Annotated in this window: 41 protein-coding genes and 8 pseudogenes; 25 read left to right on the top strand and 24 right to left on the bottom strand. The window is 68.0% G+C overall.

The window, feature by feature from the left end; translation table 11 throughout:
* Nucleotides 1-228 precede the first annotated feature (228 nt).
* The 4 genes from ACFW48_RS36340 to ACFW48_RS36325 all read right to left on the bottom strand — a co-directional run bounded on the left by ACFW48_RS36340 (nucleotide 229) and on the right by ACFW48_RS36325 (nucleotide 4,862).
* Nucleotides 229-1,656, bottom strand: a complete 1,428-nt coding sequence (locus ACFW48_RS36340) for an FAD-binding oxidoreductase (protein ID WP_386322573.1) — start codon at nucleotides 1,654-1,656, stop codon at nucleotides 229-231.
* The gene (locus ACFW48_RS36335) at nucleotides 1,653-2,627 is read right to left on the bottom strand and encodes an alpha/beta fold hydrolase (protein ID WP_386322571.1); all 975 of its coding nucleotides are present in this window, start codon (nucleotides 2,625-2,627) and stop codon (nucleotides 1,653-1,655) included. The genes ACFW48_RS36340 and ACFW48_RS36335 overlap by 4 nt, the downstream gene beginning before the upstream one ends.
* A 211-nt stretch (nucleotides 2,628-2,838) precedes the next feature.
* Nucleotides 2,839-4,485 (bottom strand): LuxR C-terminal-related transcriptional regulator, encoded by a 1,647-nt coding sequence (locus ACFW48_RS36330; RefSeq protein WP_386322569.1) that lies wholly within the window; start codon nucleotides 4,483-4,485, stop codon nucleotides 2,839-2,841.
* Nucleotides 4,486-4,676: 191 nt separating this feature from the next.
* The gene (locus ACFW48_RS36325; RefSeq protein WP_386322567.1) at nucleotides 4,677-4,862 is read right to left on the bottom strand and encodes a hypothetical protein; all 186 of its coding nucleotides are present in this window, start codon (nucleotides 4,860-4,862) and stop codon (nucleotides 4,677-4,679) included.
* An 829-nt stretch (nucleotides 4,863-5,691) separates the two neighbouring features.
* Between ACFW48_RS36325 and ACFW48_RS36320 the strand changes: the two genes are divergently transcribed.
* Complete coding sequence (locus tag ACFW48_RS36320; protein ID WP_386322565.1) at nucleotides 5,692-5,988, top strand: hypothetical protein; 297 nt, start codon at nucleotides 5,692-5,694, stop codon at nucleotides 5,986-5,988.
* Nucleotides 5,989-6,390: 402 nt separating this feature from the next.
* Here ACFW48_RS36320 and ACFW48_RS36315 read toward each other — a convergent pair whose 3' ends face one another.
* Nucleotides 6,391-6,813, bottom strand: coding sequence for a hypothetical protein (locus ACFW48_RS36315; RefSeq protein WP_386322563.1), 423 nt, complete (start codon nucleotides 6,811-6,813; stop codon nucleotides 6,391-6,393).
* 528 nt (nucleotides 6,814-7,341) lie between these two features.
* Nucleotides 7,342-7,980, bottom strand: coding sequence for a hypothetical protein (locus ACFW48_RS36310; protein ID WP_386322561.1), 639 nt, complete (start codon nucleotides 7,978-7,980; stop codon nucleotides 7,342-7,344).
* 348 nt (nucleotides 7,981-8,328) lie between these two features.
* Here ACFW48_RS36310 and ACFW48_RS36305 point away from each other — a divergent pair, with 348 nt between their 5' ends.
* From ACFW48_RS36305 to ACFW48_RS36285, 5 genes are all read left to right on the top strand, one after another.
* Complete coding sequence (locus ACFW48_RS36305) at nucleotides 8,329-8,934, top strand: hypothetical protein (RefSeq protein WP_386322559.1); 606 nt, start codon at nucleotides 8,329-8,331, stop codon at nucleotides 8,932-8,934.
* A gap of 403 nt (nucleotides 8,935-9,337) precedes the next feature.
* Nucleotides 9,338-10,177, top strand: a complete 840-nt coding sequence (locus ACFW48_RS36300; RefSeq protein ID WP_386322557.1) for an IS5 family transposase — start codon at nucleotides 9,338-9,340, stop codon at nucleotides 10,175-10,177.
* A 145-nt stretch (nucleotides 10,178-10,322) separates the two neighbouring features.
* Nucleotides 10,323-11,147 (top strand): DUF1963 domain-containing protein, encoded by an 825-nt coding sequence (locus ACFW48_RS36295; protein WP_386322555.1) that lies wholly within the window; start codon nucleotides 10,323-10,325, stop codon nucleotides 11,145-11,147.
* Between the two features lie 361 nt (nucleotides 11,148-11,508).
* Nucleotides 11,509-11,892 (top strand): nucleotide disphospho-sugar-binding domain-containing protein, encoded by a 384-nt coding sequence (locus ACFW48_RS36290; RefSeq protein ID WP_386322553.1) that lies wholly within the window; start codon nucleotides 11,509-11,511, stop codon nucleotides 11,890-11,892.
* Nucleotides 11,893-11,971: 79 nt separating this feature from the next.
* Nucleotides 11,972-12,841 (top strand): NAD(P)-dependent oxidoreductase, encoded by an 870-nt coding sequence (locus tag ACFW48_RS36285; protein WP_386322551.1) that lies wholly within the window; start codon nucleotides 11,972-11,974, stop codon nucleotides 12,839-12,841.
* A gap of 150 nt (nucleotides 12,842-12,991) precedes the next feature.
* On the opposite strand, the gene ACFW48_RS36280 is transcribed toward ACFW48_RS36285, so the two are convergent.
* Nucleotides 12,992-13,648: a TetR/AcrR family transcriptional regulator gene (locus ACFW48_RS36280; protein WP_386322549.1), complete on the bottom strand. Its 657-nt coding sequence runs from the start codon at nucleotides 13,646-13,648 to the stop codon at nucleotides 12,992-12,994.
* A gap of 418 nt (nucleotides 13,649-14,066) precedes the next feature.
* Here ACFW48_RS36280 and ACFW48_RS36275 point away from each other — a divergent pair, with 418 nt between their 5' ends.
* Nucleotides 14,067-15,272 (top strand): IS110 family transposase, encoded by a 1,206-nt coding sequence (locus tag ACFW48_RS36275; protein WP_386322547.1) that lies wholly within the window; start codon nucleotides 14,067-14,069, stop codon nucleotides 15,270-15,272.
* Nucleotides 15,273-15,305: 33 nt separating this feature from the next.
* Here ACFW48_RS36275 and ACFW48_RS36270 read toward each other — a convergent pair.
* Together ACFW48_RS36270 and ACFW48_RS36265 are read right to left on the bottom strand one after the other, a co-directional pair.
* Nucleotides 15,306-16,181, bottom strand: a pseudogene (locus ACFW48_RS36270) (IS256 family transposase); the annotation flags it as partial.
* Nucleotides 16,182-16,284: 103 nt separating this feature from the next.
* Nucleotides 16,285-16,946, bottom strand: a pseudogene (locus ACFW48_RS36265) (HNH endonuclease family protein).
* A 369-nt stretch (nucleotides 16,947-17,315) separates the two neighbouring features.
* Here ACFW48_RS36265 and ACFW48_RS36260 point away from each other — a divergent pair.
* The 7 genes and pseudogenes from ACFW48_RS36260 (at nucleotide 17,316) to ACFW48_RS36230 (ending at nucleotide 21,813) form a co-directional block, all read left to right on the top strand.
* Nucleotides 17,316-18,035 (top strand): hypothetical protein, encoded by a 720-nt coding sequence (locus ACFW48_RS36260; RefSeq protein WP_386322545.1) that lies wholly within the window; start codon nucleotides 17,316-17,318, stop codon nucleotides 18,033-18,035.
* A complete protein-coding gene (locus tag ACFW48_RS36255; RefSeq protein ID WP_386322543.1) occupies nucleotides 18,032-18,532 on the top strand; it encodes a hypothetical protein in 501 nt (166 codons plus the stop codon). The genes ACFW48_RS36260 and ACFW48_RS36255 overlap by 4 nt, the downstream gene beginning before the upstream one ends.
* Nucleotides 18,533-18,649: 117 nt before the next feature.
* Nucleotides 18,650-19,245: pseudogene (locus ACFW48_RS36250) on the top strand (DUF1524 domain-containing protein).
* 631 nt (nucleotides 19,246-19,876) lie between these two features.
* Entirely contained in the window at nucleotides 19,877-20,095 is a 219-nt protein-coding gene (locus ACFW48_RS36245) for a hypothetical protein (RefSeq protein WP_386322542.1), read from the top strand.
* A complete protein-coding gene (locus ACFW48_RS36240; RefSeq protein WP_386322540.1) occupies nucleotides 20,092-20,703 on the top strand; it encodes a helix-turn-helix domain-containing protein in 612 nt (203 codons plus the stop codon). Before ACFW48_RS36245 ends, ACFW48_RS36240 begins: the two co-directional genes overlap by 4 nt.
* Nucleotides 20,704-20,739: 36 nt before the next feature.
* Entirely contained in the window at nucleotides 20,740-20,994 is a 255-nt protein-coding gene (locus ACFW48_RS36235; protein ID WP_386322627.1) for an RNA polymerase sigma factor, read from the top strand.
* Nucleotides 20,995-21,468: 474 nt separating this feature from the next.
* A complete protein-coding gene (locus tag ACFW48_RS36230) occupies nucleotides 21,469-21,813 on the top strand; it encodes a hypothetical protein (RefSeq protein WP_386322538.1) in 345 nt (114 codons plus the stop codon).
* Nucleotides 21,814-21,919: 106 nt separating this feature from the next.
* Here the strand turns inward: ACFW48_RS36230 and ACFW48_RS36225 are convergent, their stop codons facing one another.
* From ACFW48_RS36225 to ACFW48_RS36200, 6 genes and pseudogenes are all read right to left on the bottom strand, one after another.
* Nucleotides 21,920-22,324, bottom strand: a complete 405-nt coding sequence (locus ACFW48_RS36225) for a DUF4265 domain-containing protein (RefSeq protein WP_386322536.1) — start codon at nucleotides 22,322-22,324, stop codon at nucleotides 21,920-21,922.
* Nucleotides 22,325-22,431: 107 nt separating this feature from the next.
* Nucleotides 22,432-23,192 (bottom strand): annotated as a pseudogene (locus ACFW48_RS36220) (IS5 family transposase).
* Nucleotides 23,090-24,088: pseudogene (locus ACFW48_RS36215) on the bottom strand (IS481 family transposase); the annotation flags it as partial. The pseudogenes ACFW48_RS36215 and ACFW48_RS36220, both read right to left, overlap by 103 nt.
* Nucleotides 24,085-24,423 (bottom strand): MarR family winged helix-turn-helix transcriptional regulator, encoded by a 339-nt coding sequence (locus tag ACFW48_RS36210; protein ID WP_386322534.1) that lies wholly within the window; start codon nucleotides 24,421-24,423, stop codon nucleotides 24,085-24,087. The pseudogene ACFW48_RS36215 and the gene ACFW48_RS36210, both read right to left, overlap by 4 nt.
* Before the next feature lie 95 nt (nucleotides 24,424-24,518).
* Complete coding sequence (locus ACFW48_RS36205; RefSeq protein WP_386322533.1) at nucleotides 24,519-24,899, bottom strand: hypothetical protein; 381 nt, start codon at nucleotides 24,897-24,899, stop codon at nucleotides 24,519-24,521.
* Between the two features lie 259 nt (nucleotides 24,900-25,158).
* Nucleotides 25,159-26,256 carry an IS701 family transposase gene (locus ACFW48_RS36200; protein WP_386322625.1) on the bottom strand — a complete coding sequence of 366 codons (1,098 nt, stop codon included), beginning with the start codon at nucleotides 26,254-26,256 and terminating at the stop codon, nucleotides 25,159-25,161.
* A 199-nt stretch (nucleotides 26,257-26,455) separates the two neighbouring features.
* Here ACFW48_RS36200 and ACFW48_RS36195 point away from each other — a divergent pair, with 199 nt between their 5' ends.
* Entirely contained in the window at nucleotides 26,456-27,034 is a 579-nt protein-coding gene (locus ACFW48_RS36195) for a chloramphenicol phosphotransferase CPT family protein (protein ID WP_386322531.1), read from the top strand.
* Between the two features lie 361 nt (nucleotides 27,035-27,395).
* Nucleotides 27,396-27,902: a carboxymuconolactone decarboxylase family protein gene (locus ACFW48_RS36190; RefSeq protein ID WP_386322530.1), complete on the top strand. Its 507-nt coding sequence runs from the start codon at nucleotides 27,396-27,398 to the stop codon at nucleotides 27,900-27,902.
* Nucleotides 27,903-27,994: 92 nt separating this feature from the next.
* On the opposite strand, the pseudogene ACFW48_RS36185 reads toward ACFW48_RS36190, so the two are convergent.
* A pseudogene (locus tag ACFW48_RS36185) lies at nucleotides 27,995-28,988 on the bottom strand (IS5 family transposase).
* Between the two features lie 245 nt (nucleotides 28,989-29,233).
* Between ACFW48_RS36185 and ACFW48_RS36180 the strand changes: the two are divergent.
* Both ACFW48_RS36180 and istB read left to right on the top strand, forming a co-directional pair.
* A complete protein-coding gene (locus tag ACFW48_RS36180) occupies nucleotides 29,234-29,554 on the top strand; it encodes a hypothetical protein (protein ID WP_386322529.1) in 321 nt (106 codons plus the stop codon).
* Nucleotides 29,527-30,321 carry an IS21-like element helper ATPase IstB gene (gene istB, locus ACFW48_RS36175; RefSeq protein ID WP_386322528.1) on the top strand — a complete coding sequence of 265 codons (795 nt, stop codon included), beginning with the start codon at nucleotides 29,527-29,529 and terminating at the stop codon, nucleotides 30,319-30,321. The genes ACFW48_RS36180 and istB overlap by 28 nt, the downstream gene beginning before the upstream one ends.
* A 49-nt stretch (nucleotides 30,322-30,370) precedes the next feature.
* Here istB and ACFW48_RS36170 read toward each other — a convergent pair whose 3' ends face one another.
* Nucleotides 30,371-30,799, bottom strand: a complete 429-nt coding sequence (locus ACFW48_RS36170) for a YceI family protein (protein ID WP_386322623.1) — start codon at nucleotides 30,797-30,799, stop codon at nucleotides 30,371-30,373.
* A gap of 591 nt (nucleotides 30,800-31,390) precedes the next feature.
* Between ACFW48_RS36170 and ACFW48_RS36165 the strand changes: the two genes are divergently transcribed.
* Nucleotides 31,391-32,185 (top strand): nuclease-related domain-containing protein, encoded by a 795-nt coding sequence (locus ACFW48_RS36165; RefSeq protein ID WP_386322526.1) that lies wholly within the window; start codon nucleotides 31,391-31,393, stop codon nucleotides 32,183-32,185.
* Between the two features lie 281 nt (nucleotides 32,186-32,466).
* On the opposite strand, the pseudogene ACFW48_RS36160 reads toward ACFW48_RS36165, so the two are convergent.
* A pseudogene (locus tag ACFW48_RS36160) lies at nucleotides 32,467-33,563 on the bottom strand (IS256 family transposase).
* Between the two features lie 317 nt (nucleotides 33,564-33,880).
* Here ACFW48_RS36160 and ACFW48_RS36155 point away from each other — a divergent pair.
* Complete coding sequence (locus ACFW48_RS36155) at nucleotides 33,881-34,066, top strand: hypothetical protein (RefSeq protein ID WP_386322635.1); 186 nt, start codon at nucleotides 33,881-33,883, stop codon at nucleotides 34,064-34,066.
* A 72-nt stretch (nucleotides 34,067-34,138) separates the two neighbouring features.
* Here ACFW48_RS36155 and ACFW48_RS36150 read toward each other — a convergent pair.
* Both ACFW48_RS36150 and ACFW48_RS36145 read right to left on the bottom strand, forming a co-directional pair.
* Nucleotides 34,139-34,222, bottom strand: a pseudogene (locus tag ACFW48_RS36150) (DUF6233 domain-containing protein); the annotation flags it as partial.
* On the bottom strand, nucleotides 34,219-34,347 hold the full coding sequence (locus tag ACFW48_RS36145; protein WP_386322633.1) for a hypothetical protein: 129 nt from the start codon (nucleotides 34,345-34,347) through the stop codon (nucleotides 34,219-34,221). The gene ACFW48_RS36145 and the pseudogene ACFW48_RS36150, both read right to left, overlap by 4 nt.
* A 619-nt stretch (nucleotides 34,348-34,966) precedes the next feature.
* Here ACFW48_RS36145 and ACFW48_RS36140 point away from each other — a divergent pair.
* The 3 genes from ACFW48_RS36140 (at nucleotide 34,967) to ACFW48_RS36130 (ending at nucleotide 36,442) form a co-directional block, all read left to right on the top strand.
* Nucleotides 34,967-35,176, top strand: coding sequence for a hypothetical protein (locus ACFW48_RS36140; protein ID WP_386322524.1), 210 nt, complete (start codon nucleotides 34,967-34,969; stop codon nucleotides 35,174-35,176).
* Nucleotides 35,177-35,712: 536 nt separating this feature from the next.
* Nucleotides 35,713-36,048, top strand: coding sequence for a hypothetical protein (locus tag ACFW48_RS36135; RefSeq protein WP_386322522.1), 336 nt, complete (start codon nucleotides 35,713-35,715; stop codon nucleotides 36,046-36,048).
* A gap of 76 nt (nucleotides 36,049-36,124) precedes the next feature.
* Nucleotides 36,125-36,442 (top strand): hypothetical protein, encoded by a 318-nt coding sequence (locus ACFW48_RS36130; protein ID WP_386322520.1) that lies wholly within the window; start codon nucleotides 36,125-36,127, stop codon nucleotides 36,440-36,442.
* A gap of 111 nt (nucleotides 36,443-36,553) precedes the next feature.
* Here the strand turns inward: ACFW48_RS36130 and ACFW48_RS36125 are convergent, their stop codons facing one another.
* Both ACFW48_RS36125 and ACFW48_RS36120 read right to left on the bottom strand, forming a co-directional pair.
* Complete coding sequence (locus ACFW48_RS36125) at nucleotides 36,554-37,324, bottom strand: hypothetical protein (RefSeq protein WP_386322519.1); 771 nt, start codon at nucleotides 37,322-37,324, stop codon at nucleotides 36,554-36,556.
* Nucleotides 37,321-38,073, bottom strand: a complete 753-nt coding sequence (locus ACFW48_RS36120; protein WP_386322517.1) for a TnsA-like heteromeric transposase endonuclease subunit — start codon at nucleotides 38,071-38,073, stop codon at nucleotides 37,321-37,323. Before ACFW48_RS36120 ends, ACFW48_RS36125 begins: the two co-directional genes overlap by 4 nt.
* A 137-nt stretch (nucleotides 38,074-38,210) precedes the next feature.
* On the opposite strand from ACFW48_RS36120, the gene ACFW48_RS36115 reads away from it, so the two are divergent.
* On the top strand, nucleotides 38,211-39,098 hold the full coding sequence (locus tag ACFW48_RS36115; RefSeq protein ID WP_386322515.1) for a GNAT family N-acetyltransferase: 888 nt from the start codon (nucleotides 38,211-38,213) through the stop codon (nucleotides 39,096-39,098).
* A gap of 245 nt (nucleotides 39,099-39,343) precedes the next feature.
* Entirely contained in the window at nucleotides 39,344-40,144 is an 801-nt protein-coding gene (locus ACFW48_RS36110) for an aminoglycoside phosphotransferase family protein (RefSeq protein WP_386322621.1), read from the top strand.
* A 781-nt stretch (nucleotides 40,145-40,925) separates the two neighbouring features.
* Here ACFW48_RS36110 and ACFW48_RS36105 read toward each other — a convergent pair.
* Both ACFW48_RS36105 and ACFW48_RS36100 read right to left on the bottom strand, forming a co-directional pair.
* Nucleotides 40,926-41,534, bottom strand: a complete 609-nt coding sequence (locus tag ACFW48_RS36105; RefSeq protein WP_386322513.1) for a transposase — start codon at nucleotides 41,532-41,534, stop codon at nucleotides 40,926-40,928.
* A gap of 71 nt (nucleotides 41,535-41,605) precedes the next feature.
* Nucleotides 41,606-41,932 (bottom strand): helix-turn-helix domain-containing protein, encoded by a 327-nt coding sequence (locus ACFW48_RS36100; protein ID WP_386322511.1) that lies wholly within the window; start codon nucleotides 41,930-41,932, stop codon nucleotides 41,606-41,608.
* Nucleotides 41,933-41,999: the final 67 nt, after the last annotated feature.

The raw sequence follows: 41,999 nt of genomic DNA, 5'->3' as shown, positions 1-41,999 counted from the left end.
CGGCCTCCCCGCGCGGCCGCGGGCGCCCCCCGCCGACCGCCTTTTCCCCCCCCCCCCGCCCCCCGGACCCCGTTCCGTGGGCCCCGAACGTCCGCTCGGGCCCCACGGACAGCTTCCCGGCGGGTGGCGCTTCCCTGCCGCCACATCTTGTGGACACCGAAGACGGTGGTCGCCGTCGGGGCGATGCACTCCGGCGGCGTGTTGGAGCCGCAGATCAGGACGACACCCTCATCTGCCTGGCCGGATGTTGCGGTTGACGCGGAAGGCGTTGTCTGGGTCGTACTCCGCCTTGATCTGACGGAGGCGCTCGTAGTTGCCCCGGTACGCATCGGCGGTTCTGGTGGCGTCGTCCTCGGCCAGCTGGAAGTTGACGTAGTTCCCGCCGGTCGAGAACGGACGGATCCTCTCCCATCCCTTGCGGACGGCGGCCACGATCCGGTCGCCATCGGCCTGCGGAGGCCACACTCCGGAGAAGCCGCTGATGAACCGGGCTTCCCGGTTGCCGACCGCTCCACCGTCGCCGGCGGACTCGTTCAGCGCACCCGCGAGGTGGAAGATGACAGAGAAGGACAGGGGGGACGCGACCTCCAGCGCGGCGTCCCGGAAGGTGGGGAGGTACGCGCCCGGCAGGCCGGGGAGGAACTCGGCCTTCCAGTACTGGTTCAGCCCCTTGGGCTCCATCGCGTCGACCATCGACTGCTGAGCCACGTACGGCTTCGCACCGATCAGGTTGAAGATCGGCCCTCCAAGGGCACGCAGCGGGGCGAGGTCGGCCTCGGCGTTCGCGCCGCTGTGGCACACGAGTAGCGCGGCGACGGGCTTGAGGTGCCACTCGTCCGGGACGAACGGCGCGGGCGGCGCGAGCCGGATGACCGCCACCACCGTCAGCTCGCGGGGAGCGGCCGCGGTAAGTTCCCGGTACGTCGCGAGCACCTCGTCCGCCCGGTCGGCACTCCAGGCGGCCAGGCCGCCGGTGATGACGGGGCCGACCTCGTGCAGCCGGAAGGTGAAGCGGGTGACGACGCCGAAGTTACCGCCACCGCCCCGGATCGCCCAGAACAGATCCGGGTTCTCCGCCCGGTCGGCGGTCCGTATCCTTCCGTCCGCCGTGACGATCTCGACCTCCTCCAGGTTGTCGGCCGCCCAGCCGAACCGGCGCGTCAGGTAGCCGAATCCGCCGCCGAGGGTCAGACCGGCGACTCCCGTCTCGGACACGAACCCGAGCACCGCAGCGAGGCCGTACTGCTGGGTCGCCCGGTCGATGTCCTGCAGCAGGCATCCCGGACCGGCGTGCGCGAGGCGGGCGGCCGGGTCCACGGTCACCTCGCGCATGCGGGACATGTCGAGGGTCAGCCCGCCGTCGGCGAGTGCCGTTCCGGCGATGTTGTGGCCGCCGCCCTTGATGCTCAACAGCAGGCCGTGGTTCGTGGCGAACCGGACGGCGGTGGCCACGTCCTGGGCCGAGGCCGCCTGGACGACCAGCGAAGGCTTCGCCGTGACCATGGCGTTCCAGACCAGGACGGCCTCGTCCCAGCCCTCGTCCCCGGCCGTGAGCAACGGCCCTTCGAGCCGGGTGCCGAATTGCTCGACCTGCGCGGAGGTCAGGCCGACGTGGCCGCCGCCCAACCCGGCGACTTCGAACCCTCGTGTGTTCATGCCGACCCCTTCGCTCCCGAATCCCTTCCCGGTGCCGCTTTCGGTGCCGCTCCCGGTGCCTCTCTCCGTGTCTCTCCCGATGCCCCCATCGCAGTGCGCAGCGCGTCGATGAAGGCCTCCGGCTGCTCCATGGCGGGATCGTCCCGGCAGTCCTCGATCACGTACAGCGGCCAGCCGTGCCGGGCGCTCGCCGACTCGGCCGTCCGCAGTCGTACCTGGAGGCCATGCCGGCCGTGGATCAAGACGGTGGGGACGTCGATGCGGTCGAGGTCGCCGGACGGGAGCGACGGCATGGCGACCCGCGGCATGAGCTGGCGGAGCGCCGTCTGCACACTCGGTGTGCGGGCCCGGTCCAGGGCGTAGTCGAGCAGCGGCTCCCACTGCTCTCCCGTCTGCTCGCCCACCCGGTCCCAGTCGTAGAAGCACCGGTTGAACAGGCGGTCCCGGCTCTTCGCTGTCGGATGGGCGACGAAGCCCATCATGGGCACCGCGAAGCTCGGCGCCGGCCGGAACAAGCTCAGACCCAGCGTGTCGACGAGGATCAGCTGGGCGAGGCGGCCGCTGTGGTGCGCGGCGTACCGGGCGGCGATGGCTCCGCCGAGGAGGTGGCCGACCAGTACGGGCGGCCTCCCCCGACAGGTCTGCTCGATCAGCTCGTCGAGCCAGGTCACGACCGTGTCGGCGTCGAGTCGGCCCTCCGTGACGGCGGAGGCGCCGTGCCCCGGCAGGTCGGGAACGATCACCCTGTGGGTCCTGACCAGGTCGGGGACCACCTTGATCCAGATGGCGGCGAACTCCCCCTGCCCGTGCAGCAGCACGATCGGCGGGCCGTCACCGCCTTCCAGGACGGCGGTGGACACCGTCGCCAGCTGCACCTGCCGCTCGGTCAGCGGCATCGCGGAGAGGAGCTGGTCGCGGGTCTGCTGACCGGCGGACGGCTCCGGGCTCGTGGCCCTTTCCTCAGTCCTCATCACGGCCTCCCTTCATCAGGGCCCAGCAGGCCTTCGAGACTGTCGGGCCTATGAGGAAAGAGTCCGCGTCGGACGGCGCTGCCCGCATCGGTCGCAGCAACCAACTCGACCGTCGCACGCCGTGTGGGTATTTCTGTGCAGGCGGCCGGGACCTGTACGGCCTATACGGGACCTGTACGCCCGTACGGGACCCATGTGAGACCTATACGCCCTATACGAGATCGTGCTCGTAGGCGTAGGCGGTGGCGGCGGCCCGTGAGGAGATGCCCAGCTTGGTGAACATGTTGCTCACGTGCCGGGCCACCGTCCTGTCGCTGATGACAAGCCGGTCCGCGATCTCCCGGTTCGAAGCACCGGTCGTGACCAGGCGGAGCACCTCGACCTCGCGCGGGGTCAGACCACCGGGACCCGGGTGCGCGGCCCTGCCCGCCGGGCGCATGAGCTGCCGCACCTGCTCCAGCGCCGGTACCGCGCCCAGCTGCTCGAGCACCCGGCGGGAGGCTTCCAGCTCCATCTCGGCCGTGTCGTGATCGCCGATCCGGCGGCACGCCCGCGCCATCTGCAGCCGCACCTGTGCCGTTTCGTAGGGAGCGTCGATTTCGTGCCAGGCAATCCACGCACGGCGCAGCGCGACGCACGCGGACTCCGGTTCACCGGCGGCAAGGAGCACGGAACCGTGCGCGTACGCGGCCAGCGCCCGCAGGTACGGCGAATCGAAACCGGCGGCGATCTTGTCGAGTTCGTCCACCGCGGCCTGAGCGTTCTCGACGGCTCCGGCGGCGAGCTCGATCTCCACACAGCCGGCCAGCACCCTGGGCCGCTCCTCCGCCCCCTCGGTCTCCCCGACCGTCCGGCGGATCGCGGCGGCAGCGTCATCCAGGCGGCCTTGCGCCAGCCGGAGCAGCGCCAGGCCCGGCTGCGCCGAGTGCCCCAAGGCGTTGGCCTCGCGATAGCAGCTCTCGGCCCGGGAGAACTCGCCGCGCAGCCGGAACAGCTCGGCACGCTGGTACAGCGCCATGCCCAGCACCGGGTCACCGGGCGGTTCGGACAGGTGCTCGCACGCCTGCCGCGCCTCGTCCATGGCATCGGCCCACTCGCCGCGCAGCTGCATGATCTCCGAACGGTGCACCAGGCACTGGCCCCGGTACGGCTTGAGGCCCTGCTGCGTGGCGCACCAACGGCTCAGCGCCGCCGTCCACTCCTGTACGCGACGGAGGTCGAAGATCCCTCGGCAGGCGAGGATCACGGCGCAGTAGACGATTCCGGCGGTGACCGGCGACACCTCTCCCGTGGTCACCGCCACCATCGCCTCATCCAGCATCACCACGCCCTGCGCCGCCCGGCCCTGCGCGACCAGGGCCTGGCCCTGCCCCAGCCTTCCGAACGCCCGCAGATCGGCATCGTCGAATCGGTCGGCGATCTCGGTGATCTCCACGCACGAGTGGCGCGCTGCCTCGGGATCGCCACGGTTCAGGGCCTGCAGCGCCATGGGGATGCGCAGGTAGCCCTGCTCCGCGCAGTCCGGCGCCGCGTCCTCGAGGATGTGCTGCGCCCGTGCCAGCCATCCGCCGCCGCGGGCGTGCTCGCCGTGGAGGACGAGCGTGAGCCCGATCCAGAACGCGCACCGTACGGCCGGCGCCGCGTCCCCTCGTTCCAGGAACGCGTGATGGGCCCGCTCCCAGGTCTCGGTCGCCGCGTCGATGGCTCCGATCAGGTACGCCGCCCGCGCCATCCGGTCAAGATCATCGGCCTCAAGCGGGCCCTGCTGGTCGGCGGCCGACAACTGCTCATACGCGTCCCGCCACGCCAGCCGCTCGTACGCCTCGCGCCCCTGCATACCTGGATCAACGGTCGCCATGAGTGCTCCCGCGAGCGACGACTCCCTGTGGGCAGCCTACGTGGTGACTGCGGATTGCGCCTGGTGACCGCGCTTGCGCCCGAGCCCTCCAGTGAGCCGCCTGAACCCGTACTTGGGGATACAGGGGTGTGGCCGAGGTTGGCGCGGGCGGGAGAGTCCAGGGCGATGTTCTCGACGTTGCCCTCGTACTGTCAGCGGGCATGGCGGGGCTCCGTCACGGGCTGGTCGTCGGCGGTCGCCGGCGTACGTGGGCGGGGTACGGCGACCGGCAGGCCGAGGTCGAGACGCCTGTCCTCGTCCGAGAGCTCCTTCGCCCAGGCCGGTTCGGCGAGGACCTGCTGAAGCAGCAGAGTATGGCCGCCGCCGTCCGCGACCACTGGTGCGCGCGGCCCGGACGCGCGCCAAGATCATGGAAGGCCTCGCCCTCGCGGAGCGGGTCCTGTTCACCCGGCCCGCGCCGAAATCCGCGCGAGCCCAGATGAAATTCCTCCGCAAGCGGGAGAGGGCTCCACCAAGAGCTTGGCGGAGCGCCTCGGCGTCTCCCACAGGACGGCGCAGCGCTAGCTCTCGGGTGCCTCCACCAAGCCGCACCAGCGCCTCCAGGAGGCGCTGGTGCGGGAGACCGAGTCGGAATGGCAACCGCAGGTCAGGGCACAGGCAAAGCAGCGCGCGGCGTCCTCGGGCGGGCTGGTCATCTCCTGCCGTGCGTACTTCGGCCTCGGTCCGGAGGGCACCTCGGACGCGGGCCGGGTACGGGACATCACCGTCGCCGTCACCCCCCCCACGCGGCCGCCATCCTCGCCGCGCAGGAGGGGGGTGCGACGGAGAGCGATCTGCATGTCGCGCTCGCGGAGGCCATCGCGGACGCCTATTTCCGTCAAGGCGGTGGCGGCCGGGCGGACTTGGAGGTGAAATTCGCAGACGTGGAGTGGCTCAACATAGCGTTTTAGCAGCACGGATTACACGACTGCGATACACCTGTTGAGCACGATAGTTGTCACGAAGGCAGCTTGTTGTCACCAGGACGGCCGGACAAAGCGGCTTTGGTCGGTCACCGGCGCCCTTCCGCACTGAGGCCGTCGGGCTTTCGTTGCGTTGCCTGCTGGGCGAGGCTGTAGGGCGGCGGTGCACGCTGCTCGGCCTCAGCCCGCCCGTCCAGAGCTGGCACTGGATACAGTCCTCCGAGGTACCTCGGAGGGAGTCTCAGTGCGTCGCCTGGCCGCCGTCCTGTTAGTTCTTTGCTCAGCCCTTGTCTCCTGTTCCTCGAAGGAGGGCGCGTCCCCCTCCACCTCTACACCGTCAGTCGGCAAGGCTGATCTCAACGCCGTGGAGCACCGGTGGGCGGGCCTCACAGAGCAAGAGCAGCAGCGCGTCTGTGCATACGCGGGTAACGATGACGGCAACGCCGACATGGCTGGCGCGCTGGAGCAACTCCGAGAGCACGACTACAGCGAGGCTGAAGCCGCAGAGATGCTGCCGTACGTAATGAACGAATGCACCTGACGCGACCGGGACAGTTGGGGCAGCACAGGTGGCTAGAGGCGGTGACATCAACTCTGCTCCGCCCGCTATTGGTGACAGGTAGCATGCTGTATCGGTGGCAACTACGGTGCTTCATCCGACGGAAGCCGCAGCTCAGCGGATCGCGATGGTGACACCTATCGTGCTTTGGCTCACCTGTCTGTTGAGCCGAAGCACGGTGGTTGTCACATAGGCAGGCTGGTTGTCACCGACGGTGTTGTGGGCGGTTGAGCCTGAGCGCGACAGGTCGACAACTGGTTCACTGTGTCCGGCCTCCGGCGACCGCTGATCGTTTCCTCAGAGGGCACGGGCAGGGTTTCGTCGGGTGAGGCTGGTTGGCACGGTCGTCCGGCCGGCCCCGGGTGAACGCGACGGACGTGTGGGTCAGGGGCAGAAGGTCTCACCGTTGGAGTACCTCCGGCCGTCGTGTTCCACCCACCCGGAGATGTAGGCGCAGCGTCCCTCCATGCCGCCGACGTAGATCGCGCCGGCGTACTTGTCGTAGAACCCGTTGTCATACCAGGAGGTCTGCCAGTCTGTGCGGCGGATGCGGACCTCCATGTTGTGCCGTCCCACTGCCACGTCGTAGGTCATCGCGCACAGTTGGCCGCTGCCTGCGGAGGTCCAGTAGACGTCGATGTAGGCATGACCGTCTCCCAGGTGGACGGCGTCGTATCGGCTGCCCTGGCAGTAGGAGAACGGACCCGCGTAACCGGGGGGCGCATCGGCGGGGTCGGTCGCCGACGCCACACCCGCACCGCCCGTGCTGATGCCCGCCGTCGCCACGACAACCGTTACTGCGGACATGATCCGTTTCGCCCCGGTGCCGAATCTGCTCATTGTTCCCCCTTGGATGGACCAGATTCTTGGGCGGGTCAGGATAGCGTCGGCCGCATCCCCGCGAGATGCCTTCTCCGCAAGTGCTGAGATGACGACCCTTATTTGGCCATCGCCCCGTTTCAACTGCCCAAGACAGGCCCGGGCGCCTGTCGGAGGCTCAGCCGCTCGTTTTAGTCATGAAGCGCGGTTCGCGTGGTGGACGCCCCGTCAGTCATGATGCGGCCCTGTACAAGGAGCGCAACACGGCCGAACGCTGCATCAACGAGATCATCGAAGCTCTGCGGAGAACCTCAGGCTCCCGATCTTCGTTTCTGGTGACAGAAGGTCTGCTGAATGAGGGTCTGTGACAAGTGGGATGCCTTGTGTGTGACAAGCAGGCTGCTTCGACTGTCCCCATTCGCCGGCTCAACCGGTCCCGTTGGTGACAGCTCCTGAGCTTCGGTTCAATCCGGCGGGTCGTCGTACGGCGCTCTGGTGGCGGCCCGCTCTGATTCCTCACCACGAATGCGAGGCCGGAGATGACCAGGATGTGGCTGCCCGGCGGCGGTACCCGTCGACCACTCGCCCCACCGTGCCCCGGGAGCCGGTCGACCCGGCCCGCATCGGCCGCCGGGTCGACCGGCGCCGGGCGAAGGGGATGGACGCCGGCGCCGTCGCGGCGGCCCTCGAGGACGCGCGGTTCGACTCCCGGCAGGCGTTCCGGCACGAGGGCCTGGCCGACGACGTCCGCGGCCCGGCGGAGCCCCTGAGTGGGAGCGCATCGACCAGCTGCTCGCCGGCGCCGTCCCGGGCACCGTCTACGACCCGGACGCCGACGTCGTCGTCCAGGCCGGACTCGCCGCCGCCGACGCCGCGGCCGCCGCCCGGGAAGCCGAACTGCGCGAAGCCGCCCGGATCGCGGCCCGCGCCGACAAGCTCCAGGCGCTGCGCGGGCTGGAGACGCTGGAGCAGACCGGGCCCCGTACCGGAGACGAAGCCGTCCGGGACGAACTCACCCGGCGAGCCGGCGGGTATATCCAGGCCGACGTCGACGCCTGGCTGGCGCACGCCCTGGCCGCGCACCTCGGGCACTACCGCGAACCGGCCGCCCGCGAGGGAGCCGCCGGCCTTCTCACGCCGCCGGTCCTCGCGCACGCCGCGCTGCTCGCCGAACTCGCGCGCCTGGTCCCCGACGCCGATGTCGACCAGCTAGCGTTCGCGGCCCGGCTCGCCGTCACCGAGCCCGAAGCCGTCGGCGCGCTCGCCGCGTTCCTCGCCCGGGCCTGGATGTCCCGTCTCTGACGATCTGGTCCGTGGTAACAGCTGTGGCCGGGCGACGACCAGTTCAGTTGAGTCGTAGGGACACCGGGAGGCTCAGGTGAGGTGGTTCTGGGCGGGTGGGTGCCGGATGCTGTCTCAGTTGATTTGGTCTGGCAGTTCTGCTGTAGGAATTCCGTCGATTGCTGAGCGCGTCGAGTTCACCGTTGGTCATCATGGTGTGTCATGGACCCTACCGATGTCATTGCGGCCGTCGCTCTCACCAGCATTCCCGTGGGCGTGCTGATGGCCCGCTGGCAGATGCGCACCGCCTTGGCGCAATCCGAGGCGAGCCACCGGGCCGCGCTGGCGGTCGCGCAGGCGAACCACCAGACTGCTCTGGCGGCTGCCGAGGCGAATCACCGGACTGCTTTAGAGGCTGCCGAGGCGAATCACCGGAGCGCCCTGGAGACGGCGCGCAACCAGGTGATAGCAGAGCGCGCGAGATGGATAGCGGAGGCGCGGCGCGCCGAGTACAAACTCTTCCAGAGCTCGTTGGCGCAGTTCCGGCGCGCGCTCATAGCTGACGAGCTTGAGTTCAAGGACCTGAAGGAGGCCTTGAACGAGCTCCATGAAGCTCATCATGCGTTGCGCATGGTAGGGCCCGCTGCGGTGAGCGGGGTCGCACAGACAATCTTGTACGGCCACTGCCTGCACATCACCAACCACGTCGACAGGTCACCTGGGCTCGCCCAGCAAGAACGCGCCGAGATGTGGCGCACCCGGCTCTCCCCGCTACGCACCGAGTTGGACGAAGCAATCAGCCTGGTGAACGCCGTCCGTTGGGAATAGGCGACACGGGTCCAGGCCACAAAGCCCCATGGCCTGCACGCAGATCGCGTCACTCCATCGAGCGGTAGTCCGCTTCAAGTACATGGGTGAACCAGGTCACTTGAGACGCGGACCAGATCAATGGAGACGGGACACCGGACGTAGCACCGCATCCGTGATCACCGAGGGGTGACTGTCACGCTGTCACGCCGACCGGTGTCACGCACCCCGGTCCGGCGGTCACGTCGGGGTGGCGCGCTGACGATCCGGCCCGGAATCACGGGCCCGGACCCGGATCTGAGCCACCTCGCCAACCAGCGTGACACTCCTCCTGGAGCGACTACGGTCCGCATCCGGCTGCGGTCCCTCGCCCGCCTGAACTGCGGAACCGTGCCCTCCGCCTCACTCGTGATCACGCTACGTCGTGACCGAGTGCAGGCCGTTCCCCAGCGACCTGTCCGACGCCCGATGGGCCCTGGTCGAGCCGACGCTGGCGGTCTGGAGAAAGGCTCGACTCGACCGCAGACCCACCGGGCAGCCGGCCAAAGTCGATTTGCGGGACGTCTTCAACGTGATCCTCTACGTGAACCGCACGGGAATCTGCTGGAAGTGCCTCCCGCATGACTTCCCGAACCACGCCACCGGCTACGCCTGCTACGCGTCCTGGCGCGACGAAGGAATCTTCGCCCAGCTCAATTACGACCTGACCGGACTGGCCCGCGTGAAGGAAGGGCGCAAGCCCGGGCCGACCGCCTCCGTGATCGACGCCCAGAGCGTGAAGACTTCCACCAGCGTGTCTCTGACCAGCCAGGGAACGGCCGCCGCGAAGAAAATCGTCGGCCGGAAGCGCGGCATCCTCACCGACACGATCGGCCTCATCCTCGCCGTGACCGTCACCGTCGCGGGCCTGTCGGAGAACGCCCTGGGAATCCGACTCCTCGACCAGGCGAAGGAGACGTACCCCACCGTCTCCAAGAGCTGGGTCGACACCGGCTTCAAGGACGCCGTCGTCGAGCACGGCGCCCGCCTCGGAATCGACGTCGAAGTCGTCAACAGGAACCCGGAGACCCGCGGCTTTCAGGTCGTGAAAAGACGCTGGGTGGTCGAGCGGAGTATCGGTTGGATCATGCACCGCCGCCGCCTCGCCCGCGACTGCGAGACCCTCACCGCCAGCTCCGAGGCCATGATCCACATCGCCTCGATCCACAATTTCACCAGACGCATAACGGACGGGACGACACCCACCTGGCGAGGAACGCACTAGGGCGTAAAGGGCAATCTGCCCACTTCAATCGCCCTCTGAGGGGTGGCCGGGGGCTGTGTCGGCGGCCGCTCCGCGGGAACCGGCAGTTGCCCGGTGTACGTCATGGTCCGGCCCATGAGTCAGTACCCGCCACTATGTTCACCGTATGAAACCCGAGATGCTCGACAAGATGAACCGGTTTCGTGAGAAGGCGCTCGCGGGCGGCGTCCCGTCCGCCGAGGTGGAGAGGTGGCTCGAGGCCGCCCGCCCCTGCGCCACCCTGGCGTCCACCGTGGACGGGCCGGTCGTGGGCCACTTCGGCGGGCCCAACCTGCTCCCCGCCGACGCTCCTCAACTCCCGGCAGGGCTGCACCTGATCGCGGTGCTGGACCTCGCCGCGCTGCCCGGCGACGCAACGTCTCTGGCACTGCCTCCCGACGGCCGGCTCCTCTTCTTCGCCCGACTCCATCCCGACGACCTTGACGCTTCCGGCCGAGTGATGTACGTCCCCGCTGGCACGCCCCTCGATGAACGCCCTGGGGACGGCGGCTATGACCGCGCAGAGCTACGGCTGAAGTACGACCTCTCCCTGCCAGACAACGAGGTGCTTGTCGACCCCGTCGAGCACCCGCACGCCAGGGAACTGCGCCAGGCCTGGTCAGACGTGCTGTACGAGGACAGGTACCGTCGCGACGAGACTCACCTGCAGCTCGACGGATACTCCAGGGACTCCTACGGCGAGGACGACCCCATCACCGCGTCCGCCGCCATGGCGGCACGGAGGGCAGGGAAGCCGGAGGGCAGGCGGGCCAGCCCATGGGCACGGCCTCGTCCCGACGACTGGGCGCTTCTCGCTCAATGGTATGGCGGCGTCTTGGACTTCGGTAACTTGCACCTCGGCGGTGACGTCTTCTGGACGATCGCGAGGGAGGACGTGAAGGCGCGGTGCTTCGACCGGGTGACCGTTCTGGGGTGCTTCGGAGGCCCGTGAGCTGATGTCCGATTCTGGCTGATGCCTGTGGCAGGGATGCAGGTCGCGGCTTCGGCTGCTGTTTTCTGACGATGTTGCCGGTGCCGGCTTCGGTGAGGGTGCCGGGTTCGACGAGGCGTTTGAGTTTGGCCTGGTTGCCCTTGGCGTTCTTATCCGGGCTGCGGAGCGCAGCAGATGCCAGGCTGTGAGCTCTTGTGTCATCAGGGCGAGGGCGTGGCCCGCGTCGAGGTCGTCCGGGATCTGGACGAGTGCGGAGTCCTTGGCAACGGCCTGTTGCGCGTACCCGCCGGACACCCGGGCAAGGACACGCCGGCCGTCCGGCGTTCGGTCGACGACCTCGCTTCCGGGTGCGTACGGCAGCATGCCGGCGTCGAGATACGAGCCGTCGGTCTGGTGGGTGTCCGCGAAGTTCACGCCGGCGGCCTCGACGGTGATCAGTGTCTGTGCCGGTCCCGCGGCCGCCGAGGTGCCTCAGATCGTCGCCATCGACGGCGAAGAGATCATGGAGGGGCCGATCAGCGCCCGGTTCCTGACGGACATCGGCGCAGGGCAGCTGCTGCGCCACGAGGAGTGCTCCGTCGACGACATCCGAAAGATGGTCACCAGCCTCGTCGAGGAACCGTCTTTCCGTCGCGGCGCACAGTCCCTGCGGCGCGAGATACACGCCGTGCCGAGCCCGCATGACGTCGTGCCCGTCCTGGAGCGCATGACGACGCATCACCGACGTCCCGACACAACTGAGTAGAGCGTTCCTTCTAGTCCTGTGCTAGCGTGCGGCTCGTTAGAACGATCCATCTAGAAAATGCGAAGGCAAGGGGTACTTCATGTCGAAGCAGTCGGTCACCGTCATCGGGCTCGGTCCGATGGGCCAGGCGATGGTCAGCGCCCTTTTGGAGAACGGTCACGAGGTGACCGTGTGGAACCGCACCGCGAGCAAGGCCGGCGAGGTGGTGTCCAAGGGCGCCAAGCTCGCCCCCACCGTGGCTGAGGCCCTGAAGGCCAACGACCTGGTGATCCTGAGCCTGACGGACTATGCCGCGATGTACGCCATCCTGGGCGAGGCCACCGACGCCCTGGCGGGCAAGACCGTGGTCAACCTCAGCTCGGACACCCCGGAAAAGACCCGCGCCGGCGCCAAGTGGATCGAGAGCCACGGCGGTCGCCACGTCACTGGCGGTGTGAACTCCTCGCCCACCGGCATCGGCGCCCCTGAGTCCTTCACGTTCTACAGCGGCCCCAAGGACGCCTTCGAGGCGAGCCAGGAGACCCTGCAGGTCCTCACCAAGACCGACTACAAGGGCGAGGACCCGGGCCTGGCCGCCCTGTACTACCAGCTCCAGCTGAACGTGTTCTGGACCACCGTGACCTCCTGGCTGCACACCCTGGCGGTGGCCGACGCCAACGGCATCAAGGCCCAGGACTTCCTGCCCTACATCTCGCCCCAGCTCGCCCAGATGCCGGCCTTCCTCGGCTACTACTCGCCGCGCATCGACGAGGGCAACTACGCCGGCGACATCGAGCGGCTGTCCATGGCGGTGGCCAGCATCGACCACGTGGTGGAGACCGCGCGGGACTCCGGGGTCGACACGTCTCTGCCCGCCAAGGTCCAGGAGATCTTCCGCCGCGGCATCGAGGCCGGTCGCTCCGAGGACAGCGCCACCAGCCTGGTGGAGATCTTCAAGAAGCCCGCGTAGGGAAGACTCACCGGCGTAGCGCCCACCGGCGCACGGCCGTCCGCGGCACGGGATCCGTTCCCGCCGCGACGGACGTGCGCCGGTGGCATGCCTGCGGTGCCGATCGAACCGCCGTGGGCGGCCCGCCCCCGGGCGGGCCGTCCGAGCCGGTCAGACCCGGTCCGATCGGGTCCGCTTTTGGCTCGTGGCCGGCACGAAGCCCTCGATCAGTCGGGCCAGATGCCTGCCCGCGACCTTCAACGGCTCGCCGTCCTGCTGCATCTGGGCCACCAACTCGGCGCCCTCCAGCGTGTTGATGACCGTGTAGGCCAGATCGCGGGCGTCCGTCTCCTCGATGCCCGCGGCGCACAGTCGTTCGAACAGCAGCGCGTGCCAGTGGGCGAAGGCCTCGGCCGCGGCGGCCTGAATGTCGGGGAAGCGGCCTGCCGTGCCCAGTGCCGTGGTGGTGATCGGGCAGCCGTCGAGCCAGTCGGAGGCGCGCAACCCGTCGGCGATTCGCACCGCGCAGGCGCGCACGGCCTGTGCCGGTTCGGGGTGGGCGTCGAGAGCGGCCCGCAGCTCGTCCAGGAATTCCTGGTCGCCGCGGCGGACGGCGGCGACGGCCAACTCCTGCTTGCCGCCGGGGAAGAAGTGATACACCGAGCCCAGCGTGGCCGAGGCCTCCAGGGAGATCTGCTTGATTCCCGTGCCGTCATAGCCTTGGCGCTGCATCAGCCGAGAGGCCGCCCGCACGATGCGCTCACGCGTGGCGGGCAACGACTCCGACACGGATGCCGGACGATCGGCGCTCGAGGATACTTTCTTCACGCCACGAGGCTACCAGCTAGAGCGTTCTGTCCAGAATGCTCCAGGGTCCGTCTTCAAAGATCGTTCGGGTGGTAGATCATGGTGTCGTGGTACGTCGTCTTGAACTCACTGAGCGTTTTCAGAGTGGCCACCGGTCGGGTGACGGGGTGGCCTCCCGCAACGCACGAGGCTCCCGTGCCGTTGAGAGAGGTGCCTTCTTGGCGGGTCCGTTCCGATCATTCGTACGATCGGGAGGCCCAGGGGTGCCGGGTGTGGCTCAAAAAGCTCGTGCCGAGGGTGTGGCTTTCAGTGATTGGCCGCCCGGTGCCCCGCGACGACACGGCCACTCATTGGGATGCGCGAACTTCATCGCTTCGTAAGGACACGTCGGCGTGGTCGTCTGCCGGGACCAGGAACACGGATCCTCAAGGAGGCACAAGTGCCGCAACTGTGGGCGGGAACGGACGCGGGCAAGAGCGAGCATCACTGCACGGTGATCGATGCCGAGGGCGAGCGAAGGCTGTCGCGGCGGGTGGTCAACGACGAGACGACCCTGCTCGAGCTGCTCGGCGAGGTCCTCGACCTCAGCGAGGGCGAGCCGGTGACCTGGGCCATCGACCTGAACGCGGGCGGTGCCGCACTGCTGATCGCCCTGCTGGCCGCCCACGGACAGAAAGTCCTCTACATCCCGGGCCGGACCGTCCACCACGCCTCCGGCTCCTACCGGGGCGACGGCAAGACGGACGCCAAGGACGCCTACGTCATTGCCGACCAGGCCCGCATGCGCCGCGACCTGCACCCCTTGCAGGAACAGGACGAGATCGCCGTCGACCTTCGCATCCTCACCGCCCGCCGCTACGACCTCACCGCCGACCGCACCCGCGCGATCAACCGGCTGCGCGCCCAGATCCTGGAGTACTTCCCCGCCCTGGAACGCGCCTTCAACTACAGCACCTCCAAGGCCGCGCTCGTCCTGCTGACCGGCTACCAGACGCCAGCCGCCCTGCGCCGGATCGGCCAGAGCCGGCTGGCCGGCTGGCTGTCGAACCGCAAGGTGCGAAACGGCCAGGCGGTGGCGGCCACCGCGCTCGAGGCGGCCCGGGCCCAGCGCACGGTGATTCCCGGCGAGAGGACCGCGGCAGCCATGGTCCGCACCCTGACCGCTGCGGTGACGGCCCTGGACGAGGAGATCGCCCGCACCGACGCCCTGATCGAGGCGCGGTTCCGCGAGCACGAGCATGCTGTCGCGATTACCAGCATGCCGGGCATGGGCAGCCTGCTCGGTGCTGAGTTCATTGCTTGCACCGGCGGCGACCTGGACGTCATCGGCAGCTCCCGTCGCCTGGCCGGCATCGCCGGCCTCGCCCCTGTCCCCAGGGATTCCGGGCGCATCAGCGGCAACATGCGCCGACCGCACCGCTACCACCGCCGGCTCCTGCGCGTCTTCTACCTGTCCGCCCAGGTCGCCGCCAGGTGCTGTCCGACGTCCAGGGCCTTCTACGAGCGCAAGAGGAGCGAGGGCAAGTCGCACAAGCAGGCCGTCCTCGCCCTCGCCCGGCGACGCCTCGACGTCTTGTGGGCCCTCATACGCGACCAGCGGACCTTCACCGCCGCGCCACCTCAACGCGGCCTTGCAGCGGCATAGCGTGGTCACCGTCCGCTACCGACGCCCTTGACAAACCTGATTGGGAATCACTGACCACGTGTTGCGACGATCGCTGGAATCCGCCCTGTTGCGAATCAAGTGAACAATGCACGTCTGCACCACAGTTCGGGGCCAGACTGCCTCGACCGCGTCCGGCAGACCTTCAGCCCGTCACAGACGAGCATGAGAACGTCCTCAACGCCGCGATTCTTCAGCTCGGTGAAGACCTGGAGCCAGCTTGGCGCCCTCGCCGCCGTCACCGGCCCAGATGCCGAGGATGTCTCGGGTACCCTCGACCGTGACGGCCATAGCAACGTAGATGGGTCGGTTGGCGACCTTGCCATCGTGAATCTTCACGTTGATGGCGTCCACGAAGACGACCGGATAGACGCGCTCCAGCGGGCGGGCCTGCCATTCCGCCATGCCGTCCATCACCGCGTCGGTGATCGTGGAGATGGTCTGCTTGGACACCTCCGCGCCGTACACCTCGGCCAGATGGGCCGATATCTCCCCGTGTGTGAGGCCCTTCGCGGACAGCGACAGCACCATCTCGTCCACGCCGGTCAGCCGGCGCTGCCGCTTGCGGACGAGCTGCGGCTCGAAGGTGCCAGCCGTGTCCCGGGGCACTTTCACCTCGACCGGGCCGACATCGGTCAGCACAGTCTTCGAACGAGTGCCGTTCCGGGAGTTGCCGCTGTTCCGGCCTGCCGCGTCGTGCTTGTCATAGCCGACATGATCGGTGATCTCGCCCTCCAGGGCGGACTCCAGCACCCGCTTCGTCAGCTGCTGCAACAGCCCGCCCTCACCGGTCAACTGCAGCCCGTCGGAACGTGCCCGGTCGACCAGCATCGAGATCAACTGCTCGTCCGACACCGCCTCCACGGCCGACTCGACGACCGGTTCCTCCATGGCCTCGTGCTCGGTGATGGTCTCGCTCATTTCAAGCGTCTCCTTGATCATCGGGTCCGCCGTCTATTGGACACTCCCCTCTCCGCCGCGGCGGGGGAGGACGCTACGCGACGGGCTCGTACGACACGCGCTGCTCCGGGCAGCTGCCCGCGGTCTCCCGCAGCGCCGCGATCTCCGTCTCGTCTGCTGTCGGGCCCCAGCGCAGCTTCGTGACCACCCACTCGGCGACGTACCGGCAGTGCACCTCGGCGGCTGGCGGCAGCCACTGGGCCGGGTCCTGGTCCGCCTTGGACCGGTTCGAGCGGCCGTGACAGCCACCAACGACGCCTTGGCGCCCTGGTCGTTGGCGTAGGCCTCACGCCGCTGCGCCGTCCAGCCGGAGGCTCCGCTGTCCCAGCTCTCCGCAAGGAGCACCATGTGGTCGATGTCCAGGCCGGAGGTCGAGGTCACCCACACCTGGTCGTAGTAGGACCACCAGCGCCCGCCCGCCAGCCGGCACCCGGGCCCGACCGTAGGCGGCTCGATGGCCTCGGTGATCAGGTCTTCGTTTCGTGTGGAGCAGCCGTCGGCCGGGTCGTCCCCGCGGTTCCAGTGGCGGAAGGCGTCACGGTCGTAGCCGTCGCGGGACTCGGTGGTGACCTGCAGGCGAGTGACGGCTTCCGCAACAGGAAGCGTCTCCGCCCCATGGGCCGCAGGCGTGGACGCGGTCACGGACAGGACGGCGAGGGAAGCGGCGGCCAGGCCGCGCAGCACAGAGGTGAGCATGACCCGTTGATAGCGGCCGGGGGAGGGGCGCTGTGCAGTTCGCCGAGTGCGCCGCCCGGGTGAGTGCAATGGTCATACCGGGCCAGCCTCGACGCGGCCGCGCGGCTCCTCCATCGAGGGAGCGCTTCCGGAGGAGAAGTCGAGTTATGTGGGCCCCGGCCCTGTGCGGTCAGCAGTGAGGGCTGGCAGCGACGGTCAAGGGCAATGCCTCATCCACGCCGTCAGCCACCGTCGTCTGGGGTGTCATCGCAGCGGTTGCTCAAATCATGCTCAGGAAAAGCGCCTGTGGCGGTTGTTTACATGCCGTTACCTTTAGTGTTCAGGGCACTCGATCGCCACGGGGGCGATCCACCAGGAACTGGTGGCTTCATGAACAGAGCCCGCATATCCAGAAACATGCTGGCCCTTACCTGCCTGACTGTCATCGCCGGACTGACCACCGGCGGTACGGCAGTCGCCGAGGAGCCGTCACCGACGGCCACAGACACCACCGTTGTCGAGACCGTTCCGCCGCCGGGGCCGGAGGAGACCGACCTCATCGAGGGAGCTCCCACCGGCGAGGCCGCTGCGCCGACAACCTCACCCGAACCTGATCCCATCGCGGGAGACGACGAGATCGACCTGCCCACGTCCAAGCCGAGCGACACTCTGGACGCAAGGCCGTGCGAGCCGGGCTACCAGTACACGCCCACGAGCAAGACCAAGGACTACCACAAGGGCGTCGGCGCCGAGCAGGCCAACTACAACGGCACCTCACGCACCGCAAGGTCCACCTTCACCTCTGAGGTGACCGGCAAGGTCGGAATCGCCTACAGCGGCGAGCTGAAGGTAGGGGCCTCGGTCGTGGTCGCCGAGATCGAGGGCAAATTCGGCGTCAATGTGTCCGTGGAACTCACGGCCAGACTGGGCAACACCATCGCCGTCAACACCCCGTCCAAGCGGACCACCCACGCCCGATACGGCGTCTACCGGCTCAAGTCCTACGGCTACAACCAGTACCGGTACACCAACTGCACGAAGGGCGTGAAGAAGAACGTGACCATTTACACGCCACGCCGGGTCGGCTGGGTGCTGTGGGAGACCAAGTGACAGTCGGCCGCACAACAGCGGTACCGGCCCTTCTGCTGCTGGCACTGGTGACGGCGGGCTGCACCTCCGGCACCAAGGCGGATGACGCCGCCACGACCACGGCACCCGGGTCCTCCAGCCCATCGACGAGTGAGCACAGTACGGCGCTCATGCCTCCGGCGCTCGATCCCGAGACCGGCGAAGTCGTCGCCGGCCAGCAGGGTGAAACCCGCGGCAACGCGAGTTTCTCCTACGACGCGGGCTCCCGGGGCAAGGCGCTGATCGTCGCGGTCAGTTGCCGGGGCCCTGGCACCATAAAAGTCTCGGTGTCGGTACTGGGAACCGACTTCCCGCTCGAGTGCAGCACGGTAGAGCCCGCCGTGACCTACAACCAACTCGCCATGAGCTCCGCCCACAAGGCCGGCACGGTGGCAGTCACGGCCCCCTCGAGCGTCACCTGGGCGCTTACCGTCGGACGCGGCAACGCTGTTGAAGAGGAATCCCCCACACCGGGATGAGATCGGCCAACAGCCGGGCACGCTGACGGCCGGCCCGCACGGGAAGGCCGGCCGTCAGCGTGCACACCTTGGCCGGGCCGGGTCTGCCGGACAGCAGACCCGGCCCGTCGGCTCACCGTGCCTGTGCCTGCCCACGCCGCGGAGACTCCTCCTGACCGAAACCATCGCGCGCCTGCCGGTGGCGGACGAGTCCCGGGAGGGCTACGACCGGGAGGCCTTCGGCCACTGGTACGCCGGCGCCGACCCCTCGGACGGCTGCAGCACCCGCGCGGAGGTCCTGATCGCGGAGGTGGTGGAGCCCTCGACGGTGGGGCCGAAGTGCCGTCTGACGGGCGGCCGGTGATGGTCACTACGATCAAGTGTGGGTGATACCAGCCTCGGGGCTGGACATTGACCACATGGGTCCGCTGGCCGAGAACTGGGACAGCGGCGCGTCCACGTGGTCGGCGCAGCGCCGTGAGGCATACGCCGACCATCTGAGCGCGGTGAGCAGTTTGGTCGCGGTCACCACACGCTTGAACCGGTCGAAGTCCGACCATGACCCGGCCGAGTGGCTGCCACCTGCTTCCGAGGTGCACCGCCGGTACGTCGCGGAGTGGGTGGCTACGAAGCTGCGCTGGTCCCTGGCTGCCAACGAGGCCGAACCGGCGGCCCTGCGCGAGGTGGCCGCCGGCTGCCCGGATCAGAGCGTGTCCTATGAGCCCACCGCATAGCCGCTGACGGAAGGGCGGGCCGCCTCGGGCGGCGCCGCCGCATGTACCTGCCTGCGATCCGACAGTGACGTGGGCTTCAGGCTTGGTGCCCGCACTGTGCTCGCGGGCCCCCCTGTGGTTTTGCGCCGTCATCCGCATGCGGGGGCGCCTGGTCGGTGTCCGGGGAGTGTCAGTGGCGTGGTCTACGATCGTCGTGCCCCGTGTGCGGGGTTGTGCTCTCGCCTGGCCTCTACGACCGGCCAGGCGAGAGCGGGTGCCCGCTTCCCTCATTGTTTCGGCACGGGGACGGGCCCTTCCGGATGGAAGGCCGACACCGACGGCGTCATGTCCTATTGACGTCGCTTCGGCGTGCAATTGCAAGGAGAACCGGGAACTTCCACCCGTCAGCGCGCCGACTTGCCTGCCCTGCCCGCCGAGTCCCACCGGCTGAGGACGGAGCCTCGCTGATCGCGATTGTTCCGTGATTCCTTGATCACATGGCGTAGCAACTTCTCGTCTGGCCATGCTGGTTGCCCTCCCCAGCGTGGCGGCTTCGGCACCCGCCTGTCCGGGGTGCCGGCGCGCCTTTTCCGGATGGGGCCGCCGGGTTCACATGGCTGACCCTCGACTCCGGTCATAGCAAGGACTCCGTATGAAGCCTCGGCAGATAGTGGTCATCACGGTCACGGCGACCGTGTTCGCCTGGAGCGTGGTGATGGTGGCCGCCGGCGAGACGGCCGTGGTGGCCGCGCTCGCTCCGGCCCTCGCGCTGACCGTGCAGCAGATCGTCCACACCGTTCGCTCCCACACCGCGCCCACCGGCGCCGCACGCCTGGACGCGGCCGCGGACAAGGAGGACGACGCACCGTGATGATGCCGACCGAACCCCCGGTACCACCGGGCAGACCCGCACCCGCACGGCCCGGGCGCAAGCTCGGACCCATCGCGGACAACGTCGGCAGCGCCCACCGCGCCTGGCTGGACCCGCTGCGCACCACCTACCTGGCCAGCGGCCTGACCCTGAACGAACTCAGCGGCCGGGTCCGCTTCGCCAAGTCCAAGATCTCCGAACTACTGCGCGGCGTCGGCCTCTACCCCCGCTGGGAAATCGTCATCCGGCTCGCCATCGAGCTGGGCATGCCCAACTGGCCGCTCTACCGACTGTGGAGCCAGGCGGCCCTCGAAACCCACAAGAGCAGCGAATGGATCAACGGCTGCACCGACCGCACCACACTAACGACTCCCCACAAGGCCCCACCCCTGGACCACCGAGCCTTCCGCGAACTCGTCGAGAACGACTACTCCCTCTACGCCCAAGTCTTCCTCGACAACGACCAGCGCGACATCGCGGTCTCCGACACCTTCGACCGTCTCTGGCTCTCCTGGAACGACGCTCTCGCCAGCCACGACACCCGCCGCTACGCCTGGAACGTCCTGCGCGCCACCGTCATGGCCCGCACCCCCCACCGCGACGGCTGACCCGAACTCGGCAGCGCCGCCTTCGACACCGTCGCCCTGCAGACCCTCGCCACACCGACCGACCACATGAACCAACTCACCGAAACCCTCGAGCTGTTCACCGCGATCGGCCGCCTGTCCGACCGCCAGCTCGACGTCATCGTGCTGCGCCGCCTGTGCGGCTTCCGCCACGAGTCCGTCTCCGCCCTCCTGGGCACCTCCCTGGCCACCGTCCGCTCCGACGAACGCCACGCCACCCGCTTCCTGGAGAGCGTCACCCCCCCGCCCACGACCGAAGGGAACACTCCGTGAGCCACATCGAAGAACTCCTCTCCAGAGCCCTCCTCGTCCGCAACCGCGCCGTCCCCCGCGACACCGTCCCCCACCGCACCACACCCATGACCCACGCACGCCCACCCGCGGCCGCGCACAATCCTGCCGAGAACGGCACCCTGGACGGAGCGGCCGAAGACCTGCGCGCCCTGTGCGAAACCCTCCTCACCCACACCCCGCCCACCGCCGTCGCTGACTTCCTCACCGACCAGGTCCCCGAACCTCGCAGCGCCCTCGCACTGGCCTGCGTCCTGCAACTGTCCGATACCGACGAGGGCGCACGGTTTTGGTGGCAGTACGCCGCCGGCGCCGGGCAAGCCGCCGCCGCCTACTGCCTCTACCTGCATCACCTCGCACAGGGAGAGGGAGACGCAGCCGACTGGTGGCACCACCAGGCCGACGACGTCCAACCGCCAACCCGGAGCGCCGGCCCCCGACCAGGACACCGACACCGTGTCCTGCGCCGGGCACTGGCATCCCGCCAACCACTCCATCACCAGCACTTCCACCGCCACCATCCTCAGAGTCCTGCGCCACTTGTCCCAGAACACGGCACGCCCCCGGTCGGCCGCGGTCCGCAGGCTCATGGCCTACATCCCGGACGCGGTCGCCGCCGGCTATCTCCGCGAGCCCGAAACCGAGCTCCCCCTCCCGGGGGCCGGCTTCGCCCAACGCGTCCAGGCACTGATCACGGTGGCAGCCTCCCGGCCCGAGAAGGGTGAACCGACGGCCCGCTCCACCCTCCGTGAGGCCAGTGCGACAGCGCTGCGGACCGTGGGCGGGACCGTGAAACAGTGACTCGCCCTCGGGGAAAAGGGCAGGCGGAGCAGCGGTTCCAGATGGAAGCCAGGTGTGATCAGGCAGGGGAGTGGGTCTTAGAACTCCTAACGGAATGATCTTGCGGTCAGGAGTCGATCTCCCAGTGGAGGGCGCCGGCCTGGGCAAGGGGTTCCAATGCCTCGACGAAGGGCGCCTCGTCCGAGCCAGGCGGGAGGTCCACGGCAAGGTAGGTGCCCTGAAGCCACTCATGCGGCAGGCCGGTCTCGACAGCCTTGCCGTGCAGGAGCTCGTGTACCTGGTCTCGGTCTGTGTGTTCCACGACGAGTGCGACGCGAAGAGTCCGGTGGCCGGACTTTCGCACGACCCTGTTCACCAGGTGGTTGCTGTCGATGGTCACCACGTCGCGGTAGCAGATTCCGTAGGTGAAGAACGGCAGACAGGCCACCTCGAATGTGTCCTCGGTGAGCTGGCGGGTCCACAGTTGCTCGCGCCAGCCGTCCTGCCGGTCCGACAGGTCGGCGTGGATCATGTAGTTGGTGGGACCCCGGCCGATCGGGTCCTCGTGCGTGATGATGGTGATGGGGTGCCTCCTGGAGCTGGGTCCCGACTCCAAGATCCTGCAATAGCTGCCTCGGTCTAGATGAAGCGGGGCGTGTTCAGACGTCGCCAGCAGATCAGTGCGCATCCGAGGGTGAGGAAGGCTTCGTGGATGTCGTCGCGGATCTCCCAGCGGATCCGCAGGCGGCGGAACCAGTGCAGGTGGGCGAACGCACGCTCGACAACCCAGCGTTGAGCGCCCAGCCCGGAGCCATGGTCGGCGCCTCGGCGGGCGACCAGCGGCTTCACTCCCAGACCCCAGACCAGACGACGGTACTTGTCGTGGTCGTACCCGCGGTCAGCGAGGACGACATCGGGGCGCCGCCGCGGACGGCCGCACTTGCCCCGCACGGGCGGCACCGCCTCCAGGAGCGGAATGAGCTGGGTGACGTCATTGCGGTTCCCGCCGGTCAGCACGACGGCGAGGGGGATGCCAGTGGCGTCGGTGAGCAGATGGTGTTTGCTGCCCGTCCTGCCCCGGTCAACAGGGCTTCGTCCCGTCTTGGGTCCCCTTTTAACGCCCGGATGTGGGAGCCGTCGACCGCCGCTCGGGAGAAGTCCAGCACGTTCACCCTGCGGAGCTCGGTCAGGAGGACCTCGTGGAGCCGTGGCCAGACGCCTGCCTCGGTCCACTCGGCCAGGCGGCGCCAACACGTCATGCCCGAGCCGAAACCAAGCTCCTGCGGTAGGTGCTCCTGTATAAGGGCTGGACGTTGGTGACACCGGCTCGGAGTCTGGATGCTGGCGGCCGTCCGAGAGCTCCACTGTGCGGGCGGTGGTAGTTGTAGTGGATGTTCCAGACCGCGATCGCGGAAGAGCGGGAATCTTCGCTGCTGAACTCTCGGGCGTAGAGCAGTTCCTCGGCCAGGATTCGCTGGTAGCGCTCTACCTTCCCGTTGTGGCGTGGGGTGTACGGCTTGGTCTTCTGATGCCGCGTGCGTTGGCCGACGTTCCGGGCGAAGTCACCCGAGCGGTAGCAGGCCCCGTTGTCGGTGACGACCCGGTGGATGTGCGTGATGCCGTGCGCGGCAAACCAGGCCTTAGCTCGGGCGAGGAACGCTGCAGCGGTGGCTCCCTTCTCATCGGGCAGGGGCTCTGTGTAGGAGAGTCGGGAAAATCCGTCGACGGCCGAGTGCAGATAGGTGTGGCCGCGCTTCGCGTCGGCTGACTTCGCTCGGCCGACGGTCTTGGCCTGGTCGCTGTCGCGGCCGTGGATGCGCCAGCCGCCATCGTCAGGGATGCGGCCGACCTTCTTCACGTCCAGGTGCACCATGTGGCCGGGCCAGCGGGCGGTGATCTTCCCGGGCTTGCGGTTGTTGTCGCCGCCGGGGTCGATGAACCTTCGTCTGCCCAGTCCGAGCCTGCTCAGGTGGCGGGTGACGGTGCGGCAGTTGATCGTGAATCCGAGGTCGGCGAGCTCATCGGTGATGCGCTGGGCTGACCACTTGTGCTCGCGTCGCCAGGACTCGATCTTCTCGATGACCCAGGCTGGTGTGGCGTTCGGGCTGCGGTGCGGGCTGGATGAGCGGTCGCGCAGTCCGGCATCGCCGTGACGCTGCCACCGGTTGACCCACTTCGACGCACAGGCACGCGAGATGCCCATTTCGGCGGCCACGTGCGCGATGGGACGCGTCTTGCAGCGCTCGACCAACCGGCGGCGTCCCTCGATGCTCAGCGGGGCGTTGGCGTGGCTCATGCGTCCATCGCGTAGGAGCGCTCCATCAGGTCGGTCATTGCCTGCTGGAAGTCGCGGCGCTTCTTGTCGCTCCAGCCTCTGGTCAGCTCAGCGAACACTTCTTCCTGCCAACGATGCGCCTGGTCCAGCATCAACCGGCCCGCAGGGGTGAGTGATCCTTCACGTCGTCGACCATCGGCTGTGGACGCTGCCATGACGAGATACCCGGCTGCCGTGGCGCTCTTGATCAACCGTGACGCGCCGCTCTGGTCGATCCCGATCTCGTGCGCGATCGCGTTCACCGTCGCCGGGGTCGCGCGCAGGCTGAGCGCATGGACCGCCTCGCAAACGAGCACGAGCCGTCCCTGCTCACCGCCCGTCTCTGCTGCGACAGGTCGGCGTGACCAGTGCCTGACGAAGTGGAACAGGACCTGTCCCGGGCCTAGGTCTGTCATTCGGTTGCCGCCATCTCACGGCAGATGTAAGCCAGCTCGAGAGCGGCCTCGAGGTCCGGCAGCCTGAGAGCAGCCGTGACCTTCCCGGCAGAAGCGCGGAAGACTGTCGCCACCCGCGTGGATTCCGTGCTCTCGGGCCAGGTCGCGTCCTCCTCGACCACCATCAGTCGCTCGCTGACAGGGTGCCAGGACCGAGGTATCAGCTTGATCCCCGAGCGTTGCACCCACTCGGCGAACTGCGCAGGGGTGATCGGACCCGCACCCTTCGGGCCGAGCACGACGACTGGTTCACCGACCGCCTGCGCAGACCGCTGCAGGTCGCCGGCGTTGACGCTCGCGTGCCACTCGTTGATCGCTTCTTCGAGGTTGGACTCCATGGCCAGAACTATATGCGATCCGCATACATTCAGGATCGGGCAGCCGCGACGTCAACCTCCTGCCCCGCAACAGCTAGTACTCCAGCCGTAGATGTGGATCTTCATGGTTGAAGGGCGGCTTGGCGTCGGTAATGGCTGTGTTGGGCGCGGGCTTGATGACGTCGGCGCCAGGACCAGCGCAGTCGATGGGCGAGGTCGCCGGTGGGCTGTGCAATCACGGCGATGAACAGACGCTGGATCTCATTGCAGGTGAGCGGGATCAGCCCTTTCGGACTGGTCCCGTCGTCCGCCGGGGCATGGTCACGTCGCTCGAGGGAGGCAGCGACCGCCAGGAAGGCATGGGCGAGCAGGGCAGGGTGACCCAGCGGTGCCAGGAGTCCCAGCGGCGGACCTGGTGCTCGTCCAGTCCGGCCAGGGGTCTTGGAGTTCTGGAACGTCTCTTCGATCGTCCAGCGGCTTCCGGCGACCGTGACCAGGGTGGACAGCGGGACCGGGCGGGGTGAATAGCAGCGGTAGTAGGCGAGTGCGCCGGTCCGGTAGTTGCGGCGGACCAGCAGGTGCTGATGGCTGGCCAGGCCGGGGGCGGTGACGGCGATCTGCGCCCAGTCGTACCAGCGGTGGCCCTTCGCGCCTCGTCCGGTGGACAGCTTCTGCCAGGCCCGCTTGGGGATCTTCTTGGCCAGGTGGTCGGCGCACTGGGGTCCGGCCGGGGTCGGGACGCGGTGAGTGCTGGAGACCGCGAGCACGTAGCCGAGCTGCCGCCGCTCCAGGCGGCGCGCAGGTGAGGGTTGTCGCCGTAGACCTCGTCGCCGGCTGCCCACGCGGCCGGGACTCCCGCGTCCAGGGCGCGTTCGATCATCTGCCGGGCGAGCTGCGGCTTGGTGGCGAAGTCGACGCCGTCGGGGACGGCGGCTTGTCGGCAGCGTTCCGGGTCGATGGTCCAGGACTTGGGCAGGTAGAGGGCGCGGTCGATGGCGGCGTGTCCATGCCGGGAGGTGTAGGTGAGGTAGACGGCGACCTGTGCGTTCTCGATTCTGCCGGCGGTGCCGGTGTACTGGCGCTGCACGCCGACGGTGTGGTTCCCCTTCTTCAGGTCGCCGGTCTCGTCCATCACCAGTACGGCCTGGTCGTCGGTCAGGTACTCCAGCACGAACGCGCGCAGGTCGTCCCGCACCAGGTCGGCGTCCCATTTGGCCCGGCCGAGCAGGTGCTGGTGCCCGTCAGGGCTGGTGTCCCCGGTGTGCTCGGCGATCGTCCAGCAGTTCTTGCGGGGCAGGTCAGCCAGCAGCCCGAGCACCAACTGTCGGGCTCGAAGCCGGGGTTCGACTCGCGCGAAGCGGCCCCCGATCCGGCTCATCAAGCCCTCGAACATCGCTCGCCAGCGGGTGGGCACTACGCCGTGGGCTGCAGCCACCACGTCATCGTCAGTCCACACACCTCACGATGATCACCGGCGGCCGTATCCGTCGTTGCACTCGCCCTCCCGGCTCGATCACACTCCATGCTTTCCTGACGATCCCCTGAGCGCGGCGCCGGCAAGGTGTGATCACGCCGTTATGACGTCTGGTCGGATCATCTTTCTCAACGGCACCTCCAGCTCGGGGAAGTCGAGCATTGCCCGGGAACTACTGAACATCCTGGACGATGGCGTCTTCTTCCACTTGGCGGTCGACAGCTTCAACGCGATGCGCAGCAAACGGGAACTTGGGGCCGAGGAGCTCGACGGCGCGCTGCGGAGGACCAGGATGGGCTTCCATCGCTCGATCGCGGCCATGGCCGAGGCGGGCAACGACGTCGTGGTCTGCCATGTGCTGAGCGAGCCGTGGCGGCTGCTCGACTGCCTGACGGTGCTGCGGCCCGAGGACGTGCTGTTCGTCGGCGTCCACTGCCCGCTGGACGAGTTGGCCCGCCGCGAGCTGGCCCGGGGCGACCGCCCGCCGGGCCTTGCGGCGCACCAGTACGACCTGGTCCACGGCCACGGCAACTATGACCTGGAGTGCGACACCAGCGCGGCAAGTCCAGGCGAATGCGCACAGCAGATCAAGGAGTTCCTCCCGCGTCGCCCCAACCCCACCGCCTATACCCGCCTCCGCCGACGCTACCTGGCGAGCGGCCGGGAATCCCTCACGGTGTGAACGCGCCTACTCGGCCGTGCTGGTCTTCTCGTGGCTGGCACCTGGACGCCGAGTCCGATCCGTAAGGGCAAGAGCCTGCGTATGAAGATCCACATCTACGGCTGAAGCTAAGCACATGCACGCCCATCTCCCCCGCGTGCTCAAGACGGTCAACCCGTGATCGTTTTCTTAGTCCGGAAAAGGGCCAGCGGTCTTACCGAACTCATGGCCCGAGCACTCCGGGACCGCGGCCGCGAGGTCTGACTGACACTGCTTGGAACCGCGTCTCTGCCTGACCAAGAACAACTGGCTTCCATGTCACATTTCTCGGCCGCGATCCGTCAGGGCAGTGACATCAACACGAAGCCCGAAGGAGACGGCGATGGAAACGCGTTCGATCACGGCAGAGGTCCCGATGGTTCCGCGGATGCCCGAGGACCCCGCTGAGCTTGTTCCCGAGCTGGCGGAGGTCTCGGCGGCGCTGTTCAAGGTCACCGGCAACGGTTCGGTACCACGCTCCACGATCAGCCTCGTCCAGCTGCGTGCAGGTCAGATCGTCGGCAGCACCTACCTGACCGTGCTGCATACGGGCTTCCTGCGCAAGGCCGGGGAGTCGGAGGAGCGGATCACGTCGGTGGCGTCCTGGCAGGACTCGCCGTACTTCACTGGTGCCGAGCGTGCCGCGCTGGCACTTGTAGATGCCGTGCTTCGGCCGTCCGCAGACAGCGAGAGGGTATCCAACGAGCTGTATGCGCAGGCAGCCGAGCACTATGAGGCAAAGGCGCTGGCCACGCTGATGTTCGCGATCGGCCAGGTCAACTTCTTCATCCCCGTGGCGCTCATCGCCAAGCCGGTGCCCGGCCGGTCCTTCACCGACCCGTGGAAGTGAGGCCACCCGGGTAAGGCTCGATGCTCGGGGTCCCGAGGCGGGACCCGAACGGGCCAACCCGCAGACGCGTCGAGCGCGACCAGGAGTTGAGATTACGGAGTGGCCGGGAGGCTGCGTATCCACAGCATGGCTCCGCGAAGGTGGAGTCCGGCAAGGTAGCTGTCCGGTGTCTTGTCGTAGCGGGTGGCCAGTCCCCGCCACTCCTTGATCTTGTTGATACAGCGTTCTACCGTGTTGCGGTCCTTGTAGAGCGTGCCGTCGTGGCCGACCGGGCGGCCGCCCTTGAGGCCCTTCTTCTTGCGGTTGGCCGCTTGGTCGGTCTTCTCCGGAATCACCGCTCGGATCTTGCGGCGGCGCAGGTAGGCACGGTTGGCGCGGGAAGAGTACGCCCTGTCTGCGGCGAGTGCGGCCGGCCGGGTCCAGGGCCGGCCGGCCCGCGTACTTTGATCTTCTTGATGACGGGGATGAACCGGGGGCTGTCGGCGGCCTGACCGGGAGTGAGGACAAAGGACAGGGGCCGACAGCGTCGGTCCGCCGCGAGGTGGACCTTGCTGGTCAGGCCGCCCCGAGAGCGCCCCAGTTCGGCGGCGCACAGCCGTGCTTTGCGACGCCTGCGCAGCGCCCGGCGCTGCTGTCGCAGGGCGTCCTCCTCGCCGTCCTCCCCGTCGCCTACGGGGTCGCTTTGTTGCTTTGCTGCAGCCCCTTTTCCTCCGCCACGGCCTTCTCCAGATCCTGAAGGAGCTCCGGGTCGACGACCATGCCCGCCGCGTGGTGATGCGCGCGGGCAACGGTCGAGTCCACGCTGACCAGGCTGAGATTGATGTCGTCGCGGGCCGCCGCCTCGGCGATCATCGCGTCCATAAGGGTCTGGAAGACTTCATCACGCGCCCATATCCGGAACCGGTCGTAGACCGTCGACCAGGAGCCGTAGCTCTCCGGCACATCCCGCCAGGGGCTGCCGGTACGAAACCGCCACATCACCGCGTTGAAGTAGCTGCGCAGGTCAGGGATCGGTCCGAACGCCCCCATCGGCAGGTGCGGTTTGACCAACTCCCAGTCGACATCGGTCAGACCACCACGAGTCATGCGCCCGGTCTACCGCAGCCAGCACCCTCCTCGAGCGGCTGATCGCCAAGGGGCAGGCCCGGCTGGATCTGGACCACTACCTGGAAGCCCTGGTCCGCAAGCCCGGAGCGTTTCCCGGGGCCACCGCCCTTGAACAGGCCCGTTCCGCAGGGAAGTTCACGCCCGTCCATGACGCGTGGTGGCAGGCGGCGAAGGCTGCCCACGGCGAACGGGACGGCACCCGGGCCCTGATCGAGGTCCTGCTGATGGGCCGCCACGTATCCCACGAACACCTGGTCGCCGGGCTTGCCTCCGCACTCAGGGCCGGCGCCCTGACCGCGGACGCCGTCGCCCTGGAGGCACGGAAGGCAGCCGAAGCCGACGAGGTCATGGATCCTGTCCCGGCCAAGCCGGACCGGACGAACGTGACCTCGCTGACCGAACGGCGGCTGGCCCAGCTGCCGCCCGACATCCGGCCGCCGCCCTCGGTCGCGGCCTACGACCAGCTGCTGCGAGCACGGCAGCCGGCCGATCACCCAGCCATCCAGGGAGAGATGCCGTGCCCCTCAAACGCCACCGCGGGCTGACCGAACAGGCCGCCGACGCCGCCGTCGACCAGGCATGCCGCATGCTCCGACTGCCAACCATCCGGGCCCAGTTCCCCGACCTGGCCGAAGCCGCCGCCCGCGACCAGATGTCCTATCGCGGCTTCCTCGCCGAACTACTGATGGCCGAGTGTGACGACCGGTCCCGGCGACGCTCCGAACGGCGCATCAAGGCGGCACAGTTCCCGCGGGAGAAGTCGCTGCGGACCTTCGACTTCGAGGCCAACGGGAACATCGATGCCGCGGTCATCCACACCCTGGCGACCTGCGAATGGGTCAAGAAGGGCCTGTCACTCTGCCTCATCGGCGACTCCGGCACGGGCAAGTCCCACCTGCTGATCGCGCTCGGCACCGAGGCCGCCATGGCCGGCTTCCGGGTCCGCTACACACTCGCCACCAAACTGGTCAACGAGCTGGTCGAAGCCGCGGACGAAAAGATCCTCACCAAAACCATCGCCCGCTACGGACGCGTCGATCTCCTCTGCATAGACGAACTTGGCTACATGGAGCTGGACCGCAGGGGCGCTGAGCTGCTGTTCCAGGTGCTCACCGAACGCGAGGAGAAGAACAGCGTCGCCATCGCCTCCAACGAATCGTTCGGCGGGTGGACCAGGACGTTCACCGACCCGCGGCTCTGCGCGGCCATCGTCGACCGCCTCACCTTCGGCGGGAACATCATCGAGACCGGCACGGAGTCCTACCGGCTCGCCAGCACCAGGGCGGCCCGCGCCCAGGAAGCCGCAGGCTGACCTCATCATGGTCACGCTGATCCGTGCGCTGCTTGACACCACGATCGGTTCAGCAGTGCGCGACGACTTCCAAAGTGATCTTGAGATGCCGACCCGTCATGCCCTTGGCCTTGGTGATGCCGAAGGCGTACCGGTCGATCGTGGTAGTGCCGCTCGCCGTCATCCGCTTGCCCTCGTGGGCAACCGTGCCGAGTGTGACGGCGATCGGCTGAGTCACCCCACATACGGTCAACTCGCCGTACAAAGTGACATCAGCGCCGGATCGTTCCAGACGCTGGCTCCGGAAGCCGATCTCGGGATGCCGAGCCACGTCGAGGTAGTCAGAGGACCTGACGTGGTCGTCACGCTGCTGATTGCCCGACTCGAAGCTTCCTGCCTCTATTACGACGTGCACCAACGACTCGTCTGCCGGGTCCGCCACAGTAATGCGGCCATGACCGATGGCGAAGGTACCTCGGACTGGGAGCAACCCGAACATGGCGCGTGTGTCGAAGCGGACCGTTGATGCCGCCTGATCTATCTCGTATGCACCTGCTGCTGGTAAGAGCTGGTTCCCTGATGCTGCCATGAGCTCGTAGCCTCCGTGTGCTGAAGATCAACCCGTGATGGGTCAGCCTCTCGCAGCGGCAACGGGTATGCCAGCCCCCACGTGCCGGAATGGCTGACAAGGACGTCCTGGCAGGCGGCCAAAGCGTTGTCGGTTCTCGTCAACATTTCTGCGGCGTTGATCGCCAAAGTGCTGTCCGGAACCGTCGACAAACGTTGTCCGCTCTCGCTTACGAAACCAGGCCGGCCTACCGGGCGTGCGGAGGCGAGGGGCACCTGTGGGGTCGTGCCCCGCATCGTGGTGTAGGGGATCAAGGGTTACGCGTTCCGGTTTGAACCCCTGACGATCGCTGCGGATGCGGCGGCCCACGATGCGCCCTGCTGAGGCGAGTCAGACCGTCCGCGCGGCGCAACCCCGCCTCCGGCCTGCGAATACCAGTGCCTTGATCCCTCACACCACCCGGCGGGACGCCATCGCGCTTTTTCGTAGCCGAGCGCATTCGCGGATTCATAGACTGCGACGATGCTGACCGAAGTGCTTTCCGACCACCCCGGCCGTCAACTCCGGCAGACCGAGGGGGCGATCGAACACCACCATCGCGACATCGCCGAGCACTCAGCGGCTGTTGCGGACCTTCGAGCACGGCACGCCGCGTCACGGCGGTGGTGGCAGCTCGGCAAGCGGCTGACGCAGTACTTTGAGGTGCGCGAGCTGGAGGCCAAAGCACCAGTCATCGATCCGGCGCTCCTCCACCGCCGGGCGCAGCAGGAAGCAGGAGTGCTCGCCGAGGACACGGTGACCCACGCGCTCCAAGAACTTTCGGACGAATGGCTCCTGTTCCGCGGGTACACCAACCGCAGAGGCGAGATCGACCACCTCCTCGTCGGACCGGGCGGTGTCTGGGCGATTGAGGTCAAAGGACGCAACGTATGCGTGCACATACAGGGCGACTACTGGAGTTATGAAAAGTATGACCGGTACGGAAATCTCGTCGGCCAGGGAGCGTTGACGGACCGCCGAGGCCGCAGCTGGGGCCGTCAGGTCAGCGAGCCCGCCTCCGCCCTGCAGACCTTCCTCGCCACGCGCGGCGTGTACACCACGGTCCACACAGCTGTCGCGGTCATCAACGACCGGGCGAGCTTGGGCGTCTGCGACAACTGCCCCATCGATGTGGTGAGCATCGGCACGCACTACCTGCTGGACTCCATCCAGGCCCAGTGGCCGGTCTTCGACGCCGGCACCTGCCACAAGATCGCTGCGCTGATACGCCGCGACCACACATTCCACGCGCAGCGCCGTGGATCACGACGCCGATGAAGCACGCCGTGAATTGGTCGATGTCGGCGCGGGTTCCGGGGGGTCGACCGAGTTCTTCCCGCGCCTTGCCGCCTCCCCTCCGCCACCGGCGGCCCCCGCCGCCTCCGCGCCTGTCCGCCTGCGCCGCCCAACGGGCGGCGGCCCGCCTGGTGTTCAAGCTCGTACAGCCAGCACCGGCTGAAGGCACACTGCGACACCCGTTTCCGCCCACTCCACGTCCCCCACACGGCCGAGCCCTGACCAAGCCGCTGCGGTCATGTCCCTTCGCGGGGTGTAAGCGATCAGTCGTCTGACGTGGCCGGCAGGACGACCGGAGTGTCGGGATAGAGGGCGTCCATGCTCTCGTTGGAGAGGTAGCGGCGGGGGAAGACGATCCATTCGTCGTGGAGTTCGACGAGGACCGCGGTCGCGAGTCGCAGGACGGCTTCCGGGTTCGGGAAGACCTGGACCACGTCGGTGCGGCGTTTGATCTCCCGGTTCAGCCGCTCGAGCGGGTTCGTCGACTGGATCTTCTTCCAGTGCTGGTGCGGGAAGTCCGCGAACGCGGTCAGATCCTCCTTCGCGTCCAGCAGCATCCCTCTGACCCTGGGGAACTGGCGGCCGAGCATGTCGGCGACGATGTCGAGCTGGTTGCGGACCGCTTCGGCGGTGGGATGGGCGAACACGGTGCGGATCGTGGCGGCGACCACCTCCGCCGAGCCTTTCGGGATGACGGCGAAGACGTTGCGGACGAAGTGGACCCGGCAGCGCTGCCAGGCGGCGCCGAGCATGACCTTGTGGATGGCTTTGACCAGGCTGCTGTGGCTGTCGGAGATGACCAGGCGGACACCGCTCAGGCCGCGTTCTCGCAGGTGACGCAGGAACAGGGCCCAGAAGGCTTCGCTCTCGTGGTCGCCGACCATGACGCCGACGACTTCGCGGCCGCCGTCCTGGGTGACGCCGGTGGCGATGACGATCGCCTGGGAGACGATCCGGTGGTCGACACGTGCTTTCACGTAGGTGGCGTCGAGGAACAGATAGGGGAAGCGGATGTGGTTCAGCGGCGCGGGTGGAGACGCCGTGAACGTAGGCTTCCATGATCACCGCGTAGAGGGCCTGGTCGATGCGCCGCCGCCGCTCGAGCAGGCTGGGGAAGAAGCTCCCGGCCCGCAGTTTCGGGATCGCGAGCGCCGGCCTGGGGGGTCACCGTCTTCTCGCGGCGGCCGTTGCGCCAGGTCGCGCGGGTGTCGGAGTGCTCGCCCCACTTGGCGCCGATCTTCGCGGTGGCCTCGGCCTCGATCAGTTCCTGCAACAGCCGTTCGGCAACCTCGCGGACAAGTTCAAGACCATCTGCCGAACGTAGTGACTCAAGCAGGCGAAGTAGGTCATGCTGGGACAAGGCCACCGCGCATCCTCCTCGGTCGAACTGCCCGTTCACCAAGGAGGTTGCACGGTGGCCTGCCAGTTGAGCAGGGAGTATTGACAGGCAAGCGGTGCACTCCAGGGCGCGGAACCCGCGCACACAACCGCGGAGATCCCCTACACCACACAGCGGGACGCCATCACCTGTGGCGCATTGTCTCGGGAGGCCAGGTGCCACAGAGTTGCCTCAAGCGGGTCTAACCCGACGAGGCCGTTCCCGAGCGATGCCTCAACCCGCACTCGCTGGTTGCTCCCCGGCGAGTGCGGCCCACCTATACAGGGCAACGTGGGTGCATGAGCGGTCAGTGGGAGTTTCAGTTCGTGACGCTCGACGTCTCGACTGGGTGGGATGAGCAGGTCAACCGCATGCTGGCGGATTGGGGCGCGCAGGGGTGGGAGCCCGTGAACCATACGGCCATGGCGGACCGTGACGGCTTCCCCTCGTACTTCTCGTTCCTGTTCAAGCGCCGTCTCGCCTAGTCGAGGATGCCCGTTGTCCGGTCGGCAGTGCTGGCAGGGCTTGATGCCGTCGGCGAGGGCCTGGCGGGCCTGCTCCTGCGCGATGGTCTTGCTGCGCTTCCCGGCGTTCCAGCAGTCCCCGGTGTGGACGTAGACGGGCGGGCTGTGCCCGTTCAGGCCGCGTTCCAGGAGCCAGTCGGGCGGGGGGCCGGCCGCTCCTCGATGCCGCGCCGGCGTTCGGCGTGGCGGCGTTCTTCGTCGGCGATCCATTTCCGGGTGCGGTCCAGGTCGTTCAGCTGCACGCGCTCAAGGAAGCGGAGCAGCGTGAGCCGCGTCGGACCTCAATCGTTCACGTGTTCTATTCTATGGTGTGCTGGTCACGCAGCAATCCAGGGGTGGGCGAACGGAGACGACGCCATGGAGCCCGCCGACCTGCCCACCCGGCACGGGATCGAGGCCGCACGCTAAGAAGCGGCGCCCGCCCCGCCCGCGCGCCGGGAGACCCTCACCCGCGTCCGGGCGATGCCGCCGCGGCCCTGCTCCGTGTGCGGCGACCTCTCTCGTACCGCCCGCGCCGTCGACTTCCCGGGCGCCGGCCCGCGGTGGGTGGACCTCTGCCGGGGTCACGGCCTGGCCGTGATGCGGCGCCTGCCGCACACGATGCCCGGGGAGATCCTCGCCGACCTCCGCGCGGCCGCCGCGGAAGCGGGCCTCGTCGTCCTGGTCGACCAGGAGGCCGACGCCGCACGGGACCGGTGGCCGCACGAGCGCGGCCGCGAGCGGGGCCCGTCGGAGGCAAGACGGCCAATCCGGCCGATCTCGCAGGTATTTGCCGCCAACCTTGCAGGACACAGACGTCCCAGGAACGTGTGCTGGCTACAACCTGTCAGGGGATCGTTCTCTGCGGGGTGGGGGTTGTCTGTGCTGACGATCAATGTGGCGGTGCTGCTGGCGGTCATCATCGTGGTGCGACTGGGCCGGCGCACCCAGGCGCGCAGCCGCAATGACGAGAAGCTGACCGTGCTGATCGTCCTGGTCTTCGGGATCCTCGTGGCGCCGACCGCGTTCGGGCAGGGGGTGCTGGACGTGGTGGGGGAGCTGGCCGCGGGCATCACCGACTCCAGCCGCTGAGCAAGGCCGCACTGTGCCGATTCCCTCTCTCTGGAGGCTGGCGCCTGGCGTGTCTCGGCCTGGGACCGTTCTATTCTGTTCGAGGCGGCGGCTGCCCGTGCTGCTCGCCCGCCAGACAAGGACGATGATGACGACTGCCGTGCCCCCGGTGACCGAGCCTGATACTTCGGCGCGGACCTGTCCCGGTGATCAGGTCGGCCCCTGCACCAAGTGCCAGCGGCCGACCCACCGATACGGAGCAGGGGCCCGCAGCTCACTGTGCGAGTGGTGCGACGCTGAAGCAGTAGCCCGGTGGGGAGCGAACCTCAGAGCCGCCAGCCTGCCCTGACCTACAGCCGATGCTGACCTGTACCGGCCTGCCTCGCAGCCTAGGCATCTCCGACATGGGTCGTGAGACGATCCTGCGCGCAAAGGCACCCTCGGAAAGAGCGAGACATGGAGACCACCGACGGCTGGAGAGCGGAGCCGGGGCAGCATCGAACGGGGCCTGCAGCGTGAGGTGGCGAGCGCGCGGCGAATTCGGGTGGGCACTGGACGTGGTCCGTGAGCTGGAGGTACCGCCGCAGGCGGGCCTGGACGACCTGGCCGCTCTTGTAGCCCGTCGTATCGGCCGGCCGGTGGAGGTCGTGCTGATCGATGCCCCCGTCCCGAACGGTGCCCTCGAAGAGGGCCCTGGCCATCGCCTCTGGATCCGGGTGCCTACCGGGACGACCGACTTCTATCACCGGCACCTGGTCTGCCGGGGACTGGCCCAGGCTCTGTACCAAGAGGCCGGCGCCCGGCATGGGCAGATCGACTACTCCCTGCCCATCGAGCGGGAGATCGAGTGTGTGGCCACCTTGCTGTCGTCCCGTCTGCGCGGCGTTGAATGAGAGTCTGCAGGCCATTCCTGGATGTCGGCCTCGTCAGACCTGGCATGGTCGGACCGGTCGCGGGTATGCGCGGGTCGTGGTGTACCTGCCTATCGAACTCGTGCGACAGGTGACGTCTGCCCTCGTTCGCGCGGGTTTTCCGGTGCTCGGGGACGGTGAGGCCGACCGGCCGGGTTTGCGGGTGGTCGAGATTCCGGCAGGCGCGGTGGTCCGGTGGACTGCGTCGGACGGTTTTACGTCGCTGGCCAGGGACCAGGGCGGCCGGCCTGCGGGCGAGGACCGTCTGCAGGTGATGGTGCAGGCCGCGGTGACCGGAGTACTGGTCGAGCTCGGGCACACGGTGGCGGTGGCACCCGACGGCGCGGACCTGCTGGTAAGGAGCGAAGCTGCGTAAACGAACCGCGATGCAACCGGACAGGGGAAACGGCCTGGGTGCACCGCTCGCGCGAGCGCTCCGCGTTCCCAATGGAAGTGATCTGCCGTTGCGGCTCTGATCTGGCGGTTTTTACTTCGGTTGGGACTGAGTGGGCCTCGAATGTCCCGCTGGGAGTGGTTGCGCGGTTGTGCCCGAGTCGCGTTGTAGCGGTGTCCTGTTGGATCTGATCAGGCGCTGGTGTGCTGAGCTGGGGTTGTTCAGATCTTGCGGGACGGTCGGCGGGTGGCTGTCCCGGGATTTCAGTGCTCGGGCCAAGCGCGTCCCTTGGGGTCTGCCCAGCGGAAGAGGGGGTCGTGGTGGATCTTCTTTGTGCCGGGCATGTTGCGGAGGGTGGGGAGACAACCGGGTCTTGCGGTGATCCACGAGCCCCCAGAGCCCTTGCTCGCGGTAGCGCTTGCGCATCCGGCGGACCGTGACCGCACTGACCTTCCAGCCCAGCGCGCTCAACTCGGCCGCCTTCGCCGCCTCACGCTCCTGAAGCGTCCGTGCTGCCGGGTCGTACTCAGGGCGCGGGACGATATCCGCCCTGGTATCCACGGGCCTGCCGAACTCCACCTCGGTCACATGCCGTTCCCAGGCGGCGGCCCTGTCCGCCTCCTGTTTCGGCACCACGTCCAAGAGCGCGAATGGGGGCATCCGGGGCGGTCCCTCTCCCTGGTCGACGAACTCGAATCCGTTGGCCGCCAGCAGATGCGCCAGCAACACCAGGCTCGCCGTGCCCGCCTCATCGATCAACCGCACCGTCGTCCCCGACAGGCCCACCACCGTGTGCAGCCGGTCATCCAGCCGCAGTCGGTCCCCGCCCCGCAGAGCCGCCCGCAGCCCCGGACGCCCGCTCACTGCCCCTCCACCCGCGACACCAGCGTCGTATCCGTCAGCGGGCGTGACAGATCCGCCCCCAGCCGCCCCTGCCAGAGCAGATGGAAGACCACCGGCAGCACCGCGATCGGATCACCTGCCAGCGAGGCCTGCCCCACCAGCGGCGACGGCACCGAGAACAGCGCCAGCAGCCGTTCGACCACACCTTCGGCGACACCGTGCCGAGGATGCCTGTAGCCCGCCAGCCAGCGGATGTTCGCCATCCGGACCGCGTCCACTTCGCCGACCACCCGGTAGCCCCACCCGGCACTCACGCAGGCCCTCCGCGTGGCCTCGAACTTCACCGCCGACCGCGCGTCGATCCGGTCCAGCGGCCGGCAGTCCACCACCAGACCCCGCCCGCCCTCGAACCGTGCGAAGTAGTCCGGAGCGTGCGAGACCCGCCTGCCCCGCTCTTCCTCCCAGAACAACCCAAACGGCTGCGACAGCAGCCCGGTGACCTCCGGCGCGAAGTCCAGCAGCATCGCGTGATCCCGTTCCAACCAGGACTCGAACTCCACATGCCCGCCGGTCGTCGCCGACCAGTACAAACCCGGGAAATGCCGCTGCCCCCGGTATGACGGGAACCCCCGCACCGGCCGCCCTTCCTCGAACGCAACCGAGACGGCATCTTCGAGCGACCTTCGATGCTCACCCCGGTCATCCCGCCAGCCCACCTCGAAACCGTCCACCTGCGACGGCGCCGACCCCTCCAGCTCACGCAGCCCCATGTATGCCTCCGTGCAGTTCCGACGGGACTGAGCAGGAAGAACGGGACACAAACCCCTCATGTGAGTGACTGGCACCCACGGGCCAGAGCACCGATACTCCGTTGCTTGATCAAAAACCCGTTCGACAGCATGGCGCCATGCAACGACATGAGCACGCCGGACCCGCAGCACTGCGCGCCATGCAGAGCCTGGCCACCCGCACCTTTCCGACAACCGGCTACCACCACATCGGCGACCTCACATGGAACTGGTGCCTGGCCGTCGACCGCGCCGACCAGTACCCGACAGCCGTCTGGGCCTGCAACGACCAGACCCTGGCCTGGGGCTGGTTAGAACTGCCCGACACCCTGATGCTCCAGGTCCACCCGGAGCACCCGGAACTGGCTCACGAGGTCCTCGCCTGGGCCGAACACACGGCACCCGGCCCGCTGAGCATCGACGTCACCGAGACCGAACCACACCTGATCAAGGCACTGGAACAGCGCGCATACACACGGACCGACGACGGCCCGTTCATGGCGTGCCTTGGCCGCCCCCTCGCCGACCTGCCGGACATCCCGCACCTGCCGGACGGCTACTCGATCCACCCCCAGCGCGACCATGCCGACGTGACAGGCCGGGCAGCAGCACACCGCGCCGCCTTCGGATCGACCCGGATCACCACCGAACGACACGCCCGCATGAGGGACACCTGGCCCTACCGGCCCGAACACGACCTCATCGTGACCTCGCCCACCGGGGAAGTCGTCGCCTACTGCCAAGGCTGGTACGACCCGACCAACGGAATCGGTGAGTTCGAACCCGTCGGCACCCACCCCGATCACCGCCGCCTTGGCCTCGCCCGAGCCGCCTGCATCGCGGTGCTGCACGCCTTCGCCGACGCCGGCGGCCACCGTGCCATCGTCTACTCGCGCGGCGACGCCGCATACCCCATCCCCAAGCGGCTGTACGAGTCCTTGGGCTTCACCGCGTACACCCGCACCCACACCTACGTCGGCTGTCCTGTCCCAGTTAAGTGTGGGTAGTGCGAGGTCGTGACCTGGGGTGCTTCCTCTTGTCTGGGACAGGCTCGCTGAGGTTGTCCCGCTTATGTGTGGGCAGTCCGTCGCGTGGCGTGTGCATGAGAGGTTGGGGTTCTCGGGGTCTCTTGGGTTGTGTCCTTGGGAATGGCTTGGGTGATCCTGGTCTTGTACCGGCCTCGGGCGCTTGTTCGCGCCGGAGTTTCGGGGCTCGGCCCGCGTGGAGTCGATGTGGCGGTAGCGTGATCGTCATGACGGCTGAGGGCGAGGCGCTGGTCGGCGGCATGGTGAACGCAGGGGCGGTCTTCCGCCGTGGTGCGCTGGTGGAGCGCCCGGCGCCGCCCAACGCTCGCGCCTTGCATGCGTACCTCCTTGCCCTGAAAGAGCACGGCTTCGACGCAGCGCCGACCCCTGTCGGTCTCACCGAGGATGGTCGTGAACAGCTCACCTTCATCCCTGGAGACGTGGCTCTGCCGCCGTTCGCGGACTGGGCGATGACGAAGACCGCCCTGGAATCGGTGGGGAGTCTGCTGCGACGCCTGCATGAGACCAGCGCGGTCGTCGAGGTCGACACCCGTGCCGGGTGGCCAGGGGACCTGGCCGACCCGGAGGGGGGAACGATGCTGTGCCACAACGACGTGTGCCCGGACAACGTCGTCTTCCGCGACGGCCGTGCCGCTGCCCTGATCGATTTCGATCTGGCAGCTCCGGGCCGTCCCCTCTGGGACGTCGCCATGACCGCCCGCTACTGGGTGCCCCTGGTCGATCCCGCATCCGCAGCCGCCTTCTACCCCTCCGGGCTGGATGCGCCCGCGCGGCTGCGGATCCTTGCCGACAGCTACGGCCTTTCGCCGCGGGACCGCGCCGAGTTGTTCGGCGTCATCGAGCAGGCCATCGAGGTCTGCCGGGCCTTCGTCACCCGTCGCGTGGCTGACGGCGACCCCGTCTATCTCCAGGCGCTGGCCGAGCGCGGTGGATGGGAACGCTGGGACCGCATGCAGACCTGGCTGGCGGAGCGCCGCGAGATGTTCACGGCCGCCCTGCTGAACTGACCGCCCGGAGCGGGCCGTTGACCAGGGACGCTCAGAGCTGAGTGGGACGAGGAAGGTGAGGTTCGTCTCGGTTGGCGATGAGTGTGGCCACGCCCTCGGGGTTGCCGAGCCGATACTCGATCTCCGCGGCTGATGACTTGACGGTTTTCGTGAGCCAGACGCGGCTGGTGCCGCGAATCGGGCTCTTGGTGGGGAAGCGCTGGTGGAACTGGGTGATCGAAGTCGAGCAGCATCAGACGGTCGCGCTCCAGCCACGACTCATAGCCCACATGCCCGCCGCGGGTCGCCGACCAGTACCAGCCGCACCAGTTGCCCTGGCCTCGGAAAGCCGGCAACCGGCGCTCGGGCCGTACCGACTCGAACCGCACCGGCCACAACCGGCTCAAGGGCCCCCGTTCGCGGACCCCGGCTGTGCTGACGTACTCCAGCTCGATGTCCTCCGCCGACACCTCATCTGCATCCATCCCGGGCCTCCGGTACGACGCCGACCAACCACTTCGACCGTAGAAGTGGGATGACCGCCGTACCTACACAAGACCGGAACACTCCAGAACTTGCCTGCACATGACCGGGACACGGTCACACATGCCTACGGAAGAACGGGACTGCCTGCACATCGCAGGGACAGGACATCGGCGCACCGACCGGCTGAGACGTCGACGGGGTCCCGCTGATCAGAACAACCGGGACCCGATCACTTCGCCGATCAGATAGCGCGGGAAGCGCTCAGCTTCACTGGGAACGGACAGCTGGACCGGCAAAGAGACCGGTACTGAGGTTTTCAGGGTGGGGTCGGTGGTGCGAGGGTCAGGCCGGTGGCGGTGAGGCAGCCGTCGATCAGGTGTGTCCGGAGTTGGATCCTGCGTAACTCCCGGCGGAGTGTGCGGTCGAGGTCGTCGGGTGTGCCGAAGGCGGTGTTGGCCATGGCCCGGCGTACCAGTGACCAGAGGGCCTCGACGGGGTTCAGGTCGGGTGCATACGGCGGGAGGCGGACGGTGGTGAGCCAGTCGTGCTCGGCCTCGTACCGTTTCAGCCCGGCCGCCAGGTGGGTGTTCAGATTGTCCCAGATCACCACGATCGGGCCGTCGAGCTGGATGTGCGCACGGACGAGGAGGTCGCGGTAGTCCTGCCAGGAGAAGCTCTTGCGGGCGCCTTTGAGGAGGAGGTGGTTGCGGGGCCGGTGGATGAGACGGCTTTTCACGCCCGGTTTGTAGCAGCACAGGGCGGCGACCGAGGTCCTGCGGCGGGAGCGGCCTCTCACTCGGATGACGGGGGTGTGTCCGCGCCGGCCCCAGGTGCGGGCGCGAGGCGGCGTCATGGAGAATCCGGACTCGTCCTCGAAGACGATCCAGGCCCCGTGGGCCGCCGCGAGGCTTTTACCCTCGGCCACACCTCCTTCTTCCACAGTTCGACGGCGTGCTTGTTGCGTTTGAGTGCTCTGCGGGCGGGCGCCTGCCATGATCAGCCGTGCCGTTTCAACAGCCGCCACACCGTCGCCACCGAAAGGCTCAGCTTCAGACGCCGGCGGATCACCGTCTGGACCCGGGCCAACGTCCACCGCTCATCGTCGAAGCCGTGCGCTGACGGGCCCTTGCCGAGTTCCTCCTCGAGCACGGCGAACTGGGCATCAGTGACGGTCGGGGAGTTGGCCGGGCCCGCGGAACGCAGGGCCTCCATGCCGCCCTCGCGCCAGGCACGGCGCCAGCGTTCCACCGACCGCACACTCACCCGCAGGTCCTTGGCGATCACCGCGGTCCTCTCGCCTGCCGAGCCCAGTACGTTCCTCATCACAGTGCAAGCCGGGGTCTCGGCGGACGACTACGCCCAGAAGCTCGCGTCGGTGGTGCGGCCGCTG

Source organism: Streptomyces sp. NPDC058812, from assembly GCF_042744565.1.
GTDB classification, from domain to species: domain Bacteria; phylum Actinomycetota; class Actinomycetes; order Streptomycetales; family Streptomycetaceae; genus Streptomyces; species Streptomyces thinghirensis.
Note: the sequence above shows the minus strand (reverse complement) of the source record. Positions and strands in the feature narration are given on the sequence as shown.

Excerpts from the sequence above, each read along its gene's own strand:
- ACFW48_RS36340 (WP_386322573.1), bottom strand. The coding sequence starts at position 1,656 with ATGAACACACGAGGGTTCGAAGTCGCCGGGTTGGGCGGCGGCCACGTC.
- ACFW48_RS36335 (WP_386322571.1), bottom strand. The coding sequence starts at position 2,627 with ATGAGGACTGAGGAAAGGGCCACGAGCCCGGAGCCGTCCGCCGGTCAG.
- ACFW48_RS36330 (WP_386322569.1), bottom strand. The coding sequence starts at position 4,485 with ATGGCGACCGTTGATCCAGGTATGCAGGGGCGCGAGGCGTACGAGCGG.
- ACFW48_RS36315 (WP_386322563.1), bottom strand. The coding sequence starts at position 6,813 with ATGTCCGCAGTAACGGTTGTCGTGGCGACGGCGGGCATCAGCACGGGC.
- ACFW48_RS36305 (WP_386322559.1), top strand. The coding sequence starts at position 8,329 with ATGGACCCTACCGATGTCATTGCGGCCGTCGCTCTCACCAGCATTCCC.
- ACFW48_RS36295 (WP_386322555.1), top strand. The coding sequence starts at position 10,323 with ATGAAACCCGAGATGCTCGACAAGATGAACCGGTTTCGTGAGAAGGCG.
- ACFW48_RS36290 (WP_386322553.1), top strand. The coding sequence starts at position 11,509 with ATGCCGGCGTCGAGATACGAGCCGTCGGTCTGGTGGGTGTCCGCGAAG.
- ACFW48_RS36285 (WP_386322551.1), top strand. The coding sequence starts at position 11,972 with ATGTCGAAGCAGTCGGTCACCGTCATCGGGCTCGGTCCGATGGGCCAG.
- ACFW48_RS36260 (WP_386322545.1), top strand. The coding sequence starts at position 17,316 with ATGAACAGAGCCCGCATATCCAGAAACATGCTGGCCCTTACCTGCCTG.
- ACFW48_RS36245 (WP_386322542.1), top strand. The coding sequence starts at position 19,877 with ATGAAGCCTCGGCAGATAGTGGTCATCACGGTCACGGCGACCGTGTTC.
- ACFW48_RS36225 (WP_386322536.1), bottom strand. The coding sequence starts at position 22,324 with ATGATCCACGCCGACCTGTCGGACCGGCAGGACGGCTGGCGCGAGCAA.
- ACFW48_RS36205 (WP_386322533.1), bottom strand. The coding sequence starts at position 24,899 with ATGGAGTCCAACCTCGAAGAAGCGATCAACGAGTGGCACGCGAGCGTC.
- ACFW48_RS36200 (WP_386322625.1), bottom strand. The coding sequence starts at position 26,256 with ATGAGCCGGATCGGGGGCCGCTTCGCGCGAGTCGAACCCCGGCTTCGA.
- ACFW48_RS36195 (WP_386322531.1), top strand. The coding sequence starts at position 26,456 with ATGACGTCTGGTCGGATCATCTTTCTCAACGGCACCTCCAGCTCGGGG.
- ACFW48_RS36190 (WP_386322530.1), top strand. The coding sequence starts at position 27,396 with ATGGAAACGCGTTCGATCACGGCAGAGGTCCCGATGGTTCCGCGGATG.
- ACFW48_RS36180 (WP_386322529.1), top strand. The coding sequence starts at position 29,234 with ATGGGCCGCCACGTATCCCACGAACACCTGGTCGCCGGGCTTGCCTCC.
- ACFW48_RS36170 (WP_386322623.1), bottom strand. The coding sequence starts at position 30,799 with ATGTTCGGGTTGCTCCCAGTCCGAGGTACCTTCGCCATCGGTCATGGC.
- ACFW48_RS36165 (WP_386322526.1), top strand. The coding sequence starts at position 31,391 with ATGCTGACCGAAGTGCTTTCCGACCACCCCGGCCGTCAACTCCGGCAG.
- ACFW48_RS36155 (WP_386322635.1), top strand. The coding sequence starts at position 33,881 with ATGAGCGGTCAGTGGGAGTTTCAGTTCGTGACGCTCGACGTCTCGACT.
- ACFW48_RS36120 (WP_386322517.1), bottom strand. The coding sequence starts at position 38,073 with ATGGGGCTGCGTGAGCTGGAGGGGTCGGCGCCGTCGCAGGTGGACGGT.
- ACFW48_RS36115 (WP_386322515.1), top strand. The coding sequence starts at position 38,211 with ATGCAACGACATGAGCACGCCGGACCCGCAGCACTGCGCGCCATGCAG.
- ACFW48_RS36110 (WP_386322621.1), top strand. The coding sequence starts at position 39,344 with ATGACGGCTGAGGGCGAGGCGCTGGTCGGCGGCATGGTGAACGCAGGG.
- ACFW48_RS36100 (WP_386322511.1), bottom strand. The coding sequence starts at position 41,932 with ATGAGGAACGTACTGGGCTCGGCAGGCGAGAGGACCGCGGTGATCGCC.